Origin of the sequence: Prevotella sp. tf2-5 (genome assembly GCF_900115435.1) — a bacterium.
Lineage (GTDB): Bacteria > Bacteroidota > Bacteroidia > Bacteroidales > Bacteroidaceae > Prevotella.
This window is the reverse complement of the sequence record NZ_FOWK01000001.1, coordinates 230,687-288,357: the sequence shown is the minus strand read 5'-3', so window position 1 is coordinate 288,357 and position 57,671 is coordinate 230,687. Positions and strand designations below refer to the sequence as shown.

Sequence of the window (57,671 nt, the reverse complement as noted above, 5' to 3'; positions counted from 1 at the left end):
GGATTGACAGGTATCTGGAGGCGATTCAGGTTCAAGCCGTAGTCAGGCTCGAAGAGCTTCTGCATGTCTGTGTATTTGTAGCGCTCCACTTTTTTTGATGGGAATCCTTGTGCCTTAAAACGATAGAAAGCCTCGTCACGCTCCGCATTCATCACATCGCTGCTATGCTTGTGAATCATTTCGCGACATTCCTCGTAGAGTTCTATGTATTGCTTCTCGCTACCCATTATTCTTCACCAATTTCTTCCTTAATCCAATCATAGCCGTGTTCTTGAATCTGTACGGCAAGTTCTGGTCCGCCAGTCTTCACAATACGTCCATTATAGAGGACATGCACAAACTGAGGTTTAATCATCTCCAGTAGGCGATCGTAATGGGTAATCACGATACAAGAAGTTTCTGGTGTCTGTAACTTATTAACCCCCTCTGCCACGATACGCATTGCATCAACATCCAGACCAGAGTCTGTTTCATCTAGAATGGAGAGTTTGGGCTCGAGCATCGCCATCTGGAAGATCTCGTTTCTTTTCTTCTCACCACCACTGAACCCCTCGTTTACAGAACGGTTTGCCAGTTTGGAATCCAGTTCTACCACTTTACGCTTTTCACGCATCAGTTTCAGGAATTCAGCAGCGTTCATAGGCTCCAGCCCTTGATACTTACGTTTCTCGTTGATGGCAGCCTTCATGAAGTTGGTCATTGAGACACCTGGGATCTCCACAGGGTACTGGAACGATAGGAAAAGACCCTCATGGGCTCTGTCTTCTGGTTTCATTTCCAACAGGTTCTTGCCATTGAAATAAGCCTCACCCTCCGTTACCTCGTAGAGAGGATTACCCACGAGCACAGCACTCAGTGTCGACTTACCAGAGCCATTCGGTCCCATGATGGCATGTGTCTCACCATCATTAATAAGGAGGTCGATGCCTTTCAATATCTCTTTTTCTCCAATTTTGGCGTGTAAGTTTTTGACTTCTAACATTCTATTATTCTTTTAACATCGAACTACAGGAATGCATAACGGCAGATGAACAAAATGGCCAGAAGGATGGTTCCCCAGTTCATATTGTTACGTATGTCTTTATCTTTGAATGTTCCTGACAACAGATGGATCAGCACATAGGAAATAACACCCATAAGGATACCATCAGATATACTGTAGGTAAGTGGCATGAGCACAATACAGATAAAACAAGGTATAGCCGTTACATAATTGGAGAAATCAACCTTGCGGATATCGTACATCATCATGACACCAACCAGGATCAGTGCAGCAGCTGTAGCCTGTTCAGGAATAGCAAGAAATATCGGTGCAAAGAGCAGTGCCACAACATAGCAGATGGCGGCAATAAAACTAGTCAACCCAGAGCGTCCACCTACGTTGACACCAGAAGCACTCTCTACGTAAGTCGTTACCGTTGATGTACCAAGCATAGCACCGACAGTAGTACCAATGGCATCAGCCATAAAGGCCTGATTCAGATTCTTCACGTTGCCATTATCATCAACCATACCTGCACGGTTAGATACACCAATAAGGGTACCGATGGTATCGAACATATCGATAAACAGGAAGGTGAGCACTACGACAGCCATATCTACCGTGAGAATATTGTGCCACTCAAACTGCATGAAGATAGGACTGATAGATGGTGGTGCTGACATGATACCCGAAAAATGGGTAATGCCTAAAGGGATACCTACAATGGTGGTCGCCAAGATACCAATGAGCAGTGATCCTGTTATGCCCCTAACCAAGAGTGCAGCCGTTAATATGATACCAAAGATACTAAGCAGCACAGCGGGGTCATGAAGATTACCCAATGTGATGAATGTGGCTTCCGACGAGGCTACAATACCAGCGCCTTTCAGACCCACGAAGGCAATAAACAGTCCGATACCAGGACTGATGGCTCGACGCAAGACCAAGGGGATGGCGTTAACAATATACTGGCGCAAGCCAGTAACGGTCAGCAAAATAAAGATAAGTCCCTCTATCATGACAGCAGTTAGCGCAAACTGCCACGAATAGCCCATAGTGAGCACGACGGTAAATGCAAAGAAAGCATTCAGTCCCATGCCAGGAGCCAAGACAAAAGGCAATTTGGCATAGATAGACATCACTAAGGTTCCTACTACAGCTGAGATACACGTTGTGGTAAACACAGCACCTGCATCCATGCCAGTAGCAGAGAGGATGCTGGGATTGACAGCTAAGATATAAGCCATCGTTAAAAAGGTGGTAATGCCACCTATCACCTCCTTGCGTAAGGTCATCTTGGAGGGATCAAATCCAAATAATTTCTCTAACATAGTTTTTATTATTTTATCCAACAGTTCCTTCTAAAGATACACTTAGTAGTTTCTGAGCTTCAACGGCAAACTCCATAGGTAGTTTCTGTAAGACCTCCTTGGCATAGCCGTTGACGATGAGACCGACCGCCTGTTCGGTCGGTATGCCGCGCTGATTGCAATAAAAGAGCTGGTCTTCGGAGATTTTTGAGGTGGTAGCCTCATGCTCGAAAACAGCAGTATCGTTGTGCACATCCATATAAGGAAAGGTATGGGCACCACAATCGGATCCCAGCAATAGCGAATCACAACTAGAATAGTTACGGGCGTTATCAGCAGTGGCAGCCGCACGCACCAATCCCCGGTATGAGTTCTGTGAGTGACCTGCAGAGATACCTTTCGAGATAATGGTCGACTTGGTGTTCTTGCCAATATGAATCATCTTGGTACCTGTGTCCGCCTCTTGATAGTTATTAGTGACAGCCACAGAATAGAACTCTGCCTGTGAATGGTCACCTCTGAGGATACAAGAGGGGTATTTCCATGTAATGGCAGAACCTGTCTCCACCTGCGTCCACGAGAGTTTGGAGTCCACTCCACGCAGATCGCCACGTTTGGTTACAAGATTCAAAACACCACCCTTGCCGTTCTCATCACCAGGATACCAGTTCTGAACGGTAGAGTATTTTACCTCTGCCCGGTCTTTCACTATAATTTCAACGATAGCTGCATGTAACTGGTTCTCGTCACGCATAGGAGCGGTGCACCCTTCAAGATACGATACATAAGCATCGTCATCAGCAATGATGAGTGTACGTTCAAACTGTCCTGTGTTACGGGCGTTGATGCGAAAATACGAGCTCAGTTCCATTGGACAGCGCACCTCTTTCGGAATATACACAAAGGAGCCATCAGAGAAGACCGCGCTGTTCAATGCCGCAAAGAAATTATCCTTGTAAGGCACCACTGTCCCAAGGTACTGACGCACTAGGTCGCCATGTTCCTTGATAGCCTCTCCGATGGAACAGAAGATAACTCCCTTCTCACGCAGCTTCTCCTTGAAAGTTGTCTTTACGCTGACAGAGTCCATAATGGCGTCAACGGCAGTATTACCACTAAGTGCCAGTCGTTCCTCAAGGGGAATACCAAGCTTGTCGAAGGTCTTCTCCAACTCAGGGTCTATCTTACCATCACCCTCAGGCTTTTTGGCAAGTGGGTCTGCATAATACGAAATCGCCTGATAATCAATCTCGGGCACATGTACATGTCCCCATTTTGGCTCTTGTTGCTCCTTCCAGTAACGGAAAGCCTTAAGGCGGAACTCAAGCATCCATTCGGGTTCCCCTTTCTTAGCAGAGATGAGCCGAACGATATCCTCGTTCAGCCCTTTCTCAATAATCTCTGTATGTACATCCGTCGTGAAGCCGAACTCATATTTCTGTTCGGCAACCTGACGGACAAACTCATTCTTGTTTTCAGACATAAGAACTTTTTATAGACATCATAACAGAATAACAAATAATCTTCAATCTTTAGAAGATATAAAATATTAATATGTTATCTAGTCTCAATATATAATTCTGCCTACAACTTCTGTTCTACCTCAATCTCCATGAAGGTCTCGATGATATCACCAACTTGGATGTCGTTGAAGTTGACCAGTGAGATACCGCACTCCAATCCTGTTGCCACTTCCTTGGCATCATCTTTGTAGCGCTTCAGGGCATCAATAGGTGCAGTATGGATTACGATACCATCGCGAACCACGCGTGCCTTGTCTTTAGAGTGTACCTTACCTTCAGTAACAAGTCCACCGGCAACAGTACCGACCTTGGAAATCTTGAACACTTGCTTGACCTCAATCTCACCAGTGACAACTTCTTTCTTCACCTTGTCGAGCATACCCTCCATCGTCGACTTCACCTCATCGATGGCATCATAAATAATAGAATAGGTATTGATCTCGACACCCTCACGCTCTGCGGCACGACGGGCATCCGCTGAAGGACGAACCTGGAAGCCGACGATGATGGCGTCGGAAGCAGAAGCAAGCATGACATCGTTCTCTGATATCTGACCGACAGCCTTGGCAATGACGTTCACCTGTACTTTCTCTGTGGACAGTTTGATGAATGAGTCAGAGAGAGCCTCAATACTACCGTCGGTATCACCCTTCACGATGATGTTCAACTCATGGAACTCACCAAGGGCAATACGGTGGGAGATCTCATCAAGACCAACGGTCTTCGTAGTACGCAGACTCTGTTCACGCTGTAACTGGGTACGTTTGTTGGCAATCTCACGAGCTTCCTGCTCTGTCTCCATCACATGGAAAGTGTCACCAGCGGTAGGAGCACCATTCAGACCGAGGATGATAGCAGGTTCTGCAGGACCGGCCTTCTCGATACGCTGGTTACGCTCGTTGAACATCGCCTTTACTTTACCCCATGCTGTTCCGGCAATGACGACATCACCCACCTGCAAGGTACCGTTAGATACCAATACGGTGCTGACATAGCCACGACCCTTGTCCAGCGATGACTCGATAATGCTACCCGTAGCTTTACGGTTCGGGTTTGCCTTCAGATCGAGCATCTCAGCTTCCAAAAGCACTTTCTCCAGTAGTTCATCGACACCAATACCTTTCTTCGCACTGATCTCCTGACATTGGTACTTGCCACCCCATTCCTCTACGAGCAGGTTCATATTGGCAAGGTCCTCACGTATCTTATCAGGGTTAGCTCCTGGCTTATCAATCTTATTGATAGCGAAGACCATGGGTACATTGGCTGCCTGGGCATGGGCGATAGCCTCCTTGGTAGTAGGCATCACAGAGTCATCAGCGGCAATAATGATAATGGCGATATCGGTCACCTGGGCACCACGGGCACGCATAGCGGTAAACGCCTCGTGACCTGGAGTGTCAAGGAAGGTGATCTGACGACCATCTTTCAGTTTGACGTTATAAGCACCGATGTGCTGAGTGATACCACCAGCCTCACCGGCAATCACGTTAGTGTTACGGATATGGTCAAGTAAAGAGGTTTTACCATGGTCAACATGACCCATTACCGTTACGATGGGAGCACGAGTTAGCAAGTCGTTCTCATCATCAGCCTCCTCTGTAATTGCGTTCTGTACCTCAGCACTCACGTACTCAGTAGTGAAGCCAAATTCCTCGGCAACGATATTAATGGTCTCGGCATCCAGACGTTGGTTGATACTTACCATGATACCGATGCTCATACAAGTACCAATAACCTGGTTGACACCCACATTCATCATCGTGGCGAGCTCGCTGACAGTTACGAACTCTGTCAGTTTCAATACCTTGCTCTCTGCTGCCTCTGCTGCCATCTCCTCGCTTAAACGCTCCTGTACGGCATCACGTTTCTCGCGACGATATTTGGCACCTTTCTTGTTCTGGTTCTTAGAGGTCAGGCGGGCAAGGGTCTCCTTGACCTGACGTGCTACTGCCTCGTCATCTACCTCCAGGGACTTGACAGGACGGTTCTTCTTGTTCTTCTTTCCACCACCTTGCTGCTGGTTGTCATTGAAGTTCTGGTTACCACCCTTGTTCTTATTCTTCTTTCCTTGTTGTTGGTTTGCCTGGCTGGCAGCAGCCTCAATATCCACCTTGCCGGAACGGATGCGCTCACGTTTTTTGCGCTCTCCACTGGCAGCGTGCTGCTGGGCGGCTTTCTCTTCGCGTTCCTTACGGCGCTCCTCCTTTGATTTTTTCTTAGGACGAGTACTCTGGTTAATGGACGAGAGGTCTATCTTACCAATCACTTTCACACCAGAAGCGGTGGATTCTTCGTTCTCTGTCTCTGCGATAGTGGCAGGCTCCTCAGACTCTGACTCCGACACAGAAGGAGCCTCTACAACAGGTTCTTCTTTCACTTCCTCTATCGGCGTCTCCACCTGAGGCTTCTCTTCCTCTGGACTCTCGGCAGCAGTCACAGGGGGTTCTTCTTTCTTGACAGCAGGTTTCCCTACATTGTCAAGGTCAATCTTGCCAACAGTTTTAAACTGTGGGCGATGCTCCAACAGTTCCTCGGTCACGGTGATTTTTTTCTCCACCACTTTCTCGACCTTCTCTGTCTTCTTCTCCTTGACTTTCTTGGTGAATATCATGTCAGCCTGTGTCTTGACAGCTTTATCGCCTTTGAACTCACCGACCAATGCCTGATATTGCTCGTCCGAGATTTTCGTATTTGGTGTCATCTCGTCCTTTACCTCACCAAGTTCTTTCTTATTCTTTAGGAAATCAACTGCCGTTTGAAGTCCTATATTCAGTTCGGATAATACTTTATTTAATCTTACTCCCATTAACTCTTAACTCTAAACTCTAAACTTTAAACTCTAAACTTTACTCGAACTCTGCACGGAGTACTTCCAACAGATGGTCAACAGTCTCCTCCTCTAAGTCTGCCTTCTCTACCAGCATCTCACGAGGAGCATTCAATACAGCCTTGGCAGTATCCAGACCAATCGCTTTAATAGAGTCGATGATCCACTGGTCAATCTCATCGGCAAACTCGTCGAGGTAGATATCCTCATCCTCCTCTGCCTCATTCACGTCACGGAATACATCAATCGTAAACTCTGTCAGCATAGAGGCGAGCTTGATATTCAGACCACCTTTACCAATGGCAAGGCTTACTTCTTCTGGGTTCAGGTAGACCTCGGCTTTGTGCTCCTCTGGGTTCAGCACGATTCTGTTGACCTTAGCGGGACTCAGGGCGCGTTGGATAAAGAGCTGCGTGTTATTTGAGAAATTGATGACATCAATATTCTCATTACCAAGCTCACGGACGATACCATGTACGCGGCTTCCCTTCACACCGACACATGCTCCTACGGGGTCGATACGGTCATCATAGCTCTCCACGGCGATCTTGGCACGCTCTCCTGGCATGCGGGCCACGCGACGGATGGTGATCAGACCATCGTTAATCTCTGGGACCTCGGCTTCTAACAGACGCTCCAGGAACTGTGGACTGGTGCGGGATAGGATGATACGAGGATTATTGTTCTCATTCTGTACCTCTTTTACGATGGCGCGGATGGTCTCACCCTTGTGGTAGTTGTCGCTGGGGATCTGCTCCATTTTCGGAAGATGCAACTCATTACCCTCATCGTCGATTAGCAATACCTCACGTTTCCACATCTGATAGACCTCACCGCTGACGACCTGTCCGACTTTATCCTTATACTTGTTGTACAGGGAGTCGTGCTCCAGTTCCAGAATTTTAGAAGCAAGTGTCTGGCGCAGGTTCAAGATGGCACGACGACCGAATTTCTGGAAGTCCACCTCCTCAGAAACCTCTTCGCCTATCTCATAGTCAGGCTCAATCTTCTGTGCCTCTGTCAAGGAAATTTCCTTGTTCTCGTCCTGTACGTCACCATCAGCGACCACGATACGGTTGCGATGAATCTCAAAGTCACCCTTGTCAGGGTTTACAATCACGTCAAAATTCTCGTCAGAGCCAAATAACTTGGCAATCACATTGCGGAAACTCTCCTCAAGTACACTTACCAGCGTGGTGCGGTCAATGTTCTTGGTCTCTTTAAACTCTTGAAAGGTCTCTATCATAGAGGGACCTTTAGCTTCTTTCTTTGTAGCCATTGATTATTATTTTTATTTATACTTATTCTACTTAAAAGATAACAGGTACTTGGTGTACTTGACATCCTCCATCTTGAAGGTCTTGTCGACATCTACGATGACAGGGCGCTTCTTCCCTTCCTGCTTTTGTTTCTCTTTTACTGTAATCACGAACGACAGTCCGTCGTCTGCGACTTCTTTGAGGATACCTTGTTGCTTCTTTCCGTCAAGAGGGAGGGTTTCCACCTCCTTGCCGATATGGTTACGGTATTGCTGTACTACCTTGAAGGGCTGACCGATACCTGCTGAACCAACCTCCAGCTCGTAATCGCCCAGTTCCTCACCCAGTTTCTCTTGCAAGAAACGACTCAGTGCTGCACAATCCTCAATCCATACACCATCGGCATGGTCTATTTCAATCACAATACGGCCATCGGGCGTCATCTCAACGTCCACCAGGAAATAGTCATTTCCAGAGAGCCATTCCTCTACAGTTGTTTTTACTACGTCTTTATTAATCATACACCTTATTTGGTTATTAAACAAGAATGAGAGGCTTTTTCAAGCCCCTCATTCCGCTGAACGGTTGCAAAATTACGCATTTTTCCGCAATCCTGCAAGTATTTTACTGATTATTTTCATTTTTGGATGGAGAAAGCACTCGCTCATACTCTCCTGGCGTGTTCAGGATCCGCTCTGCTTCTTTCAGCGTCTTATCGTGTTGCAGTGCAGCTTCCATTTGTCCTTCCTGATAGTAGTAGGCAGAGATGATGTCCTGTTCTATCATGTGCTGAATCTCTTCCCTATGCAGGTCGAGGTCACGGGCAATGTCGTGATGGTCGAGTTTTGCCTTTAAAGCCTCAAACTCCGCACGGGCATCGTCATAATAGCCTTCGAACTTGGCAACTTTCACCAGCTCCTCGTATTGTTTCTTGCTGACTTGGTCGTAGGTGAACCCAGCCTTGACTACACGCTGCTTGAAGTCGGCATAGTCCGCATCTGTCAGATGGAAATCCTTGGCAGGTGCTATTGTCGGATGCTTGGCAATATAGTCGACCACATAGTCAAGCACGGTCTCTGTGGAGTCAATACGGTCCAGATACAAGGTAATATTTGCCATGGTGTCAGGCTTCACCTCTATATCAGGCATGATACCGCCCCCGTCTCTAACCTCACGTCCCTTTTTGGTATAAAACACTCGTGTCAGGGAGTCTGGGACATGCTCTTTGTAGCCTCCGCTCGTGTGTTTGTAGTTGATAGCCTGAATACAGCGTCCACTGGGGATGAAATATTTTGAGGTAGTCAGTTTGAGATTACCGTTATAGGGTACTTCTATATTGGGAATCTGAACCAGTCCTTTTCCGTATGTGCGCGTACCTATAATTATTCCTCTGTCCAGGTCTTGTACAGAGCCGCTGACGATCTCACTGGCAGATGCGGTCTCGTTATTGACGAGAATGACGAGCGGCATCAAGGTGTCAACAGGTTCCAGACGTGTCTTGTACTCAGAGTTGGCACGACGGATCTTTCCTTTTGTCTCTACCAGTGTCACCCCTTGTGGAATCCACATGTTGGCGATATCCACGCATTCTGCCAAAGAGCCGCCCCCATTCCCGCGCAGGTCGAGAATCAGTTTCGTGGCACCTCGTTTCTTCAAATCCAGGAAGGCACGGCGCATTGGTTTCGACGGCTCACCCGTAAATGTGTTCAGGTTGATATATCCAATACCATTCGGACGCATGCCATAATAGGTTATCTCAGGCATCTTGATACTGCGGCGTGTGATCTTGAAAGTCATCTTCTTACCTGTTGACGGACGTTGAATCTTCAGGACAAAGGTCGTACCCGCGTCACCACGCAGATGCTCACTGACATACGATACTGTCTTGTCTGTCATCAGCGTATCGTCAATCTGCAGGATGATATCTCCCTTTTTCAGTCCTATCTCTGCGGCAGGCATCCCGGCATAAGGCTCTTCAATCACGACACGCTTCAATTTCTGATGGTAGCGTACCAGGGCACCAATACCAGCATACTTACCCGTCATCAACAGTTTTAGGTCTTTCTGTTTCTCCTCAGGATAATATTCAGTATAGGGGTCCAGCGAGCGCAGCATGGCGTTGATACCCGTTCCAATCACTGTGTTGGCATCCAAGGTGTCCACATACATCAAGTCGAGATTCTTATAGATGGCATTGAAGATTTCCAGATTCTTTGCCACCTCCAGATTATGATTCTTTACATCCTGTGCAGATACTTGCATTGTCAGACATGACAGCAGGATAAGCGATACAATTTTAAGTTTCATGAACTATAAAATAAACTATTTTGCTTGCAAAGTTACAAAAAAACACCTTTCCCATGAAATTTTTCCTCAAAAAGTTTGCGCATTTCAGAAAAACGTATTACCTTTGCACCCGCAAACAAGCAAAACCTGCTTCAGTAGCTCAGTTGGTTAGAGCACCTGACTGTTAATCAGGGGGTCGTTGGTTCAAGCCCATCCTGAAGCGCCTTAAAAAGAGTCCTGTAGGTCAATGACTTACAGGATTTTTCTTTTCCTCACATTTCAAAGTTGCACCCAATTTGCACCCAATTTTGAACGATGCACCCAGCCTGCACCCACAACTTTGCAGAATTCCCTCGAATTTGAAGAGGCGGCTGAACACTTACGTAAAACAATAATTATCATGCAAGACACACCTGCTATATTGAGATTTAATAACATTGTAATATAAATCCTTTCTATTTTTCGGAAAAAATATATAACTTTGCGCCTTGAAATTCAGAAGAATTATGAAGATACTTGTTGTAGATGATGAGCAGGATATCTGTGAAATACTGCAATATAACCTCGAGAATGAAGGTTTTGAGGTGGTTACAGCCAATTCAGCAGAGGAGGCACTGGAACTACCCCTACAAGATTATTCGCTTATTCTGCTAGATGTTATGATGGGAGAAATGTCGGGGTTCCAGATGGCGCGCAGACTAAAGAACGATCCCGCTACGACACAGATTCCCATTATCTTCATTACGGCACTCGACAGTGAGGACAATTTGGTAAAAGGATTGAATATCGGTGCTGACGACTATATTGCCAAGCCATTGGGTATGAAAGAAGTGAAGGCTAGGGTTAAGGCTGTACTCAGACGTACTCAATTGCAGCAAACGGTTTCTACTGCTGTTGATAATAAGATTGCTTACGAAGGAATTATGGTTGATTTGAATGCCAAGACTGTAATATGCGACGGAAAGGAACTAGAATTCACCAAACTGGAATTTGAATTGTTGTCTTTCTTTCTCCAACATCCTAACAAGGTGTTTTCTCGGGAAGACTTATTGAAGTATTGTTGGCCACAGGATGTGCTGGTTCTTGACCGCACGGTGGACGTGAACATCACCAGATTACGTAAGAAGATAGGCCATTATGGCAAACAGATAAAAACACGTGTGGGATATGGCTACTGCTTTGAAAAGTAAATCCTTTCAACGTAATTTACTGCTAAGCATCGGTGGTGTGTTTCTGCTCTTTGCTATATGCTTTAGCGTATATCAGTATAAGCGTGAAAAGGAGTATAAAATTGATATTCTTCATTCACGACTGCAGATGTACAACTATGAGATGGTGCAGACGGTAGGCAAGGATAGTATTAGCTGTAGCCGGCTATTTCGCGATTATGTTATACATCATCAGATGGAGGGACTTCGAGTGTCTGTGATAGACAAGGAAGGACGGGTCATCCTTGATAGCTATGATACTGATGTGGAAGCATTGGGGAACCATCTACAGAGAACGGAGATACAACAGGCTTTGCGAGAGGGCAGTGGCTACGATATCAAACGTATGTCACAGTCTACTCACGAGACCTACTTCTATTCTGCAACTCGTTTCGGCGATATGATTGTTCGTGCTGCCGTACCCTATTCTGCAGAGCTGACCCGATCATTGCAGGCAGACTATACTTTCATTTATTTTTCAGGCGTTCTCACCCTGTTGCTGGGCATCGTGCTCTACTATATCACTCACCGTATCAGCCGACACATTGGTTACTTACGTGAATTTGCCGTGAAAGCCGAGGAAGGTGAGGAACTTGACCACGAATTGGAGCGTCGGCTGCCAGATGACGAATTGGGTGATATCAGCCACACTATCATCATGTTGTATTGGAAACTACGTCATTCGGAAGAAGAAAAAGTGCGTATCAAACGTCAGCTTACCCAGAATGCCGCTCATGAGCTGAAAACACCTGCTGCCAGCATTCATGGTTATTTAGAGAGCATCATCGACAATCCCGATATGCCAAATGATAAGAAACAACATTTTCTGGAACGCTGTTATGCTCAAAGTGAACGCATGAACAAGCTTCTGCTGGATATGAGTGTGCTTACTAAACTAGACGAGATTGATGATAGTTCATCTAATGCTCAGCATGAGTATCGTCAAGTTGATGTCTTGCAGATTATCACAAATGTGATAGATGACACAGACTTGCAATTACAAGAGAAAGGTATCGAACTAAAACTCCAATTACCACAGAATATAGAAGTACAGGGTGATTCGAGCCTGCTATACAGCATTTTCCGAAATCTGATAGACAATACTATTTCCTATGCCTACGGGGCCACACGGTTAATCATCGCCTGCCAAGAGATTGAAATAGAAGGACGCCACTTCTACGAATTTAATGTAAGCGACAATGGCCAAGGCGTAGAGGCGCAGCACCGTGAGCACCTGTTTGAACGTTTCTACCGTGTAGACAAAGGGCGCTCGCGCAAACTTGGTGGCACAGGTCTAGGGCTTGCCATCGTGAAAAATGCAGTTGCCGCCCATGGTGGACAAGCAATTGCACTTTCTACGCCTGGTGGCGGGCTTACCATCAGGTTCACACTCGCAAGGTTTTAGCCCTGTCCGTTGATAGGACCGTCGCCAAAGTCATTGTTCAAGCCCTTACCTGCCTGCACAACATTCATTACATAGTCGCCAAGTTTCTCACACTCTGAGATGAAATCGACATAGAACACACCCAACTGATAGTCGTAGAGTCCAGCATTTACATCGTGCAGGTTCTGGTTCTTCAGTTGTGTACGATAGTTATTGATTTCATGCTCGATGTTAAGCGAGGTCTTCACACCATTCTTGGTAGTGGGTTGGTCAATGCGTTTCAGCATCTCGCTGAGGGCAGCACCTACCAGTTGCAGCATCGTCATCATGTGCTGCATCTGCTCGGCAGTAAAGTCCTCCTGACAGTGCATGCGATGGCGATTCAGGGTACGCCCCAGGTTATAAACCGAGTCACCGATGGACTCTAACTCAGATATCTGGCGAAGCATCTTTTGTATCTGAGTTTTCGACGCATCCGACAAGCGACCTTCACTCACCTTGTTCAGATAGCTGGCAATCTCCATCTCCATCGAGTCGGTGATGTTCTCGTATTTCTCAATACGGGCAAAGAGTTTATTAAACTCCATCTCGTCTTTCGTTTCCAGAAGCGTGGGCACGAAACCTGCCATGCGCTGACAACGCTCAGCGAAACTGCGAATCTCCTTCTGTGCCTCCATAATGCTGAGTTCGGCTGTAGAGAGCAGACCGCCACTGATGAAACGCAGGCGATAGTCCTCGTCTTGTGCCTTCATTGGCAGCACACGACATACAAACATCTCTATCTGCTTCACAAAACCAATGAGCAACAGCGTGTTGATGATGTTGAAGGCGGTGTGGAAGGCTGATAGCTTAAAGAGATCGTTGCCACCACCCATTAAGTTCTCTACTACCCAACTAACGGCATCACAAGCGGGATAGAACACGATGAGGAACGCCACGACACCAAACACATTGAAGAACATGTGGGCCAGAGCTGCACGGCGCGCTTGTGTATTGGCAGTCAGCGAAGCCATAAACGCAGTGATGGTGGTACCAATATTCTGTCCCATAGCCAGCGCAGCTGCTTGTTCGAAGCCAAAACCAGGGATGTTCATGCCGAAGAGCATCAGCGTAATGGCCATTGTGGCAGCTGACGCCTGAACAATCATCGTGACCAATGCACCCACAATAATAAAGAGGATGATGGTGAAGAACGAATCCTGAGGCACGTGAGCCAGCATCCCCGCCACCATATCACCGATATTCATCGCTGTGGCAGCCTCTTGCAGAAACGATAATCCCATAAAGAGGAACGAGAAGCCGAAGATGAATTCGCCAATGCTCTTGCGGTTACCCTTGCCACTGAATATCAATGGCATACCGATAGCCAACAAGGGGATAGCAAAGGCAGCGATGTTCACCTTAAAGCCAACAGCTGATATAATCCATGCTGTAACTGTTGTTCCGATGTTTGCACCCATGATGACGCCAATAGACTGCGCAAGCGTCATCAACCCTGCATTCACAAAACTTACAACCATCACGGTTGTGGCACTCGATGACTGGATGAGTGCCGTAATAAGAATACCTGTTAGAACACCCATCACACGATTCTTTGTCATCGCAGCCAAAATACTGCGCAGGCGATCGCCTGCAAACTTCTCCAGACCCTCCGACATTGTCTTCATTCCAAAGAGGAACAATGCCAGCGACCCCACAAGCGAGAAAATGTTAATAATCAATTCCATTTGTATTTTATCCTATAAATTTTGCTGCAAAGATATTACAATCTTATTACGCTGTTGTTACGTCCATGTTACAATCCTGTTACAAACGGTAATGTAACCTATCTATCACACGAATGAAATGTTTTTGTAACATGTTCAGTTTATCTTTGCAATGTCAATCACTAACGGTTGGCTAAATCATTTATGGATAAAGAAAAAGCAGAAAAAATTCAGAGAATCTTTAATTGGGTGAGATTTGTCATCCTAGTGTTGTTTCTCACATTTATTTTCATCGGATTATCTAAGGCTCAAACTACCAATGATTTCGGTATGTGGACTACTATTGGCACGGAAAAGAATGTAAACGACAGTTGGAGCCTTGGAGTGAACACCGAAATCCGCACGAAGAACAATGTTGGTAGTGTTGACCGTTGGCAGTTAGGCATAGATTGTACGTATAAAATATCCAAACTCCTTAAATTGGGAGGAAGTTATGAATTTCACTTAAAGAACCATACGATAGATGGCGTAAATGAAATGGTTCCCCGCCATCGCCTTATGTTCGACATAACACCAGGATGTAAGGTGTTTAATTGGCTTAAACTATCTTTGCGCGAGCGATATCAGTATACACATACAATGCAGAGGGGCAACGAGAATGCAAGCAATGAACATCATCTGCGTAATCGGTTTAAGGCAGAGATGACCAATAGTAGAATGAATGGCTGGAGTCCCTTTGCATCGGTTGAGATGTTCAATAATCTAGGTAAACAATTTCAAATAGATGAGATGCGCATAGCCGCTGGAACGTCATATAAGATCAACGCTCATCATGCCATCAATATGGGGTATTTACTTGACCTGAAAAGGTCGGCTGGTGGCTTAGATAAAGCTCTTCACGTGTTAACATCGGGATATGTGTATCATATTTAGTCATACTATGGAATCAAAATCACCAAAAGAAATACAAGTCGAAGAGAAGATAACTGATTTGGTCACAAAGATAGTGGATGACCAGACATTTGGCGATGACCTGCCTTTAAGACTATGGAATCATCTTCAGAATAATCAGGAAATAGATGCTATACAAAATTATGCCAACATAGTATCAATAGGTCGGTTGGGGTTGAATGATCACGGACCTGTACACATGAAGATTGTATGCCGCAATGCTTTAAAAATGCTCTTTTTGCTTCACGAAGCAAGTGTGGAGACAAGTCTAGAAAAGGAAAAGTCCGGCACATATGCAGATAGTGTCTGTGCTGTAATGCTTGCCTCTCTCCTTCATGATAGTGGAATGACCATCAGTCGCAAAGATCATGAGCTTTATTCCAGCATAATCAGTTATTCAATCATCAATGACACATTAACGCAACTGATGCCTGAAGATAAGAATATTATACGAAGAACGGTGATACGCTCTATTGCTATGGAAGGCATTATCGGACACATGGCTACGCATCCTATCCATTCTATTGAGGCTGGTCTTATCTTGATTGCTGATGGTTGTGATATGACAAAAGGACGTGCTCGTATTCCTTTGGAGATTCATTCAAAACCGGCAGAAGGCGATATTCACAAGTATTCTGCAAACTCTATTGAAAAGGTAAAAATTGAACAGGGGCATGAGCGTCCTTTGAAAATAGAGATACGCATGAAAGCTGAAGTAGGTTTCTTTCAAGTAGAAGAAGTCCTTATTCCCAAAATTCAATCAAGCCCCGCAAAGAGCCTGTTAGAGTTATATGCAGGAGTTGGTGGCGAAGGAATGAAACGATATATGTAATCAAATAAAAAGAATAATGAATACCTTATTTCTCGGAATAGTTATATTTCTTATTGTGCTGGCAGTTTTTGACCTCGTAGTCGGAGTCAGCAATGATGCAGTAAACTTCCTGAACTCTGCCATCGGTGCTAAGGTGGCGAGATACAGGACAGTTGTGTCAGTGGCGGCTATCGGTGTGTTTGCTGGAGCGGCCTTGAGCAATGGCATGATGGACGTGGCCCGGCACGGCATCATGACGCCACAGTATTTCTCATTCTACGACGTGATGTGTGTATTCCTGGCTGTAATGATTACCGACGTGGTACTGCTCGATGTGTTCAACACGCTCGGCATGCCGACATCCACCACCGTCTCGATGGTATTCGAACTGCTGGGAGGAGCATTTGCCATCGCCCTGCTGCAGATACTCCACGGGGCAACGGCAGCAGACGGGACGTTACTTTCATTAGGTGATCTGCTGAACACGGAGAAAGCCATTTCGGTCATCCTTGGCATTTTCCTCAGTGTTGCCATTGCGTTTGTCCTCGGCATGCTGGTGCAGTGGGTGGCACGCGTCGTTTTCACTTTTACATACCGTGTGAACGGGAGAACGACAGATCAGTCAGGCAAGATGGGAAGTCTGGTTGCATCGTCGTTAAAGATTGGTATCTTTGGTGGACTATCAGTGACGGCCATTGTTTGGTTCCTGCTTATCAACGGATTGAAGAGTAGCAGTTTAATGACGCCTGAGTTGAAAGAAATGGTCAGTCAAAACACGCTTCTGATTATTGGCGGAGGCGCGGCCGTTTTCTCTGTGCTATTGACGCTGCTGAGTGCCATGAAACTGCCCGTACTAAAGTTCGTTGTATTGTTGGGCACCTTCGCCCTGGCAATGGCATTTGCAGGCAACGACCTCGTGAACTTTGTAGGTGTTCCGCTGACAGGACTTGAGGCATATCAGGACTACATGGCCAACGGCAATGGCGAATCGCAGGACTACATGATGTACTCACTGATGGATAGTGCTCATACCCCCGCACTCTATCTCATCGCGGCAGGTGTGGTGATGGTGCTCGCACTGGTCTTCTCAAAGAAGGCGCAGAACGTAGTGAAGACCTCGGTGGACCTCTCGCGACAGGATGAGGGTGACGAGATGTTTGGTTCGAGTGGTGTGGCACGGACGTTGGTGCGCACGTCCAGAAATATGGCCAACGGCATGGCTTCTGTAGTTCCGAATGGTGTGGCGCGATGGATTGACTCACGCTTTAATGCCGATGCTGCCGTGCTGAAGCGGGGAGCCGCCTTCGATGAGATTCGTGCAGCGGTCAATCTGGTTCTCGCTGGGGCGCTGGTGGCATTGGGTACATCGCTCAAACTGCCGCTATCCACCACCTACGTCACTTTTATGGTAGCCATGGGTGCTTCGCTGGCAGACCGAGCATGGAGTCGCGAGAGCGCAGTATTCCGTATTACTGGTGTGCTATCGGTCATAGGTGGTTGGTTCATCACGGCTGGTGTAGCGTTCATGTTGTGCTTCCTCGTCTGCATCGCCCTGTTCTTTGGATCGTTTGTGGCAATGGCCGTTGCCATCGCGCTGGCCATCTTCTTGCTTATTCGAAGCCATCTGCGCTATGAAAAAAGCAACAAGACCAGTGAGGCCGACGAATTGTTTGATCGCATTGTTCGTAGCAGCGATAAAGCAGAATGTTGGATACTGCTTCGACAACATGTGGCACTAACCATCACACATCAACTACAATTGGTAGCAGAAACTTATAAATCGATGACCGATGCTTTCTTTTATGAGGACTATCGTACGCTGAAACGTACCGCAGCGGTGACCGAAAACCAACGCAAAGATATAAAACGCCAGCGACGCAAACAGATTATGGTCCAACGACGTATAGACCCCATGTTGAGTATTGAGAAGGGCACATGGTACTTTCTGACAATCAACTCGCTGGCGCAAATGGTATATTGCTTGAAACGTATGGGTGAGCCATGCTTAGAGCATGTAGGCAACAACTTCAGTCCGGTGCCAAGCAAATATATCCAAGAGTTCATTCAGATGCGCAATGAGATATTACAACTCTTCAACCGGGCCTGCCATGCCGAAACAATGGCGTTGATACGTGGTGATGCCGAAAAACTGCAATCACAGCTTTCCGATTATCGACGGACTATCATCCACGACATTCAAGCCAAGCAACTCAATATTGAGAGTATGACTGTATTTCTGAATTTGGTTCAGGAGTCGCAACAACTTCTCAGTGCCTTGCGCCATACTGTGAGGGGAGCAAACAAGTTTGATGAGTAATAAATTTAATAATACAATTGTCGGATGGGCATCGACTCCTCTGATGACACTTGAAGTGTCATAATAACAAGTAATCACCTTAATAATGGGCGATCGAATTAAATCGATCGCCCATTACCGTATTTTCTGTTATAGAGTTCCTTTGTGCGCAATTCTTCAAGCGCGTCAAAGGTTCCATCACGCCAATAATAATCAACCTTGGGACTGGCGACATTCCAGATTTCTTCACATAATTGTGTCCTGTCACTGCCATCAAAGGCAAGGAATGCTTCAATAATATTGGCTTGGTTTTGGTTCAGATGGCGTTGATTTTGACAGTTGCCCATTTCTACCAGAGCATTGACGGCATCGTCAAAGAGCTGGTCACGCTTCTGATGGTATGACTCCCAGGTTCCATCAGCGATACGATTAGCATCATCTTGTAGGGAATTGATAGTGGCGTTATCTCCTTTCCAGTCTGTAACTGTCTTAACGAGCAGTGTTGCATACCAAAAAGCATTGCTTACATATGACTTGCGGCATTCTGTAGTGTTCTCAAAACTCATCGCTTGCAGAAAGATATCTTTCATTTCCTTAGCAAAGTGTTTGATGCCAGCCTTCCATTGGTCAAGAATCATCTGGACAACTTCTCTGAACTTTTGGCCGCATGTTTCAAACATGAATTCCCTGATACCTTTGAGATTATCAAGTAGCAACTTATTTGACTCCTCAGACTTGGACAACTTTTCGTTCAACGATTTGATGTTGCCATATAACTTGTTTTTCTCGGCTATCTCGGCATCAAGTTCTGCCTTTGCGTCTGCCTTGGCTTTGGCAACAGCAGTTTCTTTGTCTGCCTTAGCCTTGGCAAGAGCAGCTTCCTTGTCCGCTTTGGCTTGAATCTCTGCCTTCTTTTTCTCCTTTTCACGGAACTTGGCTAATTCTTCCCATGTGACATCCTGGTCTTTCTTGCTGCCACTTGTCCAGATATAGGGACGGCCATCCTCGTCAACAGCGGTTGTTGCCTGACGGAGTTCTTCTTTGTGTTCTTTTTCTTTATCTTCAAGCACTTTTCTCACTGTGGGACTCAACCCAGAGTTAAATATCTTGTCATACCAAGATGCCTGAGCCATCTTGGTAATCTCGGCTTTCTTTTCCTCAATTTCCTTTTCAACAGCCATCAGTTGACCATTGACTTGCTGAAGATTCCATTCAGCAGGTGGCACTCTCTTCTGCTTACTGCCAGCAATCCCACGACGCAAACCAAATGGGGCCATAGCCTTTGCATATCCTGTCTGCCAACGTTCCATTGCTACAGGATTACAAATATCCTTGGCAGAGAGTCGGGCTGTTACCTCTTGCTTCTTGTAGGTGCGCTTCTTGACAATAGCCCTGCCGCTCTCATCGAGGATAATGTTACCGTTCTCGTCAGTCTCATATTTACGCAAGGGCTTTCCTCTCTCGTCAAACTTGGGCTTCTCCTTACGCGGCTTTGGCTCTTCGTATGTTATTGGGACAACTGTGACGTGCAGATGGGGAGTTGTCTCGTCCATGTGCAGAACAGCGGATACTACGTTCTTGTCACCAAACTCCTGCTTAAACCAGCCAAGAGTAGAGTCTATCCAGTCATCAAGCCTGCCCTCTTTCTCGAATTGCTTCATGGTTTCCTCATCGGAACTGCATATGAAACATAGAGCGATGACCGCATCATCCTTGATCTTACGGGTTTTCTTTTCCCCTTTCGTTACTATCTTCTTTTTGCCTGAACTCTCGCGGGAAAAACCTTCTTCTTTTAGTCGGTTCCAAATGGCTTGTGTTCGGCCAGCCTTTTTTGCTCCCTCAATGCATTCACGGTTGAGTGCTGTACGAGAATCATCACGGACGCTCTTCGGACGGAATGTTACCATTCGGTCCAGATTAGCGTCATATACTTCTCGGTCAATGTGGGCGGAGAGTCCCCCCGCATTGCCAGTTTGCTTGTCCATCGTTAGGACAACGAATCTATCACCTTTTGCCATAATTTGTAAACTTTTAAGTTGTTCAACAATTGGGTCCAGGGATTGTTCCCTGGTCAGAGTTCTTAGAGGTCGAGACCTCTGAGCGGGGCGGTCAAGGGGGAGGGTCACCCCCTTGCGAGGTTCCATAGGGCAAGTAGCCCTTGGCAGGTTCTTAGGGCAGAGCCTTGAGCGGTAGGTGTAGGGAGAAGTCACTCCCTGCTGGGGAATCCAAAGGGGCAAGCCCCGTGGCTTACTTACCTAAATTTAGCGACTCTGCTCGCGACGGCTTTGTGTGCCATGCACAGAAACCGGAAATTTTGGTATAGTAAGCTACACCATTATTGCTAATGGTCGCCCCTGTCCGCCACGTTACTATACATCCCGAATGTTACGGTGTTCTGAAAGACAGCCCCTGATAGTTAAGGATAAGCATCATCTCGTTAAAACGGTCTGCTATTCTGATACCATAGAGCATGCGGATTTGTGGTGGGGTTAGGTTGGTTGTCACCATGGTGAAAAGCATCCTGTTATAGCGATATGACAAGAGATCTATCACAGGAGTGACACGGTTGCCATAGCTAATCAGTGTAGGCTCTTCCTCGCCAAGGTCATCAATCCCAAGCATATTGGTTTGCTGTAGATGTAAGTATTCTTTAGAGTCAACTTTTACTTGGTTATAGATGAACTTGGCGCTTTCTATTCTCATCCCGTATGTGCTAAATGTTGTATTACCTATCAGAGGAATCTCAAGACTCCTTATGAGATTCTGCAGGGCATACATCATTGTGCTCTTGCCGTTACCTACGCCACCACACAGCATAATACCGAATTTGTTGGTAGGCTTGGTGAACAACTCGGCTATCTGCCAGATATGATTATGCAGTTCTTCACTATTGACATAAGTATTACCACGCTTTTCTACCTCTACTTGGAACGCCACTTCGATATTAAGAGCAGCTTCCTCTGTTGACATCGGGAACTTAACAATACCCGGTGTAGTCTTCTGGCCTATTAGCTTCGATCTTAATTGTGCTAATTTGGCCATTGCACTTTGATTCATTTCCATAATAATTCTTGTATTTGTATTTAATCCAGTTAAAAACATACTCACGACAGTCAGCCTCTTCTTTTCCCTTACAGCCCTTATGTTCCTGTTCTGAGAAGAATTCTCTAACTTTGTCTTTCAACTCTTCGCCATTAAGAATAATCTTATTCTTGGCCAGTCGTTCAGATAATCCAAGGAGCCAAGAATTGTCATTCAACAATTTTTCCATTAGCTCTGAAAGAGTCAACACAACTTTTGAATTGGATGAAGGAGATTGTTTTTCTTCTCCTACTTCTTTTGTTGTATTTTCTTCTTTTATATTGGAATGGGGCAACGATTGGGGCAACTCGGAAGCCAATGATTCGGTCAACTGTTGAGTCATCAGTTGAGACAACGATTGAGATTGTTCTTCCGAAAGACGGAGGGTGTACAATGCAGGCTTGCCTTTGCCTTCACCTTTAGAAAAGTCAATCAGCCCTCTCTTTCTAAGTCCATCTCTTGCCTTCATTACGTTCTGTTTAGAAGTATTCAGCCGTGCCGCCAGCATCTGGGTACTGACCTTAAAAGGTGATGCCCAGTGTTGGCGGTTGGCCTCATACAACAGATAGAAGTAGAGAACGCCCTCACTCAGAGAGCATGGATCATTCTCATTCTCGAACCAGAAATGATTCATGTAGTCATAGATACCCATAGCCTTACACATTTACTATCGGTGACCATACTTTGCCAACTTCCCAGACTTGATAAGTATGTTGACTTCCTGCTTTGAGTATAGGTTCTTGCGTCCTACCTTCTGACATTTCAAAATGCCAGACTGCTCAATTCTCCAAAGAGTAGGATAAGCAATGTGCAGAAGTTCACATAGTTCATCACGTGTATAAAACCCCTCATCTTCGGGTTTCTCCCCGAAGTTACCGATGTTCTTCTCATTGAGGCATCGGCTAACAGTTCTGTAGATAATGTCCTCGAACTGCTCTTCATTTAATACTACTATATTTTCCATAATTTATTGAAATTAATTTTTGTGCTGCAAAATTATCCCAATAAATTCAGAGAAATAAAAAGGGGAAACGAGCCACGTTCGCAATATATTGGTTATCAATATATTGCGAACGTGGCAGGGGAAATGGTCTGGGGAAGATGAGGGGATAGATTCCCGTCAAAACATCACTTTGTCAAGTAATAGAACTCTTTTTCAAGCCCTTTTGTGTCTTTTAACTTTGCTGGTTTGTAATCAGGATTATGCTCACAGCCCACAATCTGGCAGAAATATTTGTACCAGTTTGTAAAAGAATTGGGCTTCAGTCTCGACATCTTATCACTATTATATATAAGGTGGGCTATCTTGGCATATTCCAAAACGCTTCTTTTCTTGGCCCTATCAGTCAAACTATCTTCAAGTTGCTTGTAGTAATCGATGTTACCAGTACCAATACCTCTAAACGGCGCTGTAAAATGCTCTGCAAAATCTTTTGGAAGATGATAACTGCCTATCTCATTTCGCAGTGATTCCACTTTCTCCTTGAAATCGTTTTCAAGGTCAATAACTGTCGGCATCTTGCCAAATTCATCCATTAAGAGATCTGCGCTGTAGAGGATTCTACGTTTGATTTCTTTCTTCTGAGCTTCATTGAATACACGGCTGTCAAACGAGTCTGTTAGAAGATTGACGCAATAAATGTATTCAAGTCCTATACGACAGAGAAATTCTTCGTATCTCTCGGCATTACTTGGATGGGTGATACCATATTTCACAAGCAAGTCCAAATAGGTGGCCTTTATCTTCTTGATATTGCATAACTCAGACATGTTGATGGTATATTTCAGGAAGTCGTCACCAATCTTATTAAGAATCAGGTCAAGATTCACAAAATTGTTATAGTAGAGATTGCGAACCTCTTCATTTACCTTGTCAACCACAACAATCATATTGTTATGCACGATTTCTGTTGACATCTTAGCGTAGCAGCAATAGTAATCACGAAACATCCTTTCAGTCATTTCCCTCTCTACTGCAGACATGGATTCATAATCAGATTCATTGGGGACATACTTCGGCATAAAGCCCATATCCTCAACAGTAGTCTTTACCTCCTTCAGTTTTTTTACAAAGTCATCCCATAAGGGTGTTCCTATTGGCATAATGTGTTATCCTGTAATTAATAATATCTACGAAATTTTTGCAATATTTCCCACATTTTGTGGATTTGTATTATCTTGTCTCGACACGTCTACATGTTTCGTAATCTCTGTTGTAATTCCTGAATCCGCTGCATTAGATGATCAAAATCCAATGACCTTCCATAAATGAAGTATCGCTGCATATTGGAATAATCCTGTCGCCAGTCATCCTGCACGTTCTCTGGTGGCAGAATGTTAATGGTGTCTGGGTGATGCAATGAGTAGTCCACATATCTTAGCGCATAGTAGGCTTTTCGATGTTCAATGATGGCATCATATAAAGTTTTGTCCGCTAATGCAGACTTACCAAACTCAGAATCCATAAGACGCTCAAGGTCATAGAGATGGCGGGACATCCTGACACTTCGAGGCTTGTCCTTCTGAAATTCCTCTGCCAACAAGAATATCTTCTCCAAGAAAGTACGAGTAGGCACTACAGTTTTGATTCGGCATACAGCATCTGTATCATCATCAGGGAATGTCCCGCATATAAGTGAACGTATTTCACGCTCCTCAACTGGCTCGTCCATAGAGAGACAGCTTATCTCAATCTTCACCCTGGGCGGGATGTAGTCAATCTTCCGAGTGAGAAGACTGTCGTAGTGAAGCACGATGACGGTTGGATCTTTGTCGCTATCAATAGGAACAAGTTCACCTTCCCTGTTTTCTACATGAGTGATGTTCTCTATCTGGTAGCCTGTGATACCCATGGCCTTTAAACGTTCATCAAGTTGACCTGACAAAGTGCTTTGGATATAGGCTCTCGACAACTTGCGCAGCTTATCGCGTTGACTCTTGTTGGACTTATTGACGCCAAAGAATGAATGACTGATAGCCAGGTCAATATCTTCAGAAAATCTTTCAATCAATCCCCAGCCTTTGCTAAGACTGGTACCGCCTTTGAATATCAAGCTTTCTGCACAATCCGCCTGGAATAGTGCCTTTAATGTGACACTAACCCACCAGTCCTTTTCAATTGCCGCCCGTCCAATACCAGGATGACTCTCTTCGGTCTTTTCCAACATGTATGAACGGTCGGTATCGTTATTATTTATCCAAAGTGTTTGTTTCATTACTTTTCTTAATTATAATAGGTGATATCATTTTTCGCATCCATATAGGAACCATCATTAGATCCTGACGAAGCTTGTCTTGTTCTGGTTCCATTCGAATGAGTTTTCTTATTTGAGATAGTTCTGTTTCGCCAACGTTATCCTTACCCAGTGCTCTGAGAGCTTGAACAAGATAAGCCATTAGTGTGGTTTTATATGCAAAATTACGTGGAACACCACGCTTGAATACAATGGTTTGATTACCCAGATTGATAGTTCTACCACTACCGTTAGTAAGGAATGTATAGGTCATTGGGACTTGTGTAGATAGTCCCAATTCATTAAGTGCAGTCTCTCCAACGGGAAGAATCACGGCATTGTCGCGTTTCGCAATACTCTCTGCTATCTGAATTATAGATGGCTTAACCGCTCCAAACCTGCTCAGCTTAGGCCTATAGTAGATGCCCTGAGCCAACTTGACAATTACATTGTCTTCTACGAGTTTAGTCAGCACATTTCCCACAAACTCCACATTATATTGCGGAAAGTCTGTCCTGAAAAGAACATTTCCAGGAGGAATTTCTTCTATGATTTGTCTGAGTGGTTTGTCTTCTGTCATACCTTTGAAATTTTTGCAATATTTCCCACTTTTTGCTGCAAAAGTACAGCTTTTATTTTATACGGACAATTTTTTGCAGAAAGAAATGAAGAATTTAACACTTGGCATTACCTTTTTTCTTCTTGGCTCCCTTGGCGGCGAGAATTTTGTCACCAACTCTCTGGGCCTGTTCTGAGATTCCAATACGGATATAGTTCTCAAAAACCTTTTGAGATTGATGTCCTGTTATACTACGGATTTCCTGATCAGAGAGCACATCTAATTTATATAAGTTGGTGGCTCCACTTCTTCGCGCTGTGTGAGAAGTAATAAGTTCATACTTAGGACGAATAATCTCGCCATGCTTATTCCGTTCAAATAATGGTGCGCCGTTGCGCTTCTCTGCGAGCTTGCTTAATTTGCCAAACCATTTGCGTTCATTCTCAGTAAACTTGGAGCCCGATTTCTTTTTCTTCAACAACTTTGTGTATGTCTTTTCCGATCGTTTCTCAACAGCAGTCAACACTGTGACATATTTCTCTTGGAACGACGGAGTACTTTCTGCTAAGATGGCAGCCACTGCCTTAATCTTCAGATTCATTTTCTGCTCCGATATTTCTGGGAAGTCGTAGTTGTACTTGTCGCATAGTTCATATACCCGATCATCGACTATGGGTACATTGACAGTTCTTCCTGTCTTTTTCTGAATCAATGTAATTTGTCCAAGTCCTTTGTCGTAGGTTACGAAATTTTCTTCACGAAGCCTACAGTAGTCGCTATAACGCTGGCAACTAAAGTAACCAAGAACAAAAATATCGCGGACTATCTCATTTTCACCTGTCAGTTCCAGATTATAAAGAGCATCTATTTCCTCTTCGGTCAGATATATCTCGGCTCGTTTCTCATCTTCCTTCACCGTTCTATCCTTCCACACCTTAAGGGAAACAGCATTCTTGTTGTAGCCCTCCATAGCAGCAAGGTTACAGAGCTTTCGGAAGCAAGTAACATTCTTGTTGATTGTGTTCGGCATAAAATCCTTCTTCTGAAGGAACTGCGTAAACCCGTCGGCAAATGGCTTGTCAATATCATCAAAGGTTACATTCCCGCCACAGTATTCATGAAGATACCTTCCAAATGTTTTCCATACTTGGACGGATCCGGCAGAATACTCAGAATTGCTACCATGACTGATGGAACCATCGGATATGCCTGCAAAGAAGTTTTCATAGAACTGTACGACATACTTCCTCGACTTTGCTTCTGCAATCTTTTTAACCTGCTGGATTTCCTCAGTGCCACCAGTAACGATATTGTTCATGGCTTCTTCGATAATAGCCTTATCTTCTTTGGTGTTTATCTTCCCTTCGGCATAAAGCGTATCAACTGCTTTCATCACTCGCATCTGAAGGTCATGAACCTTAGCACCTTCCTCCGTCTGCTCATAACGCTGCATGGCTGAAAAACTACGTTGTGCCTTGTTCCATTCCCTGATGTCAACTTTGATGCCCGTGCAGACATACATCTGCATACCGTTGCGTCTTATCTTAGTGTAAAGGGGTGCTTCGCCCTCTTCTCGTTTTGATCTTAGAAAAAACTGTGCCATATAATTATTCGTTTAACTGGGTGCAAAGGTACAATAATTCTTCGAAAGTTGCACCCAATTTGCACCCAATTTTTGTTGTTTAACGAATTTTATACATCCTGTTACCTTTCAATCCTTTTATGTAACTTATTGGTATTTAGTTTCTTATAATTTCTAATAATTTCTGTTAGTTTCATATATTCAGGTTCAAGCCCATCCTGAAGCGCCAAAGAAATCAAGGAGTTAGAGAAATCTAACTCCTTTTTTCATGTTCAGATTTTAGGCAGGGAACACCACGGGAACACGCAGTCGTTTGTTTGAGCATCAATTAAGGGCATTCTTATACGTTCAAATGCTATCCGATGATATTACATTTTAATATGAATCGAGGACGGTTTTTGTCTAAACTATCTTGATGTTACCCATCTATAAATCCTAATAATTCACAAATTCAGCCATAAATTACTCATAAAACCTCAGAATTTATCAGAAATGACTAATTTTGCAACATCTTTTAGGAGAATTGACTATGCACAAGGAGAAATTCATGATCTATCGGAGGGATGCGAAGAAGGGCGAGGCCACCTATTCGCCGAAGTCGCACTCTGCCCCACATTTCGAAGGCCATTACATAGAGGGTATGGAGGAATGGGCATCGTGGTACTGCTTCAACAAGAAGGATGATGGAACCTATGAAGCCGAGCTTGACGAAGCCTGGAACGAAGGCAGTCATTATGGCGGAGGAACCATCAACGTGGATATTCCCAAGGAGTGGTTCGCTCTTTCCTACGTTGACTTCCTCGAACATGTTATCACCCTTGCTGCAGCAAAGCATTATGGTTTTACCGTAGATGACCTGAAAGAGAGAAAAGGATTGAAACAGTTCTTTGGTTTTAAAGATTCAATTAATCTTATCAGACTCTCGGAGGAGCATACCATCGCTTTCAAGGAAGAAATGCAGGAGGCATTCCAGCATGGATTTATGGCATATTACAAAGACGATAATCAGTGGCAGGTGCTACCTGACAAGGACTTCTACCAATCATTAGAGGCAGAAGGTGCCGAAGCCTACGAAGCCATCAGCGAGGATGGCCAACGTGTGGGCGGTGCCATCATTACCGTTAACGGCGTTATAGGCGAGTTGGCTTTCCTCTATGTGAAGGTGGGTGTTCAGAGCAAAGGTATCGGCCAAGCCATCAGGAAATCTATAGAAGCCATGCATCCTGAGATAGAAGTATGGGAAACCTGTACTCCGTATTTCGACCGCCGGAATATCCACTTCTACATCAACCGCTGTGGCTTCCATGCCGTTGAGTTTTTCAATGAGCATCACCCAGACCCCAATATGCCTGAGCAGTTCGACCAAGAGGACGGACTTTTCAAGTTTGAAAAGAAAAATGACGCTGACCTACATCTTCCATAGTGGCTTTGTGCTCGAAACGGAGCAGTCCATCCAGGTATTCGACTACTGGCTTGATCCCAGTGGTGTGATGGACAGCGTGATACAGAGCGAGAAGCCCATGTATGTCTTCTCCAGCCACTTCCATGAAGACCACTGGAGAAAGTCACCAAGGCCATTGAGGTCTCGTAAGCAGATGCCACTAGACACAAGATCAAAGCCCCGACCTGCATTTGCAAGCCGGGACTTTTTGGATATAAATGGTATGGCAAACAGTTATGCCACTGAGTGCATGATATGACGGGCTGTTCAGATTTGAGAAGAGAATGGCGGATTAACAATTATTATGTCCTATAATTAGGCAGTTTGGAATATTTTCCGTATATTTGCAATATAAATATACCTATAACGAATGAAGCTGAAAGATTTTTTTGCTTTTAAAGACTGGCTATCGTATCGACAGAAGGTGGGTTTGCTGGTGATAGCAGGCGTCGTATGCGGCCTCGGCGGATTGTTTATGTATCTGCTTAGGGCGCATACTTATTTTATAGGTGACAACCCGTCGGCCTGCGTCAACTGCCACATCATGACGCCTTACTATGCTACGTGGAGCCACTCCTCTCACGGACGTATCGACCATCAGTCAAACGGTGCCACTTGCAACGATTGCCATGTGCCCCATCAGAATCTCGCCGTATATTACGGTTTCAAGGCAGTCGACGGTTTAAAGCACACAGTGTATTTCGTGGGCCACATGGAGCATCAGGCCATCAAGGCCGAGAAGCTAACAGGTCAGGTAGTGATGGACAATTGTATCCGCTGCCACACACAGCTGAACACGGAGTTTGTGAAGACAGGCCGCATGGGCTATATGCAGCAGTTGGCTACAGGCGGCAAGGTGTGCTGGGACTGTCATCGTAACGTGCCCCACGGTGGCATGAACTCGCTGATGGCAACACCTGGAGCCGAGGGGGTGACTCCCCTACCACCATCGCCTGTGCCGGAATGGCTTCAGAATATGATGAAATGAAAAATTCAACAAACATCGCAAATAAATAAAAAAGAAATATTATGGCAAAGCAATTGAAAAAATGGCAAGGTTGGATACTCTTCGGAGGATCTATGGCAGTAGTCTTTATCCTGGGACTGCTTGTGTCGTCGCTGATGGAGCGCAGGGCCGAGGTGGCCAGTGTGTTCAACAACAAGCGTACTGTGTTTGAGGATGAAATAATCGCTCAGAACGAGAAGTTCAAGGCTGACTATCCGCGTGAGTACGAGACGTGGGCGATGACAGAGGACACCACGTTCAAATCAAAGTACAACTCGTCGCAGGAGGTAGATGTGCTCGAGCAGCGTCCTGAGATGGTGGTGCTGTGGGCTGGCTATGCCTTCTCGCGCCACTACAATACCCCTCGTGGACATAAGCACGCCCTTGAGGATATGCGCAAGATTTTGCGTACGGGTAATCCAGGCATTATGGTAAAGACTGCCGATGGAAGCGATTCTATCGCCGTAGATATGCAGCCCGCCACCTGCTGGACGTGTAAGGGACCCGATGTGCCTCGCATGATGCGCGAACTGGGTAATGGTAAGGATCAATTTGATCCTGCTAACTTCTATGCTAAGAAGTGGAGTGAGTTAGGAGCTGAAGAGGTGAATACCATCGGCTGCTCAGACTGTCACGATGCCCGCACCATGGATTTGCGCCCTGCCCGTCCTGCCCTCTACGAGGCCTTTGCCCGTCGTGGTCTGGATGTGAAGAATGCTACCCATCAGGAAATGCGTTCGCTGGTATGCGCTCAGTGCCACGTGGAGTACTACTTCATCAAGCCTAACGACGAGAAGAATCCCGGCAAGGCCAACTATCTGGTATTCCCGCACGACAAGGGATTAACCTGCGAGGCTGCCGAGGAATACTACGACGAGATTGGTTTCTACGACTATATCCATCCGCTATCTGGCACGAAGATTCTGAAGGCTCAGCATCCGGGTTGGGAGATGTCGCAGCACGGTATCCATGCTCAGCGCGGCGTATCGTGTGCCGACTGTCACATGCCCTATAAGCAGGAAGGTGGCGTGAAGTTCTCTGACCACCAGATTCAGTCGCCATTGGCCAAGATTGACCGCACTTGTCAGACCTGTCACCGTCAGGATGCCGAGGTGCTGCGCCAGAATGTGTACGACCGTCAGGAGAAGTGCAACGAGGTGCGCAACCGTGCCGAGCAGGAACTGGCCCGTGCCCATTTCGAGGCTAAGTTCATCATCGACAAGGGAGCTACAGAGGCTGAGATGGCTCCTATCCAGGCTTTGTTGCGCAAGAGCCAGTGGCGTTGGGACTATGCCATCGCCTCTCATGGTGCTACTTTCCATGCGCCTCAGGAAGTTACCCGTCTGCTCTCCCACTCTGTCGACTATGCCCAGCAGGCCCGTTTGCTCATCGCCCGCGTAGCCGCCAAGCACGGACATACCGAAGCCATCCCTGTGCCTGATTATAGCACCAAGGCAAAGGCTCAGGCTGCCATCGGTCTCAACATGCAAAAGCTGAACGAGAACAAGCAACGCTTCCTGCAGGAAATCGTGCCCAAGTGGATTGAAGAGGCGAAAAAGAACGGAAAACTGATTGAAATCTGATGTGGACGAAACCCTGGACATTTAAGGAAGGCTTCCTCATTGGAGGAGGCCTTATCTTTGCAGGACTGATGCTGGAACTGAGCGTGGGTCCTGTGATGTGGGATGCATTTGCGTGGCCAGCTAACGCCATTGTGCTGGCAGGATTCTTTGTGATGTTGACAGCGATGGCGTACTTGCGTAAAAAAATATATGCCTTCCAATGGATGACAACGTATCAAGCAGCCATCCCAGCTATGGTATATGCTGTTGCGCTGACCATTATCATGGGACTGACACGACAGCAAGCAAACGGCACGTGGCTGAACAATATGCTGTCGTTCTGGCCGTTCGTACTTATTTATGTGTATATCACGGTGATTCTGGGACTCACCATCCATCGCAGATTACGTCAAATATTCAGAGGTGAGTGGTCGATGAAGCGCGATGTACCTTTCTTATTGAACCATCTCGGCCTTTTCATAGCATTGACCACTGCCACGCTTGGCAATGCCGACATACAGCGCGTAAAAATGATTTGTAGCGTTGGCGAACCTGAATGGCGCGCAATGGAGCAAGGAGGTGCTATCAAAGAAATGGATCTGGCCATCGAACTGAAGAAGTTCATCATGGAAACCTACGACGACGGCTCGGCCAAGCGCTTTGCTTCGGAGATACAGATACTGACGAAGACGGGCAAGAATATCGAGACTACCATTGATGTGAACATGCCCTACGAGGTGGACGGCTGGAAAATCTATCAGTACGGCTACGACACGCAGATGGGGGCTCAGAGCCAGATATCAATACTCGAACTGGTGAGCGACCCGTGGCTGCCATTTGTCTATACAGGTATTTATATGATGCTGGCAGGAGCGGTTTGTATGTTTGTTATTGGTGGGAGGAAACGCGTATGAGTTGGGAGCATTTTATATATTTCGCAATTGCAGCGGTACTGCTTTGGGCCGTGGGTGCATGGGCTGCGTGGAAGAGTAAAACTGGTATGGCCTACGCGACAACTGTCTTGGGCTTGCTCTTTTTCTTCTCGTTCATCCTCTCTATGTGGATCTCGCTGGAGCGACCGCCACTGCGCACGATGGGCGAAACGCGACTCTGGTATTCGTTCTTCCTGCCGTTGGCGGGTCTCATCGTCTATTCGCGCTGGAAGTACAAGTGGATCCTGTCGTTCTCGACCATTCTCGCCCTGGTATTTATCTGTGTAAATCTGTTCAAACCGGAGATACACGACAAGACGCTGATGCCCGCCCTTCAGAGTCCTTGGTTTGCGCCACATGTTATCGTCTATATGTTCGCCTACGCCGTACTCGGTGCGGCGGCAGTGATGGCTATCTATCTGCTCTTTATCAAAAAGAGTGACATCGCTGACCAAGAGTTTGACATCACGGACAACCTCGTTTATGTCGGTCTTGCCTTCCTCACCATAGGCATGCTTTTTGGTGCCCTATGGGCCAAGGAGGCATGGGGCCACTACTGGTCGTGGGATCCTAAAGAAACGTGGGCTGCCATCACTTGGCTAGCCTACCTCATCTACGTCCACTACCGCCAGTTACAACTCCATCGTGAGCGGCTGGCCCTTTGGATAATCATCATATCGTTCGTACTCTTACAAATGTGTTGGTGGGGTATCAATTACCTGCCATCAGCCCAAGGTTCAAGTGTACATACTTATAGCATTAGTGAATAAACAACTATGAGAAAAGCAAGTAGAGAGATGGATGCCGCCTTCGCTTTGGAGGTGTTAGATAAGGCACCATATGTTACAGTCAGCATGATTAAATCAGATGGGAGTCCATACGGATTACCTCTGTCGTTGGTACGCACAGACGAGAAAACCTTCTATTTCCATTGTGCCTTGGAGGGTGACAAGTTGGACTGCATCCGTCACTGTCCGACTGTATTCCTCTCGGCAGTTACTAAATGTGCGCCTACGGTTGGCCCTAAAGATGGAAGTTTTACGCTACAATACAAATCTGCAACCGCCGTAGGCAAGGCAGAGATTGTGACAGACCACGAAGAGAAGATTGCTGGTCTGAGAGCTATCTGCCAGCGTTTTCTCCCTCATCATATGGATGCTTTCGATGATGCTATTGCCAGAAGTCTCGAACGGACAGCAGTGGTTAGGATTACTCTGACTGAACCTCCCGTTGGTAAGCGTAAACAGTATGATAAACAGGGTGAAGAAATGAAATATGGCAGAATGAAATGACCAGGATTGAGCAAGAGAAGCGAATAGTCCGTAAGATGATTGAGCTGTATTGTCGCCATCATCTTCATCAGGACACAATGCCGGATGAATACTTGCATCTGGCAGACTTCGCTTGTCGTCGTCTTGATCATTGCACGTATGGCGAACAGAAGACAGCTTGCAAGGATTGTCCTACCCATTGCTATGCTCCTAAAGAGCGCGAGGCCATCCGTGAAGTGATGCGCTGGGAAGGGCCAAGAATGATATGGTATGCCCCAAAGGATGCCTTCATTCATTTTTTTCATATAGTGAAACACTGGCTCCAGTCGCTCTCTTTCAGAACTGGTGTTATTGTTCTTTTGTGCTGCATACCCTTCTATATCCTTTCCTTCGCCCAGATGCTGCTACCAACAAGTGTTGCTGCAAAGGGATTCTTATGGACTATACTATTCGGATTGGCTAAGACCTGTCAATATGGAGGTCTTACAATTCTTGGTGTTGAGGGCTACAAGCGGTTAAAAAATAAACTCAAAAAGAAAAAAGAATAAATGGAAACAAGAAAACAAATAGCAGCAGAGAAAAAGAGGTGCAACAGCCATAATTGCGCCCAAGCAATTCTTCACACCTACGCAGATATAGCTGGAATCAGTGAGGATGAAGCCATGAACATTGCTGGGGCTTTTGGTGGTGGTATGGGAAATATGGAAGGTACATGTGGCGCACTTGTTGGATCTGGCCTCGTTCTGGGATTAGTTAACAAAGATAAGGCAAAGTCCATGAAACAGATGCGTCAGATAATGACCAAGTTCCAAGAGAGAAACGGAGCCACACAATGCAAGCTGCTGAAAGGTATCGGAACAAAGGTGGTACTCAGAGAATGTCCTGACTGTGTAGCTGATGCAGCAGAATTTCTTGAAGAACAATTAAATGGGTAGAAGTCAAATATGCAGATAATACTCGCTTCCGCAAAGATAATGAATGACCGCTCGGCGACGAAAGGAGACGCTTGCCAGAGCAAGAAGGTAAAGTCATCCCCCGACATTAGCCTGTCATCACCTCGTTTCCAGAATGAGGCAGATTGTTTTGCGAGGGACATGATTCAATATTCAGTTGAGACGATAGCCGAAATGCTGGGCTGTAGCCAGCAGATTGCCTCTCAGAACAGGTTGCGGTTTATGCGGTTTTTTGAAGACGCCCAATGTCAGAAGGGACAGGTACCTGACATCACTTTTTAAGTATCAGTTCCTATAATATCATGACATTCAGAGATACTTTGGCAAGCGTTTTATAGAGTATCATAGCACGTTTTGAATAAAAATCTCCTCAAAAAGTTGCATAATCCGACAACTTTTGCTAACTTTGCACCCATGACAAACAATCACAAAATCGTTGACTACGATGCCGTTCTTGATGCCAAGTTCGGTAAGGAAGGTACTCCCGAACGTGCAAGAGCCGAAGAGGCTGCCTATTCGTTCTATTCAGGTCAGATACTTCAGGATGCTCGCAAAGAGGCTAAGATGACTCAAAGCGAACTAGCTGAGCGTACACAGACCACAAAATCATACATCTCAAAGATAGAAAATGGCGTCATTACCCCCAGTGTTGGTGTATTCTACCGTATCATTGCCGCCCTCGGAATGAGGGTGGAAGTGGTGAAGCCTGTGTATTAAACATACAATAAAAATATTGACGAACCGATTATGACCACTCAAGACACTGAGACAATGGATCTTGAAAAAGCACGTGAGTTACTGCATCAAATGGTGAAAGAAGTATACTCACAATCATAGTAATGTATACATATAAAATCAGTCTTCAATGCTACCATTACTATCAGTGGGCAATTTGTAAATTATATAAATCACTGATATTACTCTCTAAAAATCTTCCCTAATAATGTATCCTTAAACCAATACCTATTAAGCTTTATCATTTCATAATTTGGTAGGCTCTCTAAGTATTCCAATTCAAACACAAGTCTTGGGTCTTCATCTTTTGACTCTGGATGTATTTCTGCCTTACTCCCAACCCTAGCCACACGAATCAAATATAGGTCACGAACACCTTTTTCCTTAATATAAGGCATGAAATAATAGAGTTTATTCAATGCCACTGTCGAAGGGAATGAAGAAGTCTTACCTGTATAATATATCTTTGTAGGCTCTTCTTTTAAGAAATAATCTTCATTGTCTTTCTTCACAAGGCCAATTAGCAAATGCTTTGCTTTATCAAGAGTATATTCTTTTTTTGGACGATTTACTACAAATATAGGTTTCTCATCAGCAAATAGCCCTAAGTCCAGCATTGGTTTTGCATCACGTTTTATAAATATAGGACGCGAAGATACAGGAGCCTCGTCATAGATGAACTGATATAGGCTCTTCCCTATCTGTTCAACAATACCACATACTAAAGCATTTCCCATCAAGAAAGCACGTCTGCCATCAGTAACTTCAGGATGATATGTATGATTGTCTGGAAACATGTTCATACGTTCTAACTCGATAGGCAACAAACGACGATAACGACCAGACTTTGTCTTAACTACATGTTTAAAACGTGAAGGTGCAGTTCCACCCTCCCCTGTTATAATAGTTCGAGACGGTTGGTCTAAATAGTCAGGGAAAGCCATTCCACCCTCGGAAAAGACATATTCATATCCTTCTTTTGATACACGATTAATCTTCTTTGCTCCCTTCTCGTATTTCCATTTTGGTAAATCCTCTTCTGAAATAAAGAAATCTTCTGGCACGAGATTCTCATCAACCAAATTTCCTCCCAGCGTTTGACGTGGACCATCGTATACAGGTTCTGCATCAACAGAATAGACATGACGATTCATCATCACACCTGCATTGCCAAAGGGACTTACTTTCTTTCCTTTATTAAATTTGGCAGAAACTTGCTGAATAGTACCTTCAATATTAAATTCTGACAATGTGCCAGGCTTTGCTTTATACTCAAATGCTTTAGCTAATACACCATCAAATTCAACCCAGTCTGCCATTGATTCCATTTTCTGGGCGATAACTGTATCTGTTTGGTATCCGACAATATAGGTTCTTCTTCTACGTTGTGGCATTCCATAATCTGCAGCATTAATGATACGCCATTCTACAATATATCCCAAATCTGCCAAAGAAGCCAGAATAATAGCAAAGTCACGTCCTCTTTGTGTTGCTGGTGAATTTAAAAGGCGATCTACATTCTCAAAGAAGATATACTTCGGACGTTTGTCTCCTTTTTCAAATAATATACGATATATCTGCCACCATAGAACTCCCTTTTTACCTTCAATTCCACCAGATTTGCTTAAAGAAGCAGCAACGGAATAGTCTTGACAGGGAAATCCACCAACAAGTAAATCATGGTCTGGTATTTCTGTAGTTGGTACCAAGTTTATATCTTTATTAGAATGCCCTTTCTCTCCAAAACGTGCACGATACACCAATGATGCATCTTGATGCTGTGTGGAAGGTTCCCACTGATTATTCCATACAGTCTCATAAGCATCTGACGCACCTTCAAGTCCGATGCGGAAGCCTCCTACACCAGCAAACAGTTCTACAACACGAATAATATTCTTTGCCATTATTTTATTAGTTCTTGTACATATTTCTTATCGAGCCAAATATATTGAGGCAGCATTTTCAGACCGTTTATTTCAAGGGTCTTATATTTATCCAAAGTCTTAGATGCGCCTCCTCTAACAAATACTTTATGGGTTGCAAGTTTTGGGAAATTAGGTGATTCCATAATAGTGCCAGATTTATTAATCCTCACGCTCCCATCCTTTTTCGTTTTTTGTACAATCTCAAGTTTTTTGTTTGTAATAAGGTTACGCACATCATCCCAAGTTTTCTTCACATTCTCCATAATAAACTTCTCGTCAAAGAATACTCTCTTGAAGCCTTCAAATACAACATCACAGCCAATATGCTTATAAATAATTAGAAGAAAATGATGCCCTGCAAAGTAATCGTAGATTGCTGATTCCTCAAATTCTGACTCTTTCGTCCAATCAACAAGATTTGGTAAGAATAGTTTCATATCTTCTTTCCCCTTACCATTAGATAACAAAGGGACACTCTTAGCAATAATCCCTATCTTGGCGAAATCCTCTATATCATTTAATTTCGAAGCATGACCTCCAAACATTTTCACGACAGCACTCTCTGCAAAGTTTTTCACATCCAATTTAATGTCAACTCTTAGTTCTTTAGCCATCTGCTTGAATGTCTTACCTTTGTATCTTAATGTCATTAGTTGGCATTTTCTGTCAATGTCTGCATATTTACTAATGCGTTCATTAAGTTTCTCAAAATGTTTCTTCGAGAAATATTGGTCGGCAATAACGGTTGCATAAGCCCGCTTGAGACGGAATCTTGGATTGTTTGGAAACTTTGGTGCCGTGTCTATTAACATCAGTTTGCCTCGCAATTCATGAGAAAGACGTGGGTATTGCTCCTCTCGCTTACTCTGAGAATGGTATTCACGGTGAATCATAATCAGAAAGTCGCGAACCAATAGCCAGTCTTGCCTCAGCAACACTTTGTCTTCCTCGCTGAACTCGTAAAATTGGTATCCCAATATAGGGAAATCCTTATACCCATCCAATTTTACAGTCACAGGCGACTTATACCAATAGTACACCCAAATCATATGGGCAAGTTTGTGCCAGAAGTTAGAGGTTTCAAACTCCTCATTAACAATAACAGGAATTGAAACAGCGGTAATACTTACGGGTTCTTTACACTCATAGACATAGATCGAATCTTTTTTCTTTGGCTCAATCATTCCTGTTGTCTTCAATTCCGTCTGTACACCATCAACTATAATGTCTGGTTTCTGTTCACTATCTTTTTTGCATCCAAGAACAGACTCCTCAATGATGTCACCTGCTATTCCTTTTACTTTGTCTCTACCCTCATGATGAGCAAACAATCCATGAGTATCCACCTGTAACAAAGTTTTACCAATAGTTACTTTCAACAAGTTTTCAACTTGTTGCCTTGTAAATATTCTAGTTGAATTTTTCACCTCATTCATTTTGATTTTCTATATTGGGTACAAAAATACAAAGAATTTTTGAATAAATTCTCAATCGTTAAGAAAAAGCATACAAAAAATATATCCGCAGAAATAGATCAAATTCTTTTGACTATCCCGGCTTGATCTCCTACCTTTGCCGAAAAATGGTTATGAAAGAAAAGAAATGGATTAAGACGGAGCAGATGCTCGAAGCGTTGAAGAATGACCCAGATAAAGAGCATGAGTATACTCACTATCTTGGAAGTTGTCTCCACTCTATTCATCGCTTCCGTTAGAATTGCATTACCCAACCTGCGAGCCTTAACTGCCATGATAATTATGCAGATCCATTTTATGCGATAAATAACCCATCCAAAGTAACCTCGCTATGGACAAGACTTGAATGCTTCCCATTAGCCACGCCAAATGTTGTAACGAAGGTATGTACTAACGTCTGCTTGTTCTTAGTCTTTTCTTTGAATAGTGCCATTCTGGTACGAAGCTTCTCCTCATAATCGGCAGTAATCCTATATTCACTTTGACTGAATTTCATTTCACAAAGATGGATAATTCTGTCGGCTCGTTCAATAATGAGGTCTATTTGAGAGCCTCGAACAGCTTTCTTTTTGTCTGCCTGGTCGAACCATGCGGAAACCTCAGTGGCAACACCACCAATGTTTAAAGCCTGCCGTATTTGACGGATATGCATCAGACACAATAACTCAAAAGTAAGACCCTGCCACGACTCCACACTATGTGAGATCGAGTGATGTTGCCACCACTGTTCATCGTATGAATCCTTAAATATCTCAATGTACTTTATATAGAATAGGGTATAGAAGTCTGTCAGTTTATAAATGGCATCGTTGCTATTCTTCCCATAGTATCTGAACTTCATGATGAAGTCGCAACGCTCAAGATTGTTAAGCATCTTTGCAAGTCGCTTCCCATCTATTGAGGTCGTTTTCGCAATCTCACTACTTGTCATTCCGCAACGTCGCTCTGCTAACAATCGTACAATGTCCACGTACTTATCGGCATTGGTAAACAGGGCATTGTAAAGTTCATCAAACTCCAGTCTGAGTGCTCCACCACGTGCAAAACAGAGCCTGTCAACATTTTGCGTAAGACTATCTTTAGTGTCCAAAAGACTTAAGTAGAATGGGACTCCACCAAAGAACATATAGCACTGCGCTATTTGGAATCTGTCCCACAAGCATCCACGTCCCTGTAGATACTGCTCGGTCTCATTCAAAGTAAATGGACGAAGGTATATCTGGCAGGTTATGCGGGCATGTAAGCCTCCCTGATTTTCCACAAGATTGTCAATCATCCATGATGTAGCTGAGCCGCTGGCAATAAACATAATGTCTTTACGGCGTGCCGCCCACCCATTCCAGAAGTTTTCAAATGCTTCTGTGAAGTTGGAACGAAGCGAGTCTATCCAAGGCATTTCATCGATAAACACCACTTTCTTCCTTGCTAATGGTAAAGATTCAAGATATTCCTCTAGGGTGTCAAATGCATCAAACCAGTCGGCAAACTTACGTAGAGCCCGCTCCTTCATTGCTTTCTTCAATACCTTGGCAAAATTACGGAGCTGGATGCGCTGTGATAGCTTGTGGCCACCGACAAAAGTAAAGTCATACGTTTCATTGAAGAATTGGTCTACCAAAAATGTTTTACCAACACGTCGTCTTCCATAAACGATGACAAGTTCTGAACGATCGGAGTCCAAGCATCGTTGTAACTCTGCCATTTCACGATCTCTACCTATAATATTGCGACTCTCCATAATTACCGTCTTTTATAATTTGGTGCAAAGGTACAACTATTTTTTAAAACTAGCACGAAATCCAACTTTTTTCTAATGTTTTTGTGAGGAAAAAGTTGCTTCTCGTGCATATTTTCATCATTTGACTGGTTGACAGTTGAAACCGCTTAGTGTTTTTCTACTTATCAACCTGTTTTTCGCTTCCATAGCAGCCTTAATCTTATCGCCTACTCTTTGGGCCTGCTCCGAGATGCCTATCCGGATGTAGCCCTCAAAGTTCTTCTGCGACTCGTGACCGGTTATACTACGGAGTTCCAGGTCCGACAGCACACCTAATTTATATAGGTTAGTGGTACCGCTCCTTCGTGCCGTATGTGAGCATATCGGCAAATCGCAATGCATACTTGATGTAATAAATGTGCTGTTGCATAAAATCCTGCTATCCCTGCTACAATGTGGTTGGAATGCCGATGTATAAAGGGCGTACCTTTCTCCCTCGAAGGGCGTACCTTTCTCCCTCGAAGGTAGGCACAAACACCCCGTCACTAGTAACCTGTTATCTATACGGCAAGCATTTCAGATTACAGATTACAGTTAGCGAATTTCAGATTTCAGATTTCAGTAAGTGAATTTGACAGTTTGACAGTTGACAATTAGTGAGAGTCAACTTTTCCAGGGTAAGCGTCAACGTTCTTAGAAAAAGCGTCAACGATTCCCCGGGTAGGGTGTCAACCTTTTCCGTATGGTAATGGCAGTCCCAGTCTCAGAATCTCAGTAAGCAAACGCAAACAAACAAACAGTAAACAGTTTGTTGAGTCGTACTAAAAAAGTTGACCACTATTTTTATTATATATATATTATATATAATATATATATAATAATATATAATATATTAATATATTTATTTTGTGTAGTCATCATTCATTTTCGATTACTGTTTACTGTTTGTTTGTTTGAAAATCCGGTGAAAATGATAAACTGTCAACTGTCAACTGTCAACTGTCAAAACGCTTACTGAAATCTGAAATCTGAAATTCGCTAACTGTAATCCGTAATCTGTAATGCGAGAGATTCCAGTATCTGCGATAGCTTGTTCCAGTATCTCCTTCACCTTGTTCCAATATCTGTTATAGGGGGATTCCAGGCATTGGAATAGGGGTATAGAAGGTATTGGCGACAATGATAGCAGGCATTGGAATGTAAGATTTCGTGCCATTTCTTATCTCTCGAGGATCTGCTCGGCATGTTCCTTTGTCTTCACCTGTTTGCCGACAAAAATCTGTTCTATGATACCCTCCTCATTGATAATAAAGGTAGTGCGGATAGTACCCGTCGTCTTCTTGCCATACATGACCTTCTCGCCCCAGGCACCCATCGCCTCCATCAGTGTCTTGTCCACATCAGCAATCAATGGGAAGGGCAGTTCATGCTTCTCCTTGAACTTCACATGCGAGGCGGCGGAGTCCTTGCTCACGCCAACCACCTCATAACCTGCGCCCTGCAACTCCCCATAGTGGTCCCGCAGGCTGCAAGCCTCCGCGGTACACCCGCTGGTATTGTCTTTCGGATAGAAGTAAAGCACTAACTTACGTCCTTTGTAATCACTCAGACGGATATCCCGTCCCTGTTCATCCTTGCCTAATATCTCAGGCGCCTTGTCTCCAATATTCATCGTTTATCTGTTTAAATGATTCTGTTTACAAAGATAACTATTTAGAAATCATACGTTTTTATGTGTAGAATCTTCCAAGTTCCACAAGGAATCCTGGCATGGCGACCCTGATGATCCTGGTCTCCATTATGCCTTCGGATATATTTTATATGTCCGTTTTCGTCGATTCTCACCTCATCGACAAAGCCAATCCCCACTCGTTTTCCGTTGAAATGGGACTTTTTGGAGTCTTGTATGGTTCTTGTCGCTCCTTCAGTAACAAACCCGTCCTCGCCAAGTACTCTTTCTTCCTCCAATGATTTCTCATAGGCGGTGGCAAAGCTGACGACGACTCCACTACCGGCAAGCAGATATTCGTCATCGGCAAGTCTCATGAGGATGGCGCCTCCCTCCTGCCAGATGGAATCGTTCGTGGCACGGGGATCCCAGGGGAGGGTATAATAATGTCGGCAAGTCATGACGATATTCCCGTCTTTAATGATACGCTCCTTGTCCTGATGATCGAAGAGAAGACCCCATGAGGACCCTCTCTGGTTCCCCCTGTTGAGGGGGAGAAGATGTGAGAGTTGGCGGATAAGGTCGTATGCCTTTGTGATATTCTCTGTCTCACGAGGGGGAGCTTGGTCGATGGCAAAGGGAGAGAAACCAAGGGCGTGATGCTCACCAAAAGCATAGAGGGCACGCGCCCCACTGTTCTCACAGCAACGACTCTCTGGGATAAACAGACGGTTGTTGGGTAGCGCATACTGGTCTGCCCACCCTTTGAACCCCGTGTCATAGATGTCAGGAGCAAGCATGGCGAGCTGAGGAGCGCCGGCATGCCACAGGTCGATGAGATGGGCAAGGGGTCCTGCGGACGGATACTGTCCCGGCAGCCTGCCCCGACTGTTCATGGCGGCATTGACATAGAGGGGTATCTGTGTGTGTTTACGAGCCGTCTCACAGAGTCTTCCCACATATTTCGCATAGTAATATGCCATAAAGATCTCATCCGTATAGAGGTCGTCACCGAAGACGGATGTCCAAGAAGACCCACCTAAATCCTCCCTGTTTAGGGAGGACTTGGGGGTTGTTGCTCCTATGGAGAGCTTTATCCGTTTCTTGAGCCACGGATGCAGTTCTTCCAGATGTTTTTTCAGATAGGTGACAAGTTCCGATGGAACACCTTTTTTGTAGGTTTCATCGGAAAGTTTTGAGTGGTCACGAGCCGATTCCAGCATTCCGATCTCATTCTCCACCTGTATCATGCTGACCACGTCCTGTCCTGTCGCGACGAGATGTTTGATAAGCATCTCGAAGGCACGGTTGTCGGCTTGAAACACATTCTCAGAGAAGGCGCTGGCGATCTCCAAAGGTTTTCCTTCCTTCGTACAAGCGCGGGGAAACCGTTTCGTGTCTTTCTTAAACCACAATGGAGCATAGCATGACATAGAGTTTTTCCATGCTCCAAACCATAGGAAGATGATTTTCAGGTTGTTCTCACGAGCTCGTTGAATGGTACGGTCGATGAGGGTGAAGTCAAACTTCCCCTCCTCCGGCTCGATGAACTCCCAGTAAGCTGGCACCAACACCGTATTCAGCCCTAACGTCCTCATCCGTGGTATTACCTCGTCGACATCCTCTACTGAGGTCACTGCAGAGTTACTTAACTCTCCACCAAGAATCGGTAACTCCTGTGCTTGCAGACCAAACACAGCAGACAATACCACCACTAATAGTTTTGCTCGTTTCATAAGGTTTTAGTTATGCTCCTGCAAAAATAATATATTTTACTGAATTGTCAAATAATTGCCAGTCAAAAAGTGCTTTATTCTTTTAGTTTTCGCTAAAAGTATGATGCCTATCGCTACTATCAAGCCCGGCAAAAGGTCTATTAACTGATAGACTTATACTCGCCGGGAGTCATGCCTGTGAGGCGACGGAAATATTTGGAAAAGAACGAGGGATTGGCGAAATGCATCTCATCAGCAATCTGTGCCGCAGGTTTATCCGTGTGGCGCAGTTCTATTTTGATGCGGGTGATGAGAGCACGGTCTATCCAGTCTTTGGCGGTAGTACCGCTGGTCTTGCGGATGACGGTGCTCAGGTAGCGCTCGGTGAGGCACATGCGGTCGGCATAGTAGCCTATCTGGTGATGTTCGGCACAATGCTGGGTGACCAGTTGTAGGAAGCGGTCGAAAATAGACTGCTCGCGTGAACGGCTGCTTGCCAGTTGATCAGACTGCCGATGGAACAGCTGGTCGTAGTGGTGCATCTGGGCTGCCACGAGGGCTGTGACGGTGGGACGGTGATAGTCGTCGGTAACATGAACCGTTTGCCAGATGGTGTCCAGAATATGTCGTGCAATAGCGATATCCTCTTCGCTGACGAGTAGCTGGAAGTCACGCACCTGACCATTGAATGCCGATGGCATCTGTCCCTGCGCAAAGGGCATGGGGAAGTTGGAAAATAGTCCCATACCGAAGACGCGAAGGTCGGGCGACAGGCGCTTAGGGTGGATGATGGTGCCTGGACCGAAATAGACGAGTGTGCCGCTTTTGAGGTGACGGTCTTGGAGGTTGATGTTGATTTCTACCTCTCCGCTCATAATGATGCCTAAGCGGTGATCGTTGATGGTGAAAGGCGGTCTTTGGCGCATCAGTAGACTGAATACTGTGTGGTCACCGCGAATCATTGTCAGTTCGCTATTCATGAACACATGCTCTCGGATTTGCGAGAGGTGTGGTGTAAGGATGTCGCGCATGCGTGAGACATCCATCAGTTGCGGTTGCCTATTCATAATCAGTTCTTTTTGTTGGCAAAGATAATCATTTTCTGCGAAATGATGCTCTATTTTTATATCAATCGAACAAAAAGGACATTTCTTCATTCTTACAGATAATATTACGATGAAAAAAACATCGTACTTTTGCACTCAGAATTCAATGATAAAGATGATATGAAGAAATTGGTTTTAGCTTTGACGATGCTGCCGATGCTGGCACTGGGACAGACGCTGGAAGAGTGTCAGCAGGCAGCAGAAAAGAATTATCCTCTGATTCGTCAGTATGGACTTATCGAGAAGACCACACAGTTGACGGTCGCCAATATCCAGAAAGGATGGCTACCGCAAGTGTCTGCATCGGTGCAAGCCACGTATCAGAGTGATGTGACAGGGTGGCCCGATGAGATGAAAACGATGATGAGCGGTATGGGCATCGATATGAAGGGGCTGAAGAAGGATCAGTACCGCATGGGCATTGATGTGCAGCAGACCATCTATGATGGTGGTGTCATAGGCAGTCAGAAACGTATAGCCCGTGAACAGGGTAAGATGCAGGAGGCACAGAACGAAGTCAATATCTATCAAGTTCGCAAGCGGGTGAACGAGATGTATTTCGGGCTGTTACTAATCGACGAGCAGATCAAATTGAATAGTGACTTGCAGACGCTGCTGGCAGGCAACGAGCGCAAATTGGAGTCGATGACTAAGCGTGGTACAGCAGCCGAGAGCGACCTGCAGAATGTGAAGGCAGAGCGACTCAATGCGGTGCAGAAAGCCACCGAGCTAATATCGCAGAAGCAGATGCTATTGAGAATGCTGAGTACATTCTGTGGTATGGAGGTAAAAGCCGTTCAGAAACCACAAGTGAAGGCTGATGGCAGAAGTATGACGGCAGATAACCAGAGACCAGAACTGAAGGCGCTGGATGCACAGATAGGTGTGCTGAATGCTCAGGAGAAGGCTCTCGACGCTGCGCTGATGCCGAAAGTAGGTGTGTTTGCTCAGGGTTACTATGGTTATCCTGGCTTGAATATGTTTGAGGACATGATGCACCACAAGTGGAGCCTGAACGGCATCATCGGCGCACGTGTGACATGGAACATTGGTGCCCTCTATACCCGCAAGAATGACAAGGCAAAACTGCAGTTGCAGCGTGATATGACGGAAAACAGCCGGGAGGTGTTCCTCTTCAATAACAACTTGGAACAGATTCAGCAGCGCGAGAACATAGAACGCTACCAGAAACTGATGGTCCGCGATGGAGAGATTATCTTACTGCGCCAGGCTGTGAGAAAAGCGGCAGAATCGAAACTGGCACATGGTATTATCGACGTGAACGACTTGGTGCGCGAGATCAATCAGGAGAATGCTGCCTGTGTGCAGCAGTCGGTGCATGAGATTGAGATGCTGAAAGAGATATACGATAACAAATATACGACAAATAATTAGGCATATGAAAAAGATATATTTACTGGCAGGTGTGGTGCTGATGATGTCTGCCTGCGGAAACAACGAGAAAGTATATGATGCTACAGGTGTCTTCGAGGCAACCGAGACAACCGTGTTTGCCGAACAGAGTGGGGCATTGTTGTCTTTCGATGTGAACGAGGGCGACAAGATTGAGGCAGCCCGTCAGGTGGGACTTATTGACACCACGCAGACGTGGCTGAAGATTCAGCAGATGGATGCTACCAAGGCAGTGTATCAGAGTCAGAAACCTGATATGGAACGACAGATCGCAGCTACACGCCAGCAGCTGGCTAAGGCCAGGCAAGACGAGCAGCGCTACCGCGAACTGGTAGCTGATGGGGCTGCCCCCTCAAAGATGCTCGACGATGCTGCGAGTCAGGTGAAGGTGCTACAGAAACAGTTGGATGCGCAGATATCATCGCTGAGCACTCAACTCTCAACACTCAACTCTCAACTTTCGACTGCTGATGTGCAGAAAGCACAGTTGCAGGATATGCTGCGTAAGTGCCACGTCATGACTCCCACAAAGGGTACTGTGCTCGAGAAATATGTGGAGCGAGGTGAGTTTGTGAGTGTGGGCAAACCGCTGTTTAAGATAGCTGATACCGAGTCGATGTACTTGCGTGCATACGTTACTTCGGCACAGTTGCAGAATATCAAGATAGGTCAGCAGGTAAAGGTGTTTGCCGACTATGGCGACGGACAGCGCAAGGAGTATGTTGGCACTATCAGCTGGATATCCTCTCGCTCTGAGTTTACGCCCAAGACGATCCTCACTGACGATGAGCGTGCCGATCTGGTATATGCCGTCAAGGTGGCTGTCAAAAACGACGGATTCGTGAAGATTGGAATGTATGGCGAAGTGAAGCTATGAACGCAATAGAGGTAAAGAATATCAGCAAGTCGTATGGGCGGGTACAGGCTCTCTGCGATGTGTCGTTTGCTGTCAGCAAGGGCGAGGTCTTCGGACTGATTGGTCCCGATGGCGCCGGCAAGACATCACTGTTCCGCATCCTCTGCTCGCTGTTGCTGCCTGATGCGGGTACGGTGACGGTAGATGGCTACGATGTGGTGAAGCAGATGCATGAGGTGCGCAGTAGGGTGGGATATATGCCGGGTAAGTTCTCGCTCTACCAAGACCTCACCATTGAGGAGAACCTCCATTTCTTTGCTACGCTTTTCGGTACTACCGTTGATGAGGGTTATGACTCTATCAAGGCTATCTATAGTCAGATAGAACGCTTCAAAGACCGTAAGGCTGGAGCTCTCTCGGGGGGAATGAAACAGAAACTGGCGCTCTCGTGTGCATTGGTACACCAGCCCAGTGTCCTCTTCCTCGACGAGCCTACCACGGGTGTTGACCCCGTGAGCCGTAAGGAGTTGTGGGAGATGCTGCTGATGCTGAAGGAAAGTGGAATTACCATTGTGGCCTCAACACCTTATCTCGATGAGGTGCGTTGCTGTGAGCGCGTGGCTTTCCTGGATCATGGGCATGTACACGGCATCGGCACTCCTGATGATATCCTCACCCAGTTTGCCAGTATTTTCAATCCGCCAGGTATCGAGGATGGTTCAAGGTTCAAGGTTCAAGGTTCAAGTGAGAATGTCATTGAAGTAGAGCATCTGGTAAAAGCCTTTGGCGATTTCCATGCCGTTGATGACATCTCGTTCAGTGTTAAGAAGGGTGAGATATTTGGATTCCTGGGTGCCAACGGTGCCGGCAAGACGACGGCGATGCACATGTTGACAGGACTGAACCAGCCCACCAGTGGCACAGGAACCGTCGTGGGCTACGACATCCGCACGCAGCATGAAGAGATCAAGAAACATATCGGCTACATGTCGCAGAAGTTCTCGCTCTACGAAGACCTAACGGTAGCGGAGAATATCCGTCTCTTTGCCGGCATCTACGGCATGAAGGACGATGAGATTCGCCGCAAGACTGATGAACTCATGGAACGCCTGAAGTTCACGGAGCACAAGAACGACCTCGTTGGCTCGCTGCCATTGGGATGGAAGCAGAAACTGGCCTTCTCCGTTTCTATCTTCCATGAGCCTGGTGTGGTGTTCCTCGACGAGCCAACGGGTGGCGTCGATCCCGCCACGCGTCGTCAGTTCTGGGAACTCATCTATGACGCTGCCCGTCGTGGCATCACGGTCTTCGTGACCACTCACTATATGGACGAGGCGGAGTATTGTGATCGCATCTCCATCATGGTGGATGGCAAAATCAGCGCACTTGGTACACCAGATGAACTGAAACAGCGTTTCCACCAACCTGATATGGACCATGTGTTTACCTATCTGGCTCGTCAAGCCACTCGTTCAAGTGATTAAGCGTATGAAACAGTTTATAGCATTTGTAATCAAGGAAACCAAGCATATCCTGCGTGACAAGCGTACGATGCTGATACTCTTCGGAATGCCAGTGGTGATGATGCTGCTCTTCGGTTTTGCCATTACCACTGATGTGAAAAATGTGCGCACGGTGGTGGTCACCTCCGAGATGTCGCCCCGTACACAGCAGGCTGTTGAGCGGTTGGCACAATCGGAATATTTTGTCATCACGCAGACGGTGAGCACCCCACAGGAGGGCGAGCAACTCATTCGCAGTCAGAAGGCTGATATGGCCATGGTGTTCTCACACGATTTCGCCAGCAAAAAGGACGGTATTCAGCTGATAGTGGACGGCTCCGACCCCAACATGGCAGCGCAGTGGACGAACTATGCGCAGGGCGTGCTGGCAAACATGCAGGGCAGCATGGTAAACTCCAAAATGCTCTACAATCCGCAGATGAAGTCAGCCTACAACTTCGTACCCGCCATCATGGGTATGCTGCTGATGCTCATCTGTGCCATGATGACCTCAATATCGATTGTGCGCGAGAAAGAGAAAGGTACGATGGAGGTGTTGTTGGTATCACCTGTCAAGCCTCTGATGGTGATCATTGCCAAGGCGGTGCCCTATCTGATGCTTGCCTTCGCCATCCTCATCACCATCCTCCTGATGGCACGTTTTGTGCTGGGCGTGCCTTTGGCTGGTTCGCTATTCTGGATTCTGGCTGTGAGCACCCTCTATATCCTGCTGGCGCTCTCGCTGGGACTGCTCATCTCCAACGTGGCACAGACACAACTCGTTGCCCTACTGCTTTCAGCGATGGTGCTGCTCATGCCTGTGGTGATGCTGTCGGGCATGCTGTTTCCCGTAGAATCGATGCCACAAGTGCTGCGGTGGCTGGCTGCTATTGTGCCACCACGCTACTATATCGAGGCTATGCGTAAGTTGATGATTATGGGTGTGGGTATAGGTGATGTGGCTCGCGAGGTGGCTGTGCTGGCAGGTATGACGGCGGTGCTGCTGACCATTGCCTTGAAGAAGTTCAAGCAGCGCCTGGAGTAATCATAATTTCTAATTCCTAATTCCTAATTATGATAAAGTATCTCATACAGAAAGAGTTCCTGCAGATACGCCGCAATGCGTTTCTTCCCAAACTCATTATCATGTTCCCCATCGTGATCATGTGTGTCATGCCGTGGGTGATGCAGATGGAGGTGAAGAACATCGTGGTGGATGTGGTTGACATTGACCACACTGTGGAGTCGCAGCGGTTGGTACAGCAGGTTGCTGCCTCTAACTATTTCATCTTCGGTGGACAGAAGGCCACCTACGCTGAGGCGATGAAAGACATTGAGAAGGGTAGGGCGGATGTCATCCTCGAGATTCGTGACGGCAAGTATCTCATCGCTGCCAATGCCGTCAACGGCACCAAGGGGGCGATGGGGTCGGCCTATCTATCGCAGATCGTCACCTCGCGCCAGCATAGTATGCCACACTCCCAACTGTCAATGGTCAACTCTCAACTGTCAACTCTCAACTTGTACAACAAAGGTCAGAACTACAAACTCTTCATGATTCCCGCGCTTTTTGCCATTGTGATGATGCTGATGACGGGCTTCCTGCCCACACTTAATATCGTTGGCGAAAAAGAGACTGGTACCATCGAACAGATCAACGTCACGCCCGTTTCTAAGTGGTCGTTCATCCTCGCTAAACTCATCCCTTACTGGCTCATCGCGCTGTTTGTCATCACCGTATGCTTGCTGTTAGCCTGGCTCGTCTATGGCATCACTCCAGCAGGTCCCGTTTGGCTCATCTACGTGCTTGCCATGCTGTTGGCACTGTTCTTCTCGTCGTTCGGACTTATTGTGTCCAACTACTCCGACACCATGCAGCAGGCGATGTTCGTGATGTGGTTCTTCGTGGTGAGCATTATGCTGCTTTCGGGACTTTTCACTCCAACACGCTCTATGCCCCAGTGGGCTTATCTGACCACCTATATCAATCCCATGCACTATTTCATCGATGCTATCCGTACCATTTTTATTCGCGGCGGAGGTCTGCATGAAACATTCCACCAGGTCTTAGCCCTTGCGAGCATTGGTACACTGATGGGCTGTTGGGCTGTACAGAGCTACAAGAAAAATAGTTAACTGGGTGAATAGTTTTCTTGCAGGAAATGGGGAGAAAAAGATTTTTTTTGTATATTTGCAATCAAATAGAACAATACGAGTGTAAAGATTGAACAGATATACGAACTATAATTATAAATACTATGAAAAAGAAAAGAAGTATCGTAATTGTAGAGCCTTTCTCAACAGGATTTAATCTGATTGATGACGTGAGGGCAAGAGGCTATCAGCCTGTGGCTGTGGTTGCTCCATCGCTTGGTACGGACGAAGACCGTGAGACATTCCGTCAGGTAAAGGAGATGTTCTTGATCCGTCTGCCGGAAGAGGTGCCTGTCATCGATGAGAATCCTAACTACGAGGAGGTGCTTGAGGAGGTGCGGAAATATGACCCGCTACTGGTCATTGCTGGCAGTGATTTTGGTGTGGAGCTGGCTACACGGCTCGCCAGCGATTTAGGACTGCGTGGCAACAAATGGGCTAACATCGGCAAGATGACCAAAAAAGGTGAGATGCATCAGGCTCTGGCAGATTATGGCATACGTTACATCCGTGGTCGCATTGTGAATAGTGAGGAGGGGGCAAAGGCTTTCTATGAGGAACTGGGCACCCCGCATGTCGTCGTGAAGCCCACACGAGGGGCAGGTACTCAGGGTGTGCTCTTCTGTGAGGGACTCGAGGAGACACTGGCGGCAGTGCGTCGTTTGTTGGCTCTTGCCAAGGAGAATGAGTATTTTAGCGATATCCTCATACAAGAGCGCATCATCGGCAAGGAGTATATCGTGAACACGGTATCGAGCCGGGGAAGGCACCGACTCGCTTCTATGTGGCAATATAATAAGCTTGCCATGAATGGCAGTAACCTGTATGAGAATACGGAGTCGGTCAATCATCTTAATGTGGGGCATTCCCGTCTCATCCGATATGCTTATCAGGTGCTGGACGCTATCGGTATAGAATGGGGAGCGGTGCACGGCGAGTATATCGTTGACGAGCGCGGACCTGTGCTTGTCGAGGTGAACTGCCGCCCGATGGGTGCCAGCATGTCGCGTTACTATATCGAGCAGATTTTCGGACACCACGAGACGGATGTCCATCTGGACGCTTACCTCTATCCTGAGAAGTTCGAGCAGGAGGCTAAGAAGCCTTATCGCCCTAAACGTAAGGCTATGGTTAAGAGTCTGATAGTGGCCAATGACGTGAACCTGCAATCTGCTCCCATCCTACAACTGGTAAAACACTTGAAAAGCTTCTATGGCGCGTCATTGGAGCGTATGGCGGGAGAACCCACTATTGCCCGTACTCGTGACCTGGAGACAGCGGGGGGTATCATCTACCTGATCAGTGAAGACGAGCAGCAGGTGAAGGCAGACTGTCTGTTCCTGCACAAACTGGAAACGGACTATCCGCAGATGCTCCTCAACGAGCTGAAAGCGACAGAGGACTGTCAGGTGGAACGCCTGCCACTGGAAGAGCAACTGAACAGGATAGACCTTTGTAACAGCACGCTCGTGTTCAGCGACAGCAACGAGGAGTCTGAACATGCTACGGTGGTCGGCGGCAGTCAGCTGGCTACGGTTTATGACAGTTATGAGCAGGGCTTGTTGGACATCAGCCGGCAGGAGTCGTTCCGCGATGTGGAGAGTCTGCTTCAGCAGATGTTCGTCTTCTTCGATAAGCTGCGTGAGGGAGCCCGCGTCTACATACCAGAGAGCACCTACTGCCACCTGCCCTACGGCATCGAGGGTATGGAGATCATCCTTCATGCCGCCGGACTCTGCATCGAGGCTCCCCGTCCCGGCGATTCCCAGATGATGGTGGTCAGCAAATAGCGTCGCAACTTATAAAAGGGATAAAAGAATAGGGCTTGTCACTGGAAACGGTGACAAGCCCTGTTATAATAATGTAAGCTATAATGCTCTTATGCTTCCACGTCATTCTCACGGATGGTGCGACCCATCACGAGGAAGGCGGTAGGTGCTGCGATGAAGATAGACGACAGGGTACCGAAGATAACACCCAGGATCATGGCGAAGGAGAAGCTGCGGATGCTGTCACCACCGAGGATGAAGATACACAGCAATACGATTAGCGTCGTGATAGAGGTGTTGATGGTACGAGCCAGTGTCTGGTTCAGAGAACCATTGAACAGGCTCTGACGGTCGCGCTTCGCATACAGGTTGAAGTTCTCACGTACACGGTCGAAGACCACCACCTTATCGTTGATAGAGTAACCGATAACGGTCAGGATAGCACCGATGAAGGTCTGGTCGATCTCCAGTGACATTGGAACCCATCCCCATAATACAGAGTAGAAACCGATCACAATCAAGGCATCGAGTGTCAGAGCGACGATGGAACCTACAGAGTAAGCCACGTTGCGGAAACGCAACAGGATGTAGAGGAAGATGGCGATCAAGGCGATAGCCACACTGATGATAGCACCATAGGTAATGTCCTTAGCTACGGAAGGACCTACCTTTGCAGAGCTGATGATAGAGCCACCTTCACGAACGTCTGGGTTCTTGAATGCCTCCACGTTAGACTGGTTGACAAAACCAGCTTTCTTCAGTGCGTTATAAAGGATGGTCTCAGCCTTGTCGTCCACCTGTGGGTTGTTAGACTCGATATCCCAGTTGGTAGAGATACGAACGGTCTTTCCATCAGTACCGAGGGCAATCACACTGGTGTTGGCTTCCTTGTCTTTATTCTCACCAATGGTGTTGATGAAGGCACCAGCGAGGGCAGTACGTACCTGCTCAACAGGAACCTGCTTGTCGAGTGTCACCACATAGTTGCGACCACCAGTGAAGTCGATGCTCTGGCTCAAGCCGCGAACAGCGAAGCTGATGATGAACAGGATGGCAGCGACACCCCAGATGGTGAATGACTTCTTATACATACCCATGAAGTTGAACTTGGTGTTCTGCATCATGTTACGAGAATAAGCGGTAGAGAAGGTGAGGTTCTGCCACTTGTCCTTCTTCATCTTGGCATCGTAGATCAGACGAGTCATGAAGACAGCGGTGAAGAACGATACACAGATACCGATCATCAAGGTGGTGGCGAAACCACGGATAGGACCTGTTCCGAAGACATACAGGATGATACCTGTGATCAACGATGTGAAGTTAGAGTCGAAGATAGCGGAGAAGGCGTTCGAGTAACCGAGGTTCAGTGACTCCTTCACGCTATGTCCCTTACGGAGCTCCTCCTTGGTACGCTCATAGATCAGCACGTTGGCATCCACAGCGGTACCGAGGGTCAGCACGATACCAGCGATACCAGGCATTGTCAATGCCGCCTGGAACGAGGTAAGGATACCGAGGGTGAAGAACAGGTTGAAGAGCAGTGCCATATTGGCAAGCATACCTGGGATGAAACCGTACAGCATCACCATGTAGATCATCAGCAGCACGAAGGCTACGATGAAGGAGATGATACCCTGCTTGATGGACTGGGCACCGAGTGACGGACCAACGACCTCCTCTTGTACGATGCGGGTAGGAGCCGGCATCTTACCAGAGTTCAGTGTGTTGGCAAGGTCCTTGGTATCCTCGATGGTGAAGTTACCCGTGATGGATGAGTTACCACCATCAATCTGGGTGAGGATACGTGGTGCACTATAGACAGCGTCGTCGAGGACGATGGCAACGCCACGTCCGATATTCTGCTTGGTGATCTGGCTCCAGCGGCGTGCGCCGTCAGAGTTCATCTGCATCGATACAGAGGGGTGACCCATCTGGTCGAACTCGTCCTTGGCATTGGTAATCACGTCACCCTCCAGTGGAGCACGTCCGTTGGGCTCTGTAATCTTCAGCGCATAGAGGGCGAAGATCTCACCCTTGGTGTTCTCACCTCCGAAATCCTCTGCCTTAGCACCCCAGCGGAGCTTGCACTCAGCAGGGAGGATCTGGCGGGCGATATCGGAATAGATGACCTTGTCGACATCTGCGGTGTCACGGGCGTTGGCATAACCAACAATAGCGAGTCCCTGTGGAACGGGCTGGAAGACGGCGAACAGCGGGTTCTGCTTCAGTGCCTCTGCCTTTGCCTTGGCATCCATCACCTTGTCATTCTTCTTGGCAAGTTTGGCAGCCAGGTTCGCAGAGTTGGCAGCTGTCGTGTCAGCAACGGCTGTCGTGTCAGCAGCAGCGGCAGCTGTAGAGTCAGCCACTTCTACCTCACCACCTGTGGCGGCGTATTTCTGGTTCAACTGTGCGAGCAGGGGATAGATCTCCTGTGAGTTATAGGTCTCCCAGAACTCGAGGTTGGCAGAGCCCTGCAGCAACTTACGAACACGCTCCGGCTCCTTGATACCAGGCATCTCCACCATGATACGACCGCTCTGTCCCTCCAGTTTCTGAATGTTAGGCTGTACGACACCGAACTTATCGATACGGTTGCGGACCACATTGAAAGAGTTGTCAACGGCAGACTGCACCTCTGCACGGAGGGCACGCTCTACCTCGGCGTCAGTGCTGTTGGTGCTCACCTTACCCTTCATCTGCTGGGTGGCGAAGACAGCTGCCAGAGGACGTCCGTTGGAGTTCTGCTTCCAATACTTGATAAACAGGGAGATGAAGTCGTTCTGACTGGTCTCTTCCTCTTTCTTAGCCTCTTCCATCGATTTCTTGTAGGCAGCGTCTGTCTTGTGGTCGGCAAGTACATCGACAACGTCGGGTACTGACACCTCAAGAATCACATTCATACCGCCTTTCAGGTCAAGTCCAAGGCCGATTTCCATCTCGCGGCACTGCTTGAACGAATAGATTCCGCAGTACACTTTCTCGTTCATGATAGAGTCGAGGTACTCCTGACCTGCCTCTTCGCCCATGGCGGCTGCCTTGTTCTCGTGGTAGCGTGTCACAAACGAGAAGGAGAGGTAGAAGCAGCACACGAGGATTAGAACGAGTGCAATAAACTTTACAATTCCTTTGTTTTGCATTTTGTTTTTTATATTGTTTAATTTTGTGATTCCGCAATTTTAGCCTGCAAATATACTTATTTTTCTCCACTTGGCGAAATTTCTAAGGGAAATTCGTCATTTTTTCAATCATTTCCACCTATTTTAATCCAACAAACGATAGGATAATGGTCACTGGCGTCTATTTTACTGTCTATCTTGCAGTTGTATGGGTGGATGTCGGAAGAACAGAAAATATAGTCGATACGGAAAGGGAATCCTTTCTGATTATATGACAAACCGAGTCCTCGTCCGGTAGCAGCGTAGCAGTCGGTTAGCACCTCTGCGAGACGGTGACGGGAGTAGGAGATAGGGTTGTCGTTTAAGTCACCGCAGAGGAGGATAGGATATTGGCGATGCTCCTTGATATAACGACACACTGCCTCAATCTGCGGAGCTCTCTTAGACGCTGACTCTGAGAGTGTTACCAATAGCTTCTTGGACTCCATACGGGCAGTGTCACCACGCATCTCGCCTTTCAGAATCTCCCGGTAGGCGCTACGTGCCTCTTGCTTGAGATGGGTGCCCTCGAAATGATTGTTGATGACCAACAAGGTGTCGTTACCTACCTGTAGGTACCAGGCGGCACTGCCATTGTTGATGGAACGATAGGGGATACGCTCCCGACGGATGATCGGGAAACGGGTATGGATACCGACACCATTGGGGTAGAGGTCGGTGTTGAACATGATCGTGTCGTTATAGGCGTATTTCTTCTCGTAGTGTTTGAAACAATACCGGCGCCAGGTGTCATTATCCTCTTGTATGCAGACGATATCGGCATCCTCCGCGAAGAGATAGTCACGTACTACCTCGAAGCCTTGCTCGTACTTGTAGTTACCACCATATCCGCAGACGTTATAGCTCACGACTTTAAGGGCACCTTCAGGCACCTCCTGCTTCCGCAAATTAAGGGGCATATATATAGATATAGGTACGTACGAGATGAGAAAGCCCAACAGGGGAATCCATATCATGCGAAACTTGAAGACAACCCAGAAAAGCAGAAAAGCAAGGTTGATGAGCAGGAAAAGGGGGAATGTCATCCCGAAGCACGACAGCACTGGATGGTCGGAAGGACTCAACCGGTCGGAATAGCCAATCAGTGTCATAACGATGATGGTGACGAGATTCGCGCCTGCCAGCATCTGAACGGTGAATGTCTTTAGCTGCTTAATCAATTCTGCTGACTTTGGTCAAACAACTTCTTCTTCTCCTCTTTCGTCAGACTGTCATAGCCGCTCTTGCGGATCTTGTCGAGGATCGCGTCAATCTCCTCCTGGTTGGCACGTTTGGGCTTCTTCGGCTCCTCATACGTCGGTTCCTCCGGCTCGTCAGCCCAGCGGCGACGGTTGCTACTGCGCTGCTGTCGCTCGTCGAAATGCCGTTTCATGTTGTCGAAGAACTCCTGTCCTCGGCTGCGACCGAAACCATTGCCGTTGCCTGGGTGTTTCTTCCAATAACGGATCATAATGAAACCGAAGAGCATACCTCCTAAGTGTGCCGTATGGGCGACACCATCACCAGGACCGCTAAGTGCTGAGAACAACTCGATGGCGATATAACCGACAATCAGCCACTTCGCCTTGATGGGGAAGGGGAAGGGAATGATGAACAACCGCTCGTTGGGGAAAATCATACCGAAGGCAAGCAGGATGGCATAGACGGCCCCCGAGGCACCTATCGTCGTCCATAGGTTGAGGTAGTCGGCTGTCGCCATGATGGTACCTCCAAGGTTCACGTTGTCGTAGGCGGCAAGACCTTCTGCCATATAGTTGGCATATTGGGCAATCTCTTGTACTATGCCAGCACCGATACCACACGAAATGTAATAAAAAAGGAATTTCTTCGGACCCCATACCCGTTCGATGACGGCACCGAACATCCAAAGGGCAAACATATTAAAGAAAATATGTGTGAAGCCGCCATGAAGGAACATGTAGGTGACAAACTGGTAAAGGTGGAAGTCCTTCGCCATGAAGAAATGGAGTCCCAATAATGAGGTCAGGTCAATGCCCCGTAATTCCAAAACCCAAGTCGCCACAAATGCCAAAAAGTTGACAATGAGCAGGTTCTTGGTCATCGTAGGTATATTATTCATTTATTCAATTTACAATTCAACTTTTACACTTTGCCGTCAAACAATGATTTTCCATCGTTGACGGTGCAAAATTACGAAAATAATCTGTTTTTTGACGCAAAAAAGGCGCTATAAGCATTTTTTTTCAATAAAAATCTCATTTTTTTTGCAATTTTGTTTGTTTTTTTAATTGTTTCTCCTATATTTGCAGTGGAATACAATAAAAACCGATTT

General features: G+C 46.3%; 49 protein-coding genes and 1 tRNA gene (1 of these 50 cut by a window edge). 24 read left to right on the top strand and 26 right to left on the bottom strand.

All coding sequences use genetic code 11. The annotated features are described in order from the left end of the window. The 8 genes from sufD to BM257_RS01145 all read right to left on the bottom strand — a co-directional run. Nucleotides 1-227, bottom strand: partial view of a Fe-S cluster assembly protein SufD gene (gene sufD, locus BM257_RS01180; RefSeq protein ID WP_092067399.1) — the 5' portion only. It extends 1,099 nt beyond the left edge of the window; only the first 227 of its 1,326 coding nucleotides appear in the window; the start codon lies at nt 225-227; its stop codon lies off the left edge, out of view. After that, complete coding sequence (gene sufC, locus BM257_RS01175; protein WP_092067397.1) at nt 227-982, bottom strand: Fe-S cluster assembly ATPase SufC; 756 nt, start codon at nt 980-982, stop codon at nt 227-229. Before sufC ends, sufD begins: the two co-directional genes overlap by 1 nt. Before the next feature lie 23 nt (nt 983-1,005). Continuing rightward, a complete protein-coding gene (locus BM257_RS01170) occupies nt 1,006-2,313 on the bottom strand; it encodes an NCS2 family permease (RefSeq protein ID WP_092067395.1) in 1,308 nt (435 codons plus the stop codon). Between the two features lie 13 nt (nt 2,314-2,326). Next, nucleotides 2,327-3,775 (bottom strand): Fe-S cluster assembly protein SufB, encoded by a 1,449-nt coding sequence (gene sufB / locus BM257_RS01165; protein WP_092067393.1) that lies wholly within the window; start codon nt 3,773-3,775, stop codon nt 2,327-2,329. Nucleotides 3,776-3,876: 101 nt separating this feature from the next. Next, nucleotides 3,877-6,624, bottom strand: a complete 2,748-nt coding sequence (gene infB / locus BM257_RS01160) for a translation initiation factor IF-2 (protein WP_092067391.1) — start codon at nt 6,622-6,624, stop codon at nt 3,877-3,879. 40 nt (nt 6,625-6,664) lie between these two features. Then, complete coding sequence (nusA, locus tag BM257_RS01155) at nt 6,665-7,924, bottom strand: transcription termination factor NusA (RefSeq protein ID WP_092067389.1); 1,260 nt, start codon at nt 7,922-7,924, stop codon at nt 6,665-6,667. A 27-nt stretch (nt 7,925-7,951) separates the two neighbouring features. After that, nucleotides 7,952-8,425 (bottom strand): ribosome assembly cofactor RimP, encoded by a 474-nt coding sequence (gene rimP / locus BM257_RS01150; protein WP_092067387.1) that lies wholly within the window; start codon nt 8,423-8,425, stop codon nt 7,952-7,954. Nucleotides 8,426-8,528: 103 nt separating this feature from the next. After that, a complete protein-coding gene (locus BM257_RS01145; RefSeq protein WP_092067385.1) occupies nt 8,529-10,211 on the bottom strand; it encodes a S41 family peptidase in 1,683 nt (560 codons plus the stop codon). A gap of 128 nt (nt 10,212-10,339) precedes the next feature. Between BM257_RS01145 and BM257_RS01140 the strand changes: the two genes are divergently transcribed. The 3 genes from BM257_RS01140 (at nt 10,340) to BM257_RS01130 (ending at nt 12,803) form a co-directional block, all read left to right on the top strand. After that, nucleotides 10,340-10,413, top strand: a tRNA-Asn gene (locus BM257_RS01140). A gap of 283 nt (nt 10,414-10,696) precedes the next feature. After that, on the top strand, nt 10,697-11,380 hold the full coding sequence (locus BM257_RS01135; RefSeq protein ID WP_092067382.1) for a response regulator: 684 nt from the start codon (nt 10,697-10,699) through the stop codon (nt 11,378-11,380). Continuing rightward, a complete protein-coding gene (locus BM257_RS01130; RefSeq protein WP_092067380.1) occupies nt 11,358-12,803 on the top strand; it encodes a sensor histidine kinase in 1,446 nt (481 codons plus the stop codon). Before BM257_RS01135 ends, BM257_RS01130 begins: the two co-directional genes overlap by 23 nt. Here BM257_RS01130 and BM257_RS01125 read toward each other — a convergent pair. Beyond that, nucleotides 12,800-14,509, bottom strand: coding sequence for a Na/Pi cotransporter family protein (locus BM257_RS01125; protein WP_092067378.1), 1,710 nt, complete (start codon nt 14,507-14,509; stop codon nt 12,800-12,802). The genes BM257_RS01130 and BM257_RS01125 overlap by 4 nt on opposite strands. 183 nt (nt 14,510-14,692) lie before the next feature. Here BM257_RS01125 and BM257_RS01120 point away from each other — a divergent pair, with 183 nt between their 5' ends. Genes BM257_RS01120 through BM257_RS01110 form a run of 3 tightly spaced genes read left to right on the top strand, consistent with a single transcriptional unit; the run spans nt 14,693 to nt 18,567 of the window. After that, nucleotides 14,693-15,421 (top strand): DUF2490 domain-containing protein, encoded by a 729-nt coding sequence (locus BM257_RS01120; protein WP_092067376.1) that lies wholly within the window; start codon nt 14,693-14,695, stop codon nt 15,419-15,421. A 7-nt stretch (nt 15,422-15,428) separates the two neighbouring features. Next, nucleotides 15,429-16,271, top strand: a complete 843-nt coding sequence (locus tag BM257_RS01115; RefSeq protein WP_092067374.1) for a phosphohydrolase — start codon at nt 15,429-15,431, stop codon at nt 16,269-16,271. A 16-nt stretch (nt 16,272-16,287) separates the two neighbouring features. Further along, a complete protein-coding gene (locus BM257_RS01110) occupies nt 16,288-18,567 on the top strand; it encodes an inorganic phosphate transporter (RefSeq protein ID WP_092067372.1) in 2,280 nt (759 codons plus the stop codon). A 98-nt stretch (nt 18,568-18,665) separates the two neighbouring features. On the opposite strand, the gene mobV is transcribed toward BM257_RS01110, so the two are convergent. The 8 genes from mobV to BM257_RS01070 form a co-directional block, all read right to left on the bottom strand. Continuing rightward, entirely contained in the window at nt 18,666-20,564 is a 1,899-nt protein-coding gene (mobV, locus tag BM257_RS01105; RefSeq protein WP_177215972.1) for a MobV family relaxase, read from the bottom strand. A gap of 367 nt (nt 20,565-20,931) precedes the next feature. After that, nucleotides 20,932-21,516 (bottom strand): P-loop NTPase family protein, encoded by a 585-nt coding sequence (locus tag BM257_RS01100; protein WP_092067368.1) that lies wholly within the window; start codon nt 21,514-21,516, stop codon nt 20,932-20,934. Between the two features lie 7 nt (nt 21,517-21,523). Next, nucleotides 21,524-22,279 carry a cyclic nucleotide-binding domain-containing protein gene (locus tag BM257_RS01095; RefSeq protein WP_143096695.1) on the bottom strand — a complete coding sequence of 252 codons (756 nt, stop codon included), beginning with the start codon at nt 22,277-22,279 and terminating at the stop codon, nt 21,524-21,526. Nucleotides 22,280-22,294: 15 nt separating this feature from the next. Next, a complete protein-coding gene (locus BM257_RS01090; RefSeq protein ID WP_092067364.1) occupies nt 22,295-22,591 on the bottom strand; it encodes a helix-turn-helix domain-containing protein in 297 nt (98 codons plus the stop codon). A gap of 164 nt (nt 22,592-22,755) precedes the next feature. Then, nucleotides 22,756-23,730 carry a hypothetical protein gene (locus BM257_RS01085; RefSeq protein ID WP_092067362.1) on the bottom strand — a complete coding sequence of 325 codons (975 nt, stop codon included), beginning with the start codon at nt 23,728-23,730 and terminating at the stop codon, nt 22,756-22,758. 89 nt (nt 23,731-23,819) lie between these two features. After that, nucleotides 23,820-24,842, bottom strand: coding sequence for a nucleotidyl transferase AbiEii/AbiGii toxin family protein (locus tag BM257_RS01080; RefSeq protein ID WP_092067360.1), 1,023 nt, complete (start codon nt 24,840-24,842; stop codon nt 23,820-23,822). Beyond that, complete coding sequence (locus BM257_RS01075) at nt 24,817-25,440, bottom strand: DUF6088 family protein (protein ID WP_092067358.1); 624 nt, start codon at nt 25,438-25,440, stop codon at nt 24,817-24,819. The genes BM257_RS01080 and BM257_RS01075 overlap by 26 nt, the downstream gene beginning before the upstream one ends. Nucleotides 25,441-25,534: 94 nt before the next feature. Then, nucleotides 25,535-27,022, bottom strand: coding sequence for a phage integrase SAM-like domain-containing protein (locus BM257_RS01070; RefSeq protein ID WP_092067356.1), 1,488 nt, complete (start codon nt 27,020-27,022; stop codon nt 25,535-25,537). Nucleotides 27,023-27,530: 508 nt separating this feature from the next. On the opposite strand from BM257_RS01070, the gene BM257_RS15010 reads away from it, so the two are divergent. The 11 genes from BM257_RS15010 (at nt 27,531) to BM257_RS01015 (ending at nt 34,883) form a co-directional block, all read left to right on the top strand. Beyond that, entirely contained in the window at nt 27,531-28,424 is an 894-nt protein-coding gene (locus tag BM257_RS15010) for a GNAT family N-acetyltransferase (RefSeq protein WP_218154486.1), read from the top strand. Next, nucleotides 28,399-28,701 carry an MBL fold metallo-hydrolase gene (locus tag BM257_RS15245; RefSeq protein WP_177215970.1) on the top strand — a complete coding sequence of 101 codons (303 nt, stop codon included), beginning with the start codon at nt 28,399-28,401 and terminating at the stop codon, nt 28,699-28,701. Before BM257_RS15010 ends, BM257_RS15245 begins: the two co-directional genes overlap by 26 nt. Nucleotides 28,702-28,812: 111 nt before the next feature. After that, nucleotides 28,813-29,430 (top strand): NapC/NirT family cytochrome c, encoded by a 618-nt coding sequence (locus BM257_RS01055; RefSeq protein ID WP_091838643.1) that lies wholly within the window; start codon nt 28,813-28,815, stop codon nt 29,428-29,430. Between the two features lie 41 nt (nt 29,431-29,471). Continuing rightward, nucleotides 29,472-31,031: an ammonia-forming cytochrome c nitrite reductase gene (gene nrfA / locus BM257_RS01050; protein WP_092067354.1), complete on the top strand. Its 1,560-nt coding sequence runs from the start codon at nt 29,472-29,474 to the stop codon at nt 31,029-31,031. Then, on the top strand, nt 31,031-31,924 hold the full coding sequence (locus BM257_RS01045) for a cytochrome c biogenesis ResB family protein (RefSeq protein ID WP_073211482.1): 894 nt from the start codon (nt 31,031-31,033) through the stop codon (nt 31,922-31,924). Before nrfA ends, BM257_RS01045 begins: the two co-directional genes overlap by 1 nt. Beyond that, on the top strand, nt 31,921-32,712 hold the full coding sequence (ccsA, locus tag BM257_RS01040; protein ID WP_073211487.1) for a cytochrome c biogenesis protein CcsA: 792 nt from the start codon (nt 31,921-31,923) through the stop codon (nt 32,710-32,712). The genes BM257_RS01045 and ccsA overlap by 4 nt, the downstream gene beginning before the upstream one ends. A gap of 6 nt (nt 32,713-32,718) precedes the next feature. Further along, nucleotides 32,719-33,234 carry a pyridoxamine 5'-phosphate oxidase family protein gene (locus BM257_RS01035; RefSeq protein ID WP_028913134.1) on the top strand — a complete coding sequence of 172 codons (516 nt, stop codon included), beginning with the start codon at nt 32,719-32,721 and terminating at the stop codon, nt 33,232-33,234. Further along, nucleotides 33,231-33,761, top strand: a complete 531-nt coding sequence (locus BM257_RS01030; RefSeq protein WP_092067352.1) for a nitrous oxide-stimulated promoter family protein — start codon at nt 33,231-33,233, stop codon at nt 33,759-33,761. The genes BM257_RS01035 and BM257_RS01030 overlap by 4 nt, the downstream gene beginning before the upstream one ends. Beyond that, on the top strand, nt 33,762-34,148 hold the full coding sequence (locus tag BM257_RS01025) for a C-GCAxxG-C-C family protein (RefSeq protein WP_073211496.1): 387 nt from the start codon (nt 33,762-33,764) through the stop codon (nt 34,146-34,148). Between the two features lie 9 nt (nt 34,149-34,157). After that, complete coding sequence (yaaA, locus tag BM257_RS01020) at nt 34,158-34,448, top strand: YaaA family protein (RefSeq protein WP_092067350.1); 291 nt, start codon at nt 34,158-34,160, stop codon at nt 34,446-34,448. Between the two features lie 132 nt (nt 34,449-34,580). Continuing rightward, complete coding sequence (locus BM257_RS01015; protein WP_092067348.1) at nt 34,581-34,883, top strand: helix-turn-helix domain-containing protein; 303 nt, start codon at nt 34,581-34,583, stop codon at nt 34,881-34,883. 200 nt (nt 34,884-35,083) lie between these two features. Here the strand turns inward: BM257_RS01015 and dcm are convergent, their stop codons facing one another. Both dcm and BM257_RS01005 read right to left on the bottom strand, forming a co-directional pair. After that, nucleotides 35,084-36,805 carry a DNA (cytosine-5-)-methyltransferase gene (dcm, locus tag BM257_RS01010; protein WP_092067346.1) on the bottom strand — a complete coding sequence of 574 codons (1,722 nt, stop codon included), beginning with the start codon at nt 36,803-36,805 and terminating at the stop codon, nt 35,084-35,086. Next, the gene (locus BM257_RS01005) at nt 36,805-38,262 is read right to left on the bottom strand and encodes a MutH/Sau3AI family endonuclease (protein ID WP_092067344.1); all 1,458 of its coding nucleotides are present in this window, start codon (nt 38,260-38,262) and stop codon (nt 36,805-36,807) included. Before BM257_RS01005 ends, dcm begins: the two co-directional genes overlap by 1 nt. 152 nt (nt 38,263-38,414) lie before the next feature. Here BM257_RS01005 and BM257_RS15065 point away from each other — a divergent pair, with 152 nt between their 5' ends. Continuing rightward, entirely contained in the window at nt 38,415-38,540 is a 126-nt protein-coding gene (locus BM257_RS15065) for a hypothetical protein (protein ID WP_255405417.1), read from the top strand. Between the two features lie 56 nt (nt 38,541-38,596). On the opposite strand, the gene BM257_RS01000 is transcribed toward BM257_RS15065, so the two are convergent. The 4 genes from BM257_RS01000 to BM257_RS00980 all read right to left on the bottom strand — a co-directional run bounded on the left by BM257_RS01000 (nt 38,597) and on the right by BM257_RS00980 (nt 44,469). Then, the gene (locus tag BM257_RS01000) at nt 38,597-40,039 is read right to left on the bottom strand and encodes an AAA family ATPase (protein ID WP_092067342.1); all 1,443 of its coding nucleotides are present in this window, start codon (nt 40,037-40,039) and stop codon (nt 38,597-38,599) included. A 1,198-nt stretch (nt 40,040-41,237) separates the two neighbouring features. Next, a complete protein-coding gene (gene bcp, locus BM257_RS00990; RefSeq protein WP_092067338.1) occupies nt 41,238-41,690 on the bottom strand; it encodes a thioredoxin-dependent thiol peroxidase in 453 nt (150 codons plus the stop codon). A gap of 41 nt (nt 41,691-41,731) precedes the next feature. Continuing rightward, on the bottom strand, nt 41,732-43,423 hold the full coding sequence (locus BM257_RS00985; RefSeq protein WP_092067336.1) for a GH35 family beta-galactosidase: 1,692 nt from the start codon (nt 43,421-43,423) through the stop codon (nt 41,732-41,734). 140 nt (nt 43,424-43,563) lie between these two features. Continuing rightward, nucleotides 43,564-44,469: a helix-turn-helix domain-containing protein gene (locus tag BM257_RS00980; RefSeq protein WP_177215968.1), complete on the bottom strand. Its 906-nt coding sequence runs from the start codon at nt 44,467-44,469 to the stop codon at nt 43,564-43,566. Between the two features lie 159 nt (nt 44,470-44,628). Here BM257_RS00980 and BM257_RS00975 point away from each other — a divergent pair, with 159 nt between their 5' ends. From BM257_RS00975 to BM257_RS00950, 6 genes are all read left to right on the top strand, one after another. Further along, the gene (locus BM257_RS00975) at nt 44,629-45,903 is read left to right on the top strand and encodes a TolC family protein (protein WP_092067332.1); all 1,275 of its coding nucleotides are present in this window, start codon (nt 44,629-44,631) and stop codon (nt 45,901-45,903) included. Nucleotides 45,904-45,907: 4 nt separating this feature from the next. Then, nucleotides 45,908-46,798, top strand: a complete 891-nt coding sequence (locus tag BM257_RS00970; protein ID WP_092067330.1) for an HlyD family secretion protein — start codon at nt 45,908-45,910, stop codon at nt 46,796-46,798. Then, the gene (locus BM257_RS00965) at nt 46,795-48,261 is read left to right on the top strand and encodes an ATP-binding cassette domain-containing protein (protein ID WP_092067328.1); all 1,467 of its coding nucleotides are present in this window, start codon (nt 46,795-46,797) and stop codon (nt 48,259-48,261) included. The genes BM257_RS00970 and BM257_RS00965 overlap by 4 nt, the downstream gene beginning before the upstream one ends. Before the next feature lie 4 nt (nt 48,262-48,265). After that, nucleotides 48,266-49,324, top strand: a complete 1,059-nt coding sequence (locus BM257_RS00960) for an ABC transporter permease (RefSeq protein ID WP_092067734.1) — start codon at nt 48,266-48,268, stop codon at nt 49,322-49,324. A gap of 26 nt (nt 49,325-49,350) precedes the next feature. After that, on the top strand, nt 49,351-50,415 hold the full coding sequence (locus BM257_RS00955) for an ABC transporter permease (protein WP_092067326.1): 1,065 nt from the start codon (nt 49,351-49,353) through the stop codon (nt 50,413-50,415). Nucleotides 50,416-50,537: 122 nt separating this feature from the next. Then, nucleotides 50,538-52,223, top strand: a complete 1,686-nt coding sequence (locus BM257_RS00950) for an ATP-grasp domain-containing protein (protein WP_092067324.1) — start codon at nt 50,538-50,540, stop codon at nt 52,221-52,223. Between the two features lie 89 nt (nt 52,224-52,312). Here the strand turns inward: BM257_RS00950 and secDF are convergent, their stop codons facing one another. From secDF to BM257_RS00935, 3 genes are all read right to left on the bottom strand, one after another. Beyond that, nucleotides 52,313-55,339 (bottom strand): protein translocase subunit SecDF, encoded by a 3,027-nt coding sequence (gene secDF / locus BM257_RS00945; protein WP_092067322.1) that lies wholly within the window; start codon nt 55,337-55,339, stop codon nt 52,313-52,315. 104 nt (nt 55,340-55,443) lie between these two features. Next, nucleotides 55,444-56,538, bottom strand: coding sequence for an endonuclease/exonuclease/phosphatase family protein (locus tag BM257_RS00940; protein ID WP_092067320.1), 1,095 nt, complete (start codon nt 56,536-56,538; stop codon nt 55,444-55,446). Next, entirely contained in the window at nt 56,535-57,458 is a 924-nt protein-coding gene (locus BM257_RS00935; protein WP_092067318.1) for a rhomboid family intramembrane serine protease, read from the bottom strand. The genes BM257_RS00940 and BM257_RS00935 overlap by 4 nt, the downstream gene beginning before the upstream one ends. Nucleotides 57,459-57,671: the final 213 nt, after the last annotated feature.

Coding starts and splice junctions, on each gene's coding strand:
- BM257_RS01090 (WP_092067364.1), bottom strand. CDS start 22,591: ATGGAAAATATAGTAGTATTAAATGAAGAGCAGTTCGAGGACATTATC.
- BM257_RS01070 (WP_092067356.1), bottom strand. CDS start 27,022: ATGGCACAGTTTTTTCTAAGATCAAAACGAGAAGAGGGCGAAGCACCC.
- BM257_RS15065 (WP_255405417.1), top strand. CDS start 38,415: ATGAAAGAAAAGAAATGGATTAAGACGGAGCAGATGCTCGAAGCGTTG.
- BM257_RS00980 (WP_177215968.1), bottom strand. CDS start 44,469: ATGAATAGGCAACCGCAACTGATGGATGTCTCACGCATGCGCGACATC.
- BM257_RS01145 (WP_092067385.1), bottom strand. CDS start 10,211: ATGAAACTTAAAATTGTATCGCTTATCCTGCTGTCATGTCTGACAATG.
- BM257_RS01005 (WP_092067344.1), bottom strand. CDS start 38,262: ATGAATGAGGTGAAAAATTCAACTAGAATATTTACAAGGCAACAAGTT.
- mobV (WP_177215972.1), bottom strand. CDS start 20,564: ATGGCAAAAGGTGATAGATTCGTTGTCCTAACGATGGACAAGCAAACT.
- BM257_RS01025 (WP_073211496.1), top strand. CDS start 33,762: ATGGAAACAAGAAAACAAATAGCAGCAGAGAAAAAGAGGTGCAACAGC.
- dcm (WP_092067346.1), bottom strand. CDS start 36,805: ATGGCAAAGAATATTATTCGTGTTGTAGAACTGTTTGCTGGTGTAGGA.
- BM257_RS01130 (WP_092067380.1), top strand. CDS start 11,358: ATGGCTACTGCTTTGAAAAGTAAATCCTTTCAACGTAATTTACTGCTA.
- BM257_RS01125 (WP_092067378.1), bottom strand. CDS start 14,509: ATGGAATTGATTATTAACATTTTCTCGCTTGTGGGGTCGCTGGCATTG.
- BM257_RS01080 (WP_092067360.1), bottom strand. CDS start 24,842: ATGAAACAAACACTTTGGATAAATAATAACGATACCGACCGTTCATAC.
- BM257_RS01075 (WP_092067358.1), bottom strand. CDS start 25,440: ATGACAGAAGACAAACCACTCAGACAAATCATAGAAGAAATTCCTCCT.
- nrfA (WP_092067354.1), top strand. CDS start 29,472: ATGGCAAAGCAATTGAAAAAATGGCAAGGTTGGATACTCTTCGGAGGA.
- bcp (WP_092067338.1), bottom strand. CDS start 41,690: ATGAATATTGGAGACAAGGCGCCTGAGATATTAGGCAAGGATGAACAG.
- BM257_RS01055 (WP_091838643.1), top strand. CDS start 28,813: ATGAAGCTGAAAGATTTTTTTGCTTTTAAAGACTGGCTATCGTATCGA.
- infB (WP_092067391.1), bottom strand. CDS start 6,624: ATGGGAGTAAGATTAAATAAAGTATTATCCGAACTGAATATAGGACTT.
- BM257_RS00935 (WP_092067318.1), bottom strand. CDS start 57,458: ATGAATAATATACCTACGATGACCAAGAACCTGCTCATTGTCAACTTT.
- sufC (WP_092067397.1), bottom strand. CDS start 982: ATGTTAGAAGTCAAAAACTTACACGCCAAAATTGGAGAAAAAGAGATA.
- BM257_RS00975 (WP_092067332.1), top strand. CDS start 44,629: ATGAAGAAATTGGTTTTAGCTTTGACGATGCTGCCGATGCTGGCACTG.
- BM257_RS00950 (WP_092067324.1), top strand. CDS start 50,538: ATGAAAAAGAAAAGAAGTATCGTAATTGTAGAGCCTTTCTCAACAGGA.
- BM257_RS00970 (WP_092067330.1), top strand. CDS start 45,908: ATGAAAAAGATATATTTACTGGCAGGTGTGGTGCTGATGATGTCTGCC.
- BM257_RS01035 (WP_028913134.1), top strand. CDS start 32,719: ATGAGAAAAGCAAGTAGAGAGATGGATGCCGCCTTCGCTTTGGAGGTG.
- BM257_RS00960 (WP_092067734.1), top strand. CDS start 48,266: ATGAAACAGTTTATAGCATTTGTAATCAAGGAAACCAAGCATATCCTG.
- BM257_RS01085 (WP_092067362.1), bottom strand. CDS start 23,730: ATGCCAATAGGAACACCCTTATGGGATGACTTTGTAAAAAAACTGAAG.
- nusA (WP_092067389.1), bottom strand. CDS start 7,924: ATGGCTACAAAGAAAGAAGCTAAAGGTCCCTCTATGATAGAGACCTTT.
- BM257_RS01170 (WP_092067395.1), bottom strand. CDS start 2,313: ATGTTAGAGAAATTATTTGGATTTGATCCCTCCAAGATGACCTTACGC.
- BM257_RS01030 (WP_092067352.1), top strand. CDS start 33,231: ATGACCAGGATTGAGCAAGAGAAGCGAATAGTCCGTAAGATGATTGAG.
- rimP (WP_092067387.1), bottom strand. CDS start 8,425: ATGATTAATAAAGACGTAGTAAAAACAACTGTAGAGGAATGGCTCTCT.
- secDF (WP_092067322.1), bottom strand. CDS start 55,339: ATGCAAAACAAAGGAATTGTAAAGTTTATTGCACTCGTTCTAATCCTC.
- ccsA (WP_073211487.1), top strand. CDS start 31,921: ATGAGTTGGGAGCATTTTATATATTTCGCAATTGCAGCGGTACTGCTT.
- BM257_RS01000 (WP_092067342.1), bottom strand. CDS start 40,039: ATGGAGAGTCGCAATATTATAGGTAGAGATCGTGAAATGGCAGAGTTA.
- BM257_RS01135 (WP_092067382.1), top strand. CDS start 10,697: ATGAAGATACTTGTTGTAGATGATGAGCAGGATATCTGTGAAATACTG.
- BM257_RS15245 (WP_177215970.1), top strand. CDS start 28,399: ATGACGCTGACCTACATCTTCCATAGTGGCTTTGTGCTCGAAACGGAG.
- BM257_RS01120 (WP_092067376.1), top strand. CDS start 14,693: ATGGATAAAGAAAAAGCAGAAAAAATTCAGAGAATCTTTAATTGGGTG.
- sufB (WP_092067393.1), bottom strand. CDS start 3,775: ATGTCTGAAAACAAGAATGAGTTTGTCCGTCAGGTTGCCGAACAGAAA.
- BM257_RS01115 (WP_092067374.1), top strand. CDS start 15,429: ATGGAATCAAAATCACCAAAAGAAATACAAGTCGAAGAGAAGATAACT.
- BM257_RS00965 (WP_092067328.1), top strand. CDS start 46,795: ATGAACGCAATAGAGGTAAAGAATATCAGCAAGTCGTATGGGCGGGTA.
- BM257_RS01015 (WP_092067348.1), top strand. CDS start 34,581: ATGACAAACAATCACAAAATCGTTGACTACGATGCCGTTCTTGATGCC.
- BM257_RS00985 (WP_092067336.1), bottom strand. CDS start 43,423: ATGAAACGAGCAAAACTATTAGTGGTGGTATTGTCTGCTGTGTTTGGT.
- yaaA (WP_092067350.1), top strand. CDS start 34,158: ATGCAGATAATACTCGCTTCCGCAAAGATAATGAATGACCGCTCGGCG.
- BM257_RS01045 (WP_073211482.1), top strand. CDS start 31,031: ATGTGGACGAAACCCTGGACATTTAAGGAAGGCTTCCTCATTGGAGGA.
- BM257_RS01110 (WP_092067372.1), top strand. CDS start 16,288: ATGAATACCTTATTTCTCGGAATAGTTATATTTCTTATTGTGCTGGCA.
- BM257_RS15010 (WP_218154486.1), top strand. CDS start 27,531: ATGCACAAGGAGAAATTCATGATCTATCGGAGGGATGCGAAGAAGGGC.
- BM257_RS01100 (WP_092067368.1), bottom strand. CDS start 21,516: ATGTCAACAGAGGAAGCTGCTCTTAATATCGAAGTGGCGTTCCAAGTA.
- BM257_RS01095 (WP_143096695.1), bottom strand. CDS start 22,279: ATGGGTATCTATGACTACATGAATCATTTCTGGTTCGAGAATGAGAAT.